This is a genomic window from Saccharothrix sp. BKS2, assembly GCF_047689505.1.
Taxonomy (GTDB): Bacteria; Actinomycetota; Actinomycetes; order Mycobacteriales; family Pseudonocardiaceae; genus Actinosynnema; species Actinosynnema lopnurensis.
The window spans coordinates 1-55,971 of sequence record NZ_JAUQOL010000012.1 but is presented as its reverse complement, the minus strand read 5'-3'; the positions used below and the strand labels follow the sequence as shown (position 1 = coordinate 55,971).

The 55,971-nt window shown below is 74.0% G+C and carries 57 protein-coding genes (1 of these 57 only partly in view); 20 read left to right on the top strand and 37 right to left on the bottom strand.

Annotated features, from left to right (window positions below; genetic code table 11):
- The 3 genes from Q5530_RS24970 to Q5530_RS24960 form a co-directional block, all read left to right on the top strand.
- Nucleotides 1–588, top strand: the 3' portion of a protein-coding gene (locus Q5530_RS24970; RefSeq protein WP_415365183.1) for a glutaminyl-peptide cyclotransferase. Its footprint begins 210 nt before the window's first position; only the last 588 of its 798 coding nucleotides appear in the window; its start codon lies beyond the left edge, outside the window; the stop codon is at nt 586–588.
- Between the two features lie 61 nt (nt 589–649).
- Nucleotides 650–2,425: an MFS transporter gene (locus Q5530_RS24965; protein WP_415365182.1), complete on the top strand. Its 1,776-nt coding sequence runs from the start codon at nt 650–652 to the stop codon at nt 2,423–2,425.
- 40 nt (nt 2,426–2,465) lie between these two features.
- Nucleotides 2,466–2,936 (top strand): DUF2771 family protein, encoded by a 471-nt coding sequence (locus Q5530_RS24960; RefSeq protein ID WP_415365181.1) that lies wholly within the window; start codon nt 2,466–2,468, stop codon nt 2,934–2,936.
- Between the two features lie 12 nt (nt 2,937–2,948).
- Here Q5530_RS24960 and Q5530_RS24955 read toward each other — a convergent pair whose 3' ends face one another.
- Nucleotides 2,949–3,335, bottom strand: coding sequence for a cold-shock protein (locus Q5530_RS24955; RefSeq protein ID WP_380640357.1), 387 nt, complete (start codon nt 3,333–3,335; stop codon nt 2,949–2,951).
- A 126-nt stretch (nt 3,336–3,461) separates the two neighbouring features.
- Between Q5530_RS24955 and Q5530_RS24950 the strand changes: the two genes are divergently transcribed.
- Nucleotides 3,462–3,659 carry a hypothetical protein gene (locus tag Q5530_RS24950; protein ID WP_380640241.1) on the top strand — a complete coding sequence of 66 codons (198 nt, stop codon included), beginning with the start codon at nt 3,462–3,464 and terminating at the stop codon, nt 3,657–3,659.
- Between the two features lie 102 nt (nt 3,660–3,761).
- Here the strand turns inward: Q5530_RS24950 and Q5530_RS24945 are convergent, their stop codons facing one another.
- Nucleotides 3,762–4,388 (bottom strand): HAD family hydrolase, encoded by a 627-nt coding sequence (locus tag Q5530_RS24945; protein ID WP_415365180.1) that lies wholly within the window; start codon nt 4,386–4,388, stop codon nt 3,762–3,764.
- A 43-nt stretch (nt 4,389–4,431) separates the two neighbouring features.
- Here Q5530_RS24945 and Q5530_RS24940 point away from each other — a divergent pair, with 43 nt between their 5' ends.
- Nucleotides 4,432–4,986, top strand: a complete 555-nt coding sequence (locus Q5530_RS24940; RefSeq protein ID WP_415365179.1) for a TetR family transcriptional regulator — start codon at nt 4,432–4,434, stop codon at nt 4,984–4,986.
- Nucleotides 4,987–4,999: 13 nt separating this feature from the next.
- On the opposite strand, the gene Q5530_RS24935 is transcribed toward Q5530_RS24940, so the two are convergent.
- Complete coding sequence (locus Q5530_RS24935) at nt 5,000–5,974, bottom strand: Gfo/Idh/MocA family protein (RefSeq protein ID WP_415365178.1); 975 nt, start codon at nt 5,972–5,974, stop codon at nt 5,000–5,002.
- Nucleotides 5,975–6,007: 33 nt separating this feature from the next.
- Between Q5530_RS24935 and Q5530_RS24930 the strand changes: the two genes are divergently transcribed.
- A complete protein-coding gene (locus Q5530_RS24930; RefSeq protein WP_415365177.1) occupies nt 6,008–6,382 on the top strand; it encodes a YccF domain-containing protein in 375 nt (124 codons plus the stop codon).
- Between the two features lie 22 nt (nt 6,383–6,404).
- Here Q5530_RS24930 and Q5530_RS24925 read toward each other — a convergent pair whose 3' ends face one another.
- From Q5530_RS24925 to Q5530_RS24910, 4 genes are all read right to left on the bottom strand, one after another.
- Entirely contained in the window at nt 6,405–7,292 is an 888-nt protein-coding gene (locus Q5530_RS24925) for a metallophosphoesterase (protein WP_415365176.1), read from the bottom strand.
- Nucleotides 7,293–7,503: 211 nt separating this feature from the next.
- Nucleotides 7,504–8,286 (bottom strand): maleylpyruvate isomerase family mycothiol-dependent enzyme, encoded by a 783-nt coding sequence (locus tag Q5530_RS24920; RefSeq protein WP_415365175.1) that lies wholly within the window; start codon nt 8,284–8,286, stop codon nt 7,504–7,506.
- A gap of 46 nt (nt 8,287–8,332) precedes the next feature.
- Entirely contained in the window at nt 8,333–9,139 is an 807-nt protein-coding gene (locus Q5530_RS24915) for an HAD-IIA family hydrolase (protein ID WP_415365174.1), read from the bottom strand.
- An 18-nt stretch (nt 9,140–9,157) separates the two neighbouring features.
- Nucleotides 9,158–9,622 (bottom strand): MarR family winged helix-turn-helix transcriptional regulator, encoded by a 465-nt coding sequence (locus Q5530_RS24910; protein ID WP_415365173.1) that lies wholly within the window; start codon nt 9,620–9,622, stop codon nt 9,158–9,160.
- Nucleotides 9,623–9,737: 115 nt separating this feature from the next.
- Between Q5530_RS24910 and moaA the strand changes: the two genes are divergently transcribed.
- The 3 genes from moaA to Q5530_RS24895 all read left to right on the top strand — a co-directional run bounded on the left by moaA (nt 9,738) and on the right by Q5530_RS24895 (nt 12,085).
- Nucleotides 9,738–10,796: a GTP 3',8-cyclase MoaA gene (gene moaA, locus Q5530_RS24905; RefSeq protein WP_415365172.1), complete on the top strand. Its 1,059-nt coding sequence runs from the start codon at nt 9,738–9,740 to the stop codon at nt 10,794–10,796.
- 1 nt (nt 10,797) lies between these two features.
- Nucleotides 10,798–11,052: a MoaD/ThiS family protein gene (locus Q5530_RS24900; protein ID WP_415365171.1), complete on the top strand. Its 255-nt coding sequence runs from the start codon at nt 10,798–10,800 to the stop codon at nt 11,050–11,052.
- A gap of 376 nt (nt 11,053–11,428) precedes the next feature.
- Nucleotides 11,429–12,085, top strand: coding sequence for a transglycosylase family protein (locus Q5530_RS24895; RefSeq protein WP_380640213.1), 657 nt, complete (start codon nt 11,429–11,431; stop codon nt 12,083–12,085).
- A 179-nt stretch (nt 12,086–12,264) separates the two neighbouring features.
- On the opposite strand, the gene Q5530_RS24890 is transcribed toward Q5530_RS24895, so the two are convergent.
- From Q5530_RS24890 to Q5530_RS24870, 5 genes are all read right to left on the bottom strand, one after another.
- Nucleotides 12,265–12,690, bottom strand: coding sequence for a molybdenum cofactor biosynthesis protein MoaE (locus Q5530_RS24890; RefSeq protein WP_415365170.1), 426 nt, complete (start codon nt 12,688–12,690; stop codon nt 12,265–12,267).
- Nucleotides 12,687–13,169 (bottom strand): MogA/MoaB family molybdenum cofactor biosynthesis protein, encoded by a 483-nt coding sequence (locus Q5530_RS24885; protein ID WP_415365169.1) that lies wholly within the window; start codon nt 13,167–13,169, stop codon nt 12,687–12,689. Before Q5530_RS24885 ends, Q5530_RS24890 begins: the two co-directional genes overlap by 4 nt.
- Nucleotides 13,166–13,639, bottom strand: coding sequence for a cyclic pyranopterin monophosphate synthase MoaC (moaC, locus tag Q5530_RS24880; protein WP_380640206.1), 474 nt, complete (start codon nt 13,637–13,639; stop codon nt 13,166–13,168). The genes Q5530_RS24885 and moaC overlap by 4 nt, the downstream gene beginning before the upstream one ends.
- Nucleotides 13,640–13,815: 176 nt before the next feature.
- The gene (locus Q5530_RS24875; protein ID WP_415365168.1) at nt 13,816–15,201 is read right to left on the bottom strand and encodes an NAD-dependent malic enzyme; all 1,386 of its coding nucleotides are present in this window, start codon (nt 15,199–15,201) and stop codon (nt 13,816–13,818) included.
- Nucleotides 15,202–15,311: 110 nt separating this feature from the next.
- Nucleotides 15,312–15,497, bottom strand: coding sequence for a hypothetical protein (locus tag Q5530_RS24870; protein WP_415365167.1), 186 nt, complete (start codon nt 15,495–15,497; stop codon nt 15,312–15,314).
- A 368-nt stretch (nt 15,498–15,865) separates the two neighbouring features.
- Here Q5530_RS24870 and Q5530_RS24865 point away from each other — a divergent pair, with 368 nt between their 5' ends.
- Nucleotides 15,866–18,118 carry a helicase-associated domain-containing protein gene (locus Q5530_RS24865; RefSeq protein ID WP_415365166.1) on the top strand — a complete coding sequence of 751 codons (2,253 nt, stop codon included), beginning with the start codon at nt 15,866–15,868 and terminating at the stop codon, nt 18,116–18,118.
- Nucleotides 18,119–18,413: 295 nt separating this feature from the next.
- Here the strand turns inward: Q5530_RS24865 and Q5530_RS24860 are convergent, their stop codons facing one another.
- The 4 genes from Q5530_RS24860 to Q5530_RS24845 are packed head-to-tail and all read right to left on the bottom strand — an operon-like array spanning nt 18,414 to nt 23,554.
- Nucleotides 18,414–19,019 carry a GTP-binding protein gene (locus tag Q5530_RS24860; protein WP_380640197.1) on the bottom strand — a complete coding sequence of 202 codons (606 nt, stop codon included), beginning with the start codon at nt 19,017–19,019 and terminating at the stop codon, nt 18,414–18,416.
- Nucleotides 19,000–19,770, bottom strand: coding sequence for a DUF742 domain-containing protein (locus Q5530_RS24855; protein ID WP_415365165.1), 771 nt, complete (start codon nt 19,768–19,770; stop codon nt 19,000–19,002). Before Q5530_RS24855 ends, Q5530_RS24860 begins: the two co-directional genes overlap by 20 nt.
- Before the next feature lie 29 nt (nt 19,771–19,799).
- Nucleotides 19,800–20,219, bottom strand: a complete 420-nt coding sequence (locus Q5530_RS24850) for a roadblock/LC7 domain-containing protein (protein WP_033432212.1) — start codon at nt 20,217–20,219, stop codon at nt 19,800–19,802.
- Entirely contained in the window at nt 20,216–23,554 is a 3,339-nt protein-coding gene (locus Q5530_RS24845; protein ID WP_415365164.1) for a nitrate- and nitrite sensing domain-containing protein, read from the bottom strand. The genes Q5530_RS24850 and Q5530_RS24845 overlap by 4 nt, the downstream gene beginning before the upstream one ends.
- A 521-nt stretch (nt 23,555–24,075) precedes the next feature.
- Here Q5530_RS24845 and Q5530_RS24840 point away from each other — a divergent pair.
- The gene (locus tag Q5530_RS24840) at nt 24,076–24,975 is read left to right on the top strand and encodes an ABC transporter substrate-binding protein (protein ID WP_415365163.1); all 900 of its coding nucleotides are present in this window, start codon (nt 24,076–24,078) and stop codon (nt 24,973–24,975) included.
- Nucleotides 24,976–25,032: 57 nt separating this feature from the next.
- Here Q5530_RS24840 and Q5530_RS24835 read toward each other — a convergent pair whose 3' ends face one another.
- The 3 genes from Q5530_RS24835 to Q5530_RS24825 form a co-directional block, all read right to left on the bottom strand.
- Nucleotides 25,033–25,941 carry a hypothetical protein gene (locus tag Q5530_RS24835; RefSeq protein WP_415365162.1) on the bottom strand — a complete coding sequence of 303 codons (909 nt, stop codon included), beginning with the start codon at nt 25,939–25,941 and terminating at the stop codon, nt 25,033–25,035.
- 72 nt (nt 25,942–26,013) lie between these two features.
- The gene (locus tag Q5530_RS24830) at nt 26,014–26,484 is read right to left on the bottom strand and encodes a hypothetical protein (protein ID WP_380640187.1); all 471 of its coding nucleotides are present in this window, start codon (nt 26,482–26,484) and stop codon (nt 26,014–26,016) included.
- Between the two features lie 56 nt (nt 26,485–26,540).
- A complete protein-coding gene (locus Q5530_RS24825) occupies nt 26,541–27,950 on the bottom strand; it encodes a hypothetical protein (RefSeq protein WP_415365161.1) in 1,410 nt (469 codons plus the stop codon).
- 138 nt (nt 27,951–28,088) lie between these two features.
- On the opposite strand from Q5530_RS24825, the gene Q5530_RS24820 reads away from it, so the two are divergent.
- From Q5530_RS24820 to Q5530_RS24810, 3 genes are all read left to right on the top strand, one after another.
- Nucleotides 28,089–29,750, top strand: a complete 1,662-nt coding sequence (locus tag Q5530_RS24820) for a DNA repair helicase XPB (RefSeq protein ID WP_380638160.1) — start codon at nt 28,089–28,091, stop codon at nt 29,748–29,750.
- Nucleotides 29,751–29,850: 100 nt separating this feature from the next.
- Nucleotides 29,851–30,576 (top strand): hypothetical protein, encoded by a 726-nt coding sequence (locus tag Q5530_RS24815; RefSeq protein WP_415365160.1) that lies wholly within the window; start codon nt 29,851–29,853, stop codon nt 30,574–30,576.
- A 10-nt stretch (nt 30,577–30,586) separates the two neighbouring features.
- A complete protein-coding gene (locus Q5530_RS24810) occupies nt 30,587–31,543 on the top strand; it encodes an o-succinylbenzoate synthase (RefSeq protein ID WP_415365159.1) in 957 nt (318 codons plus the stop codon).
- A 49-nt stretch (nt 31,544–31,592) separates the two neighbouring features.
- Here Q5530_RS24810 and Q5530_RS24805 read toward each other — a convergent pair whose 3' ends face one another.
- From Q5530_RS24805 to Q5530_RS24770, 8 genes are all read right to left on the bottom strand, one after another.
- Nucleotides 31,593–32,639: a CapA family protein gene (locus Q5530_RS24805; RefSeq protein WP_415365158.1), complete on the bottom strand. Its 1,047-nt coding sequence runs from the start codon at nt 32,637–32,639 to the stop codon at nt 31,593–31,595.
- Nucleotides 32,640–32,686: 47 nt separating this feature from the next.
- Entirely contained in the window at nt 32,687–33,316 is a 630-nt protein-coding gene (locus Q5530_RS24800; protein WP_415365157.1) for an SRPBCC family protein, read from the bottom strand.
- Nucleotides 33,313–34,167, bottom strand: coding sequence for an FAD binding domain-containing protein (locus Q5530_RS24795; protein ID WP_415365156.1), 855 nt, complete (start codon nt 34,165–34,167; stop codon nt 33,313–33,315). Before Q5530_RS24795 ends, Q5530_RS24800 begins: the two co-directional genes overlap by 4 nt.
- Nucleotides 34,164–36,626 (bottom strand): xanthine dehydrogenase family protein molybdopterin-binding subunit, encoded by a 2,463-nt coding sequence (locus Q5530_RS24790; RefSeq protein WP_415365155.1) that lies wholly within the window; start codon nt 36,624–36,626, stop codon nt 34,164–34,166. Before Q5530_RS24790 ends, Q5530_RS24795 begins: the two co-directional genes overlap by 4 nt.
- Nucleotides 36,623–37,144, bottom strand: coding sequence for a (2Fe-2S)-binding protein (locus Q5530_RS24785; protein WP_415365154.1), 522 nt, complete (start codon nt 37,142–37,144; stop codon nt 36,623–36,625). Before Q5530_RS24785 ends, Q5530_RS24790 begins: the two co-directional genes overlap by 4 nt.
- A gap of 78 nt (nt 37,145–37,222) precedes the next feature.
- Complete coding sequence (locus tag Q5530_RS24780) at nt 37,223–38,329, bottom strand: XdhC family protein (protein ID WP_380638170.1); 1,107 nt, start codon at nt 38,327–38,329, stop codon at nt 37,223–37,225.
- Complete coding sequence (locus Q5530_RS24775; protein WP_415365153.1) at nt 38,322–39,401, bottom strand: vWA domain-containing protein; 1,080 nt, start codon at nt 39,399–39,401, stop codon at nt 38,322–38,324. The genes Q5530_RS24780 and Q5530_RS24775 overlap by 8 nt, the downstream gene beginning before the upstream one ends.
- 19 nt (nt 39,402–39,420) lie before the next feature.
- Nucleotides 39,421–40,275, bottom strand: a complete 855-nt coding sequence (locus Q5530_RS24770; protein ID WP_415365152.1) for an AAA family ATPase — start codon at nt 40,273–40,275, stop codon at nt 39,421–39,423.
- A 112-nt stretch (nt 40,276–40,387) separates the two neighbouring features.
- Here Q5530_RS24770 and Q5530_RS24765 point away from each other — a divergent pair, with 112 nt between their 5' ends.
- Nucleotides 40,388–40,609, top strand: a complete 222-nt coding sequence (locus tag Q5530_RS24765; protein ID WP_415365151.1) for a PspC domain-containing protein — start codon at nt 40,388–40,390, stop codon at nt 40,607–40,609.
- A gap of 46 nt (nt 40,610–40,655) precedes the next feature.
- On the opposite strand, the gene Q5530_RS24760 is transcribed toward Q5530_RS24765, so the two are convergent.
- The 5 genes from Q5530_RS24760 to Q5530_RS24740 form a co-directional block, all read right to left on the bottom strand.
- The gene (locus Q5530_RS24760; RefSeq protein ID WP_415365150.1) at nt 40,656–42,014 is read right to left on the bottom strand and encodes a beta-N-acetylhexosaminidase; all 1,359 of its coding nucleotides are present in this window, start codon (nt 42,012–42,014) and stop codon (nt 40,656–40,658) included.
- Nucleotides 42,011–42,844: a carbohydrate ABC transporter permease gene (locus tag Q5530_RS24755; RefSeq protein WP_415365149.1), complete on the bottom strand. Its 834-nt coding sequence runs from the start codon at nt 42,842–42,844 to the stop codon at nt 42,011–42,013. The genes Q5530_RS24760 and Q5530_RS24755 overlap by 4 nt, the downstream gene beginning before the upstream one ends.
- Before the next feature lie 8 nt (nt 42,845–42,852).
- Nucleotides 42,853–43,812 carry a carbohydrate ABC transporter permease gene (locus Q5530_RS24750; protein ID WP_415365148.1) on the bottom strand — a complete coding sequence of 320 codons (960 nt, stop codon included), beginning with the start codon at nt 43,810–43,812 and terminating at the stop codon, nt 42,853–42,855.
- Entirely contained in the window at nt 43,809–45,086 is a 1,278-nt protein-coding gene (locus Q5530_RS24745; protein ID WP_415365147.1) for an extracellular solute-binding protein, read from the bottom strand. The genes Q5530_RS24750 and Q5530_RS24745 overlap by 4 nt, the downstream gene beginning before the upstream one ends.
- 93 nt (nt 45,087–45,179) lie before the next feature.
- A complete protein-coding gene (locus Q5530_RS24740) occupies nt 45,180–45,833 on the bottom strand; it encodes a copper homeostasis protein CutC (RefSeq protein WP_415365146.1) in 654 nt (217 codons plus the stop codon).
- A gap of 316 nt (nt 45,834–46,149) precedes the next feature.
- On the opposite strand from Q5530_RS24740, the gene Q5530_RS24735 reads away from it, so the two are divergent.
- Both Q5530_RS24735 and Q5530_RS24730 read left to right on the top strand, forming a co-directional pair.
- Complete coding sequence (locus Q5530_RS24735; RefSeq protein ID WP_380638179.1) at nt 46,150–46,755, top strand: RNA polymerase sigma factor; 606 nt, start codon at nt 46,150–46,152, stop codon at nt 46,753–46,755.
- Between the two features lie 59 nt (nt 46,756–46,814).
- On the top strand, nt 46,815–47,237 hold the full coding sequence (locus Q5530_RS24730; protein WP_380638210.1) for a carboxypeptidase regulatory-like domain-containing protein: 423 nt from the start codon (nt 46,815–46,817) through the stop codon (nt 47,235–47,237).
- A 244-nt stretch (nt 47,238–47,481) separates the two neighbouring features.
- On the opposite strand, the gene Q5530_RS24725 is transcribed toward Q5530_RS24730, so the two are convergent.
- The 5 genes from Q5530_RS24725 to Q5530_RS24705 all read right to left on the bottom strand — a co-directional run bounded on the left by Q5530_RS24725 (nt 47,482) and on the right by Q5530_RS24705 (nt 52,702).
- Entirely contained in the window at nt 47,482–48,000 is a 519-nt protein-coding gene (locus tag Q5530_RS24725) for an NUDIX domain-containing protein (protein ID WP_415365442.1), read from the bottom strand.
- A gap of 604 nt (nt 48,001–48,604) precedes the next feature.
- A complete protein-coding gene (gene groL, locus Q5530_RS24720; RefSeq protein WP_415365145.1) occupies nt 48,605–50,227 on the bottom strand; it encodes a chaperonin GroEL in 1,623 nt (540 codons plus the stop codon).
- 216 nt (nt 50,228–50,443) lie between these two features.
- A complete protein-coding gene (locus tag Q5530_RS24715) occupies nt 50,444–51,661 on the bottom strand; it encodes a serine/threonine-protein kinase (protein WP_415365144.1) in 1,218 nt (405 codons plus the stop codon).
- A gap of 109 nt (nt 51,662–51,770) precedes the next feature.
- Nucleotides 51,771–51,977: a cold-shock protein gene (locus Q5530_RS24710; RefSeq protein ID WP_033443686.1), complete on the bottom strand. Its 207-nt coding sequence runs from the start codon at nt 51,975–51,977 to the stop codon at nt 51,771–51,773.
- A gap of 80 nt (nt 51,978–52,057) precedes the next feature.
- Nucleotides 52,058–52,702, bottom strand: a complete 645-nt coding sequence (locus Q5530_RS24705) for an AIM24 family protein (RefSeq protein ID WP_380638212.1) — start codon at nt 52,700–52,702, stop codon at nt 52,058–52,060.
- A 54-nt stretch (nt 52,703–52,756) separates the two neighbouring features.
- On the opposite strand from Q5530_RS24705, the gene glp reads away from it, so the two are divergent.
- The 3 genes from glp to pssA all read left to right on the top strand — a co-directional run bounded on the left by glp (nt 52,757) and on the right by pssA (nt 55,860).
- Complete coding sequence (gene glp / locus Q5530_RS24700) at nt 52,757–53,968, top strand: gephyrin-like molybdotransferase Glp (protein ID WP_415365143.1); 1,212 nt, start codon at nt 52,757–52,759, stop codon at nt 53,966–53,968.
- A 184-nt stretch (nt 53,969–54,152) separates the two neighbouring features.
- Nucleotides 54,153–54,857, top strand: coding sequence for a phosphatidylserine decarboxylase (locus Q5530_RS24695; protein ID WP_415365142.1), 705 nt, complete (start codon nt 54,153–54,155; stop codon nt 54,855–54,857).
- Nucleotides 54,858–54,861: 4 nt separating this feature from the next.
- Entirely contained in the window at nt 54,862–55,860 is a 999-nt protein-coding gene (pssA, locus tag Q5530_RS24690; RefSeq protein ID WP_415365141.1) for a CDP-diacylglycerol--serine O-phosphatidyltransferase, read from the top strand.
- Nucleotides 55,861–55,971: the final 111 nt, after the last annotated feature.

The following is a 55,971-nucleotide window of genomic DNA, read 5'->3' as shown; positions in this document are numbered from 1 at the left end:
GGCCTGGAGGGGCGCTCGTCGATCCGCCGGGTGGACCCCGCCACCGGCGCGGTGCAGCGGCGGGTGGACCTGCCCGGGGACCTGTTCGGCGAGGGCATCACGGTCGTGGGCGACCGGCTCTGGCAGCTCACCTGGCGCAACGGCGTGGCCCTCGAACGCGACCGGGAGACCCTCGAAGAGGTGAGGCGCGTCACGTACGAGGGTGAGGGCTGGGGCCTGTGCCGCGACGGGGAGCGGCTGGTCATGAGCGACGGCACCGCCGAGCTCACCTTCCGCGACCCGGTCACCTTCGCCGAGACCGGCTCGACCGGCGTGACCCGCGACGGGCGGCCCGTCACCGAGCTGAACGAGCTGGAGTGCGTCGGCGACCGGGTGTGGGCGAACGTGTGGCAGACCGACGAGGTGGTGCGCGTCGACCCGGCGGACGGGCGGGTCGACGCGACCGTGGACCTGTCCGGGCTGCGGCCGGCCGACGTGCCGGCCGCCGACGTGCTCAACGGCATCGCGGCCGTCCCCGGCACCGACGAGTTCCTGGTCACCGGCAAGAACTGGCCGACGATCTTCCGGATCAGGTTCACCGCGGGCTGAGCCCCGCCCGGCGGGCGGCAATGCCGGGACAGGGCGCCCCCGATCAGGCAGGATCGGGGTTGTGACGCCCCCTCGGCCGGAAGACCAGTCGCGGCGGTACCCGTGGGAGGACGACGAGTACAAGCCGCGCACCCGGCCGTACCCGACGCCCGGCGAACCGCCGCCGCCCGACCCCGGCGAGACCCGGCCGCGCGGGACCCGGCCGGAACCGCGACCCGACGCCGGGTGGCGCGACCACCGGGACGACCGCGCCGACCACCGCGGCGCCGGGCCCCGGGCCGACCACCACGGCAGCGACCACCACGGCAGCGACCACCACGGCAGCGACCCCCGCACCACCGACCACCGGACCGACCACCGGACCACCGATCACCGCGGCGGAACCCCGCGCGGCGCGGAGTCCTGGTACGAGGCCGACCGGTCCACCGAGGCGTCCGCCCGCTTCGCGCCACCGCCCGACGACCGGCCCACCACCCCCACCGCGCCGGCCCCGCCGAAGAAGCTCACCGTCACCCGGGTCGCCTGGTTCCGCGCCCGCCAGCTCGTCGGCCGGGCCCTGGCCACGTTCCGCCGCGCCGCGCACGCCGACGGCGCCAAGCAGTCCGGCCTGTCCTCCCTGACCTACGCGGTGATGCTGAACTACGCGGCCGACGCCGCGATGGCCGTCGCGCTGGCCAACACCCTGTTCTTCTCCGCCGCCACCGGCGAGAGCCGCGGCAAGGTCGCCCTCTACCTGCTGATCACCGTGGCCCCGTTCGCGCTGGTCGCCCCGGTCATCGGCCCGGCGCTGGACCGCATCCAGCACGGCAGGCGGCTGGCGCTGGCCGCGTCGTGCGCGCTGCGCGTGCTGCTGTCGGTGGTCATGGCGCTGAACTTCGACAACTGGGCCCTGTACCCGGCGGCGCTGGGCAGCATGGTGCTGTCGAAGTCGTTCACCGTGCTCAAGGCCGCGATCACGCCGCGCGTGCTGCCGCGCGAGATCACCCTGGCCAAGACCAACGCCCGGATGACGGTGTTCGGCCTGGCCGCGGGCGGCGTGTTCGGCGCGTTCGCGGCCGGGTTCGCGAACCTGTTCGGCTCGCCGGGCGCGCTGTGGTTCACCGCCGTGCTGTCCGCCGCCAACGCCTACTACTGCCTGCGCATCCCGGCGCGGGTGGAGGTCACCGAGGGCGAGGTGCCCGCGTCCCTGCGCGCCAGGCCGAGGAAGGCGCGGCGCCTGGTGCTGGGCCGCACGGTCGTGGTGGCGCTGTGGGGCAACGGCGCGATCCGGATGCTCACCGGGTTCCTGATGCTGTTCGCCGCGTTCGTGGTGCGCGCCCAGACCGAGGGCGACGCGTTCCTCCAGGTGCTGCTGCTGGGCGTGATCGCGGGAGCGGCGGGCGTCGGCAGCTTCCTGGGCAACGTGGTGGGCGCGCGGCTGCACTTCGGCGCGCCCGACCTGGTGGTGATCGGCTGCCTGGCCGCGGCGCTGGCGTCCGCGGTCGTGGCGGCCGTGCTGCCCGGCCTGACCACGGCGGCGGTCGTCGGCCTGGTCGGCGCGACGGCCAGCTCGCTGGCCAAGGTGTCGCTGGACGCGGTCGTCCAGGACGACGTGCCCGACGAGTCCCGCGCCTCCGCGTTCGGCCGGTCCGAGACGATCCTCCAGCTGGGCTGGGTGTTCGGCGGGGCGCTCGGCGTGCTGCTGCCCACCGAGTACTGGATCGGGTTCACCGTGCTGTCGGTGCTGCTCGCGGTCGGCCTGGCGCAGACGGTCCAGACGCGGCGGGGCGCCACGCTGATCCCCGGCCTCGGCGGCGACCGGCCGCTCCGGCCCGCGGCCGGACCCGCGACCCCCTGAGCGCACCGGCGGCGCCGGCCACCCCGTAGGCTCGACGGCCGTGCGCCGAGTCCTGCTGTCCCTGCTCCTGCTGCTCCCGATGACGGCCTGCGCCGCGCCGCACCCGCCCGAGGTGACGTTCTACGCCGACGGCGAGGCGATCGACGTCCCGCCGCTCGACGACTGCGACATCGACGCGGAGAACTGCCGGCGGGACCCGGCGGCCGAGGGCTCGCTGCGGATCAGGCCCGGCAAGCCGGTGCAGATCTCCGTGCCGGGCGAGGTCGCGGACACCGCGTGGGGCGTGAACTTCCGCTACCGCGACGCCGCGGGCGTGGAGCAGGAACCCGGCCGCAGCGCGATGTTCACCGTCAGCGACCCCAGGCACGCCTACACGCTCACCCTGCCGAACCCCGACGACCAACTGGTGGGCGTCGAGGTCCAGCAGCTGAGCAGGCGCATCCAGACGAGCACCACCGGCGCGTTCGACTTCGTCGCGCGCCGGGTGTGGGTGCTCACCGTCGAGAGCTGAGGTCCCCCGGGTCTACGGGTCGAGCTCCCGCGCGACGGCCCGGACCACCTCGGCGATCAGCTTGGTGTTCTTCCGGTCCGGGTACCGGCCGCGGCGCAGGTCGGGCTGCACCTTGACCTCCAGCAGCTTGATCATGTCCTCGACCAGGCCGTGCAGCTCCTCGGCCGGTCGGCGCCGCGCCTCCGCCACCGAGGGCGCCGGGTCGACCAGCCGCACCGACAGCGCCTGCGGGCCGCGCCTGCCCTCGGCCATGCCGAACTCGATGCGCTGCCCGGCCTTCAGGCCCTCGACACCGGGGGGTAGCGCGGATTTCCGCACGTAGACGTCTTCGCCACCGTCCTGGGTGACGAAGCCGAAACCCTTCTCCGAGTCGTACCACTTGACCTTGCCGGTCGGCACCGCGCTCACCAATCCCTGGGTCATCCACACGACGAACGCGCCCCGGGCGTGCCCGAGGCGCGTCCCACCAGACTAGCCAGAACACCAGCCCGGGGGCACCTCCGATAGCGGGACTACCCTCGGGGTGTGTCGACCTCGAAGCTCATGCCGGCGGCAGTCGCCCTGTTCACGCTGGGTGTCGTCGCGATCATCGCGATGTTCGTCGTGGGCGAACGGGGCCTGCCCGCGTGGGTGTTCGCCGCGGGCTGGCTGCTCGCGCCCGCCGGTCTCGCGCTGGGTGTGGTCAGCGCGGTGCGGGACGCCCGGCGTCCCCGGCGGCGCTGAACCGGGCCGGGCCGCGCCGGGCCGGGTTACACCGGTCCAGGTCGCGCCGAGCCGGGTCACACCGGGCCGGGTCGCGCTCAGCCGGGTCGCGCCGAGCCTCACCTACCCGGCCTGGCCGAGCCGGGCCGCGTTCGCACGCAGCCAGTCCGGGAACCCGGTCAGGTCCGGCAGCACCGGGTCCGCGCCCTCGGCGGCCAGCTCGTCCGCGTCGCACGGCCCGCTGACCACGCCGACCGCCACCGCCCCGGCGGCCTTCGCGCCGCGCACGTCGCCCACGTGGTCGCCCACGTAGACGGCCGCGCCGTGCGCCTTGAGCGCCTCCGCCTTGCCGGTGGACCACAACTCGCCGAACAGGTGGTCCACCTCCCAGCCGAACGCGGCCAGGTGCAGCGCCGCGTTGGGCCGGAACTTGCCGGTGACCACCATCGTGGTGCCGCCCAGCTCACGCACTGCCGCAAGCGCTTGCGCCGCGCCGGGCAGCGCGACCGTGGCCGGGATGACGACCTCCGGGTAGAGCGCCCGGAACCGGTCGACCAGGGCCGGGATCTCCTCCTCGGGCACGCCGAACCCCCGGTAGACCATGTCCAGGGGCGGGCCGAGGTTGGCGGCGAAGTGGGCGCCGTCGAGCGGGTGCCCGGACTCGGCGGCCACGGCGTCCATCACGGCCGCCATGCCGGGTCGCGGGTCGATCAGCGTCATGTCCAGGTCGAAGCCCACGGTCAACGGCACGACCCGACTCTAAGCCCGTCGCCGCTGTGCCAAGCTTTGTGCCGTGACGGAACTCACCCGGTCCCTGCTGGAGGCGGCCGCGGACCTCGTCGCCGAGCACGGTTCCCGCGGTCTGCGGATGGTGGACGTCGCCACGAGGGCGGGCGTGAGCCGGCAGACCGTCTACAACGAGTTCGGCAACAAGGAGCGGCTCGTCCAGGCGGTCGCCCTGCACAAGACGGCGGAGTTCCTGGACGGCGTGCGCGAACGGCTCGGGTCGGCCGCCGACCCGGTCGACGGCCTGCGGCGGGCGATCACGTTCGCGTTCGACCTGGCCGGGCGGGACGCGCTGGCGAGGTCGGTGCTCACCGGGGCGAACGCCGAGGACATGCTGCCGTTCCTGACCACCAGGGGCCGGCCGGTGCTGGCCCTGGCGACGGCGGTGTTCGCGCAGCACGTCAGCGCCGGCTGGCCCGGGTTGGCGGTGGACCGGGCGCAGCTGATCGCGGAGACCGCCGTGCGGGTGGCGCTGAGCCACCTGCTGACGCCGGGCGGCCGGAGCGTGGAGGCGGTGGTGCTGGTGACGCTGGCCCTGCTGCCGCCGTGTCCGGGGCGGTGAGCCCGGGGCCGGCTCAGCCGGCCTCCACGCCCGCGTAGTCCACGCCGACCTGCTCGGCCGCCCTGGTGAGGGTCCGCATGATCGCCAGCGACTCGTCCAGCGTCATCGACGGGCTCTCCGTCTCCCCCGCCCGCACCCGCCGCACGACCTCGCGCAGCTGCGGCACGTAGCCCGCGCCCTCCTGCTCGTGCCGGCGCTCCACCCCGTTAACGATCATGCGGCTCGGGTTGTAGAGCGCCTCCGGCAGCTCCACGAGGCCCTCCGTGCCGTACACGACCGCGCCGTCCTTGAGGGGGCTGCGCAGCGACGACCCGACGAGCGCGTGCGCGCCGCCCTCGTAGCCGAGCAGCACGCCGATCTCCGCGTCCACGCCGCCGACCAGCGAGCCGTGCGCGTGGACGACGTCCGGTTCGCCCAGCAGCAGGTGCGCGAACGACACCGGGTAGATGCCCAGGTCGAACAGCGACCCGCCGCCCAGCTCCCGGTTCCACAGGCGGTGCGCCGAGTCGTGCGGCAGCGGGAAGCCGAAGTCGGCCCGGACGGACCTGACCTCGCCGATCCCACCGGCCCGGACCAGTTCGCCCAGCTCGACGATCAGCGGGTTGAACCGGGTCCAGATGGCCTCCATCAGGAACAGGCCGCGCTCGCGGGCCAGGTCCACCACGTCCCGCAGCGCCGCCGGGGTCAGCGTGGCGGGCTTCTCGCACAGCACGTGCTTGCCGGCCTCCAGCGCGGCCCGCGTCACCTCGTGGTGCTGGACGTGCGGCGTGGCGACGTAGACCACGTCCACGTCGGGGTCCGCGAGCAGGTCGCGGTAGTCGCCGTAGGGGCGGGCGATGCCGTGCTTGGCCGCGAACTCCTCGGCCTTGGGCAGCGCGCGGGACGACACGGCGAGCACGTCGACGTCGGGCAGCAGGCGGAGGTCGCCGGTGACGACGTCGGCGATGCCGCCCGTAGCCACGACGCCCCAGCGGAGTTTGTTCACCACGAGCACGCAGCTTAATCGGGCAGGATGGACGGGGTGAGGCTCATCCTGAACGTGATCTGGCTGGTGCTCAGCGGCTTCTGGCTGGCCGTCGGGTACGTGCTCGCGGGCATCGTGTGCTGCGTGCTCGTCATCACCATCCCGTGGGGGCTGGCGTCGTTCCGCATCGCCAACTACGCGCTGTGGCCGTTCGGGCGCACCGTCGTGGACCGGCCCGGATCGGGGACGCCGTCGCTCATCGGCAACGTCATCTGGATCCTCGTGGCGGGCATCTGGCTGGCCATCGGGCACGTGGTGACGGGGATCGCGCTGTGCGTGACGATCATCGGCATCCCGCTGGGCATCGCGAACTTCAAGCTCGTGCCGGTGTCGCTGGTGCCGCTCGGCAAGGAGATCGTCCCGGCGCCCTAGTCGGCGCGAGCTGGTCGGCGCGCTAGTCGGGCCGGTCGGCGGCCTGATCCTCCTCGGTCTGATCCCCCTCGGCCTGATCCCCGGCGGCCGGGTCGTCGGTCCGGTCGTCGGCCTGCCCGTCGGCCGGTCCCGCGTCGTCCAGCCGGACCACCAGGCACGGCCCGCCGCTGTACAGGCCCGCGTCGACGGCCAGCACCTTGTCGTCGGCGTAGCGCAGCGGCCCGTCGATCTGCTGCGGCGGCACGCCCAGCTGGTCCGCGATCACGCTGTGGCCGTGCACCACCTCGCGCCCGCCCAGCACCTCCAGCAGCTCGGTGACCACGGCGGGTCCCTCCGGGCCGCGGAAGGCGTAGCGGGTGGTCATCTTGCGCCAGCACTCCCACCACTGTTCGAGGTCGTCGCCCCGCAGCACGTCCCGGACGGCCCGGTTGACCTCGTCGATGGTCCCGCCCCACTCCAGGTAGGCGAGGGTGTCGGAGTGCATCAGCAGGTGCCCGTCGACCTCGGCCAGCACCCGGCGGGTGGTGAGCCAGTCGATGTGCTCGTCGGTGAGGCGGTCCTGGTCGCTGCGCAGGCCGCCGTTGAGCAGCCAGCTTCGGGCGAAGCTGCGCGGGGTCGGGGCGCCCGGCACGTTCTCGTCGCCGAAGCGGTGCATGCCCAGCAGCAGCACCTCGTGGTTGCCGACCAGCGCGTCGACCCGGCCGCCGCTCTGCTCGGCCAGGCGCATCACGAACTCGATCACCCCGATGCCGTCGGGGCCGCGGTCGACGAAGTCGCCGAGGAACCACAGCTCCGCCTCACCGCCGGACCAGTTGCCGTCGGCGTCGACCAGGCCCGAGGTGTGCAGGGCGCGGGTCAGCTCGGCGAGGTGCCCGTGCACGTCGCCGACCACGAAGAGCGGTCGTTCCACACCGTGACGATAAGCGACGCGCGGGAACGCTGCCCACAAGTCGATCAGCGGCCGGCCGGGGAACTTCGGGCCGCCCGTCCGCCCTCCCCCACGGGGGTGAGCGCGCGGTGGCGCGCCGTGACGCCACGACTCCGCCACGCGTTCACCGCCCCCGCCACGACCGCGATCCGGTCCACCCGGACGCCCGGACCGCTCGGTCCACCCGGACCGCTCAGTCCAGCCGCGGCCAGGCCAGCAGCGCCTCCACCCCGGCCTCATCACCCGTCACGGTCACCTCCTCCCGCGCCGCGCGCCGCCACAGCACCAGGTAGAGCTGCTCGGCCGTGCCGGACACCCGCGCACCCGGCTCCCCCGCGACCACCCGCCGAGGCTTGCCCGCACCGGCCACACCGGCGGCACCGCTCACCCCACCGGCACCGCCGTCCACCCCACCCGCGCCCCCCGCGCCGACGAGCCACCGGTCACCCGTGTCGGTCGCCACCAGCTCCACCACCAGCGGCCCGCGCACCCACTCCGGCCCGTGCAGGAACCGGTCCAGGAACTCGCCCACCCCGTCCGCCGCCAGCTCCGCCGGGATCGGCTCGGGACGCCCCACCGCGTTCCCCGCGTCCCAGCAGTGCACCACCGCCTCGTGCGCCTGCCGCGAGGCCACGTCCGCCGCAGTGGCGCGCTCCTCGTCGTTCCACCACACCCACACCGGCGCGTCCGGCGGGCACTCCCGCTGCGCCGCCAGGTACCGGGCGCTGATCTCCCGCCACCCCCCGACGCGGTCGGGCCCCGGGTCGGCGGCCCGCCGCGCCACCTCGTCGTCCGGCACCCCGCCCCGGGCCAGCAGCACGAGCGTCCACCACGACTGCACCTCGGCCAGGTGCGCCACCAGGTCGTCCACCGTCCACCCGGGACAGCTCGGCACGGGCACGCCCGCGTTGCCGGTCACGATCCCGGTGAACGCCCCGCTGTAGAACTCGGCGACGGCGATGTGGTCGACAGCCATGCCGGCACGCTAGCGCGGGGGTACGACAAATCCGGGGGGCCGCGGCTCACACCGGGTTCGGCTCGTCCCCCGGGAACGGGTCGGACGAGTGGCCGACCAGGTCCGCGATCGACTTGACCACCCGCGTCGGCCGGAACGGGTACAGCTCGGCCGTCGACTCCGCGGAGATGCCGGAGAGCACCAGGATCGTGCGCAGCCCCGCCTCCAGGCCCGAGCGCACGTCGGTGTCCATCCGGTCGCCGATCATCAGGGTGTTCTCCGAGTGCGCGCCCAGCGCCCGCAGCGCCGACCTCATCATCAGCGGGTTGGGCTTGCCCACGTAGTACGGCTCGCGCCCGGTCGCCCGCTCGATCAGCGCGGCCACGGCGCCGGTCGCGGGCAGCGAGCCCTCGCGCGACGGGCCGGTGGCGTCCGGGTTGGTGGCGATGAACCGCGCGCCCTCCTCCACCAGCCGGATCGCCTTGGTGATCGCGGTGAAGCTGTAGGTGCGGGTCTCGCCGAGCACCACGTAGTCCGGGTCGCGGTCGGTCAGCACGTAGCCGATCTCGTGCAGCGCGGTGGTCAGGCCGGCCTCGCCGATCACGAACGCCGAACCGCCGGGCCGCTGCGAGTCCAGGAACCGCGCGGTGGCCAGCGCGGAGGTCCAGATGGCCGCCTCCGGCACCTCCAGGCCGGTCCGGGACAGCCGGGCGCGCAGGTCCCGGGGCGTGTAGATGGAGTTGTTCGTGAGCACCAGGAACGGGACGGCGTTCGCGGTCAGCTCGGCCACGAACTCCCCCGCGCCGGGGATCGGGTGCTCCTCGTGCACGAGCACGCCGTCCATGTCCATCAGGTAGTTCCACTGAGCGGCCATGGGCGACATGCTGCCGGCTCAGGCGTCGACCACGCGCTGCCGGAACGCCTCGATGGAGGCCCGGTGGTACCGCTCCAGCACGGCGCGCTCCTCCGGGCTGAACCGCGACAGCACCTCGCGCAGCGCCTGCCGCGCGCCCTCGACCAGGGGGGAGAACCGGTCGTCGTCCCCGGTGGCGACCTCGACGAGCACCTTGCGGCGGTCGTGCGGGTCGCGCACGCGGCGGACGTAGCCGGCGCGCTCCAGCCGGTCGATCACGCCGGTGACCGCGCCGGTGGACAGCCCGGACAGCTCGGCGATCCGGCCCGCGGTGACGGGTCCCTCGGCGCGCGCGGCGAGGGCGAGGCACCTGCCGTCGGTCGGCGACAGGCCCATCCGCTCGGCGACCCGGCTGTGCAGCGCGACGGTGAGCGCGCTGGTCTCCCGCGCGTAGGCGCCGAACCGCTCCAGCTCGTCGGCGGGGACGTCGTGCTCCCTGGTCATGACGAGCAATTTAGCGGCCGGGAGGCCGTTCCAGGCACGGTCGTCCGGGCCCCGGAGCGCCGCCGGCCGCGCTTTTTCCGGTGACCGCCGGTGCGGGCCGATTACCCTGGGGCGGGTGACAGCCGTGGAGTTGGGCATCCCCGTCGTGCGCGCCACCCCCGACGCCCCGGCACGTCCGGGCTCACCGCTGCTGGTCGACCGGTTCGGCCGGGTCGCGACCGACCTGCGCGTCTCGCTGACCGACCGCTGCAACCTCCGCTGCACCTACTGCATGCCCGCCGAGGGCCTGGACTGGCTGCCGAAGCCGGACCTGCTCACCGACGAGGAGCTGGTCCGGCTGATCGGCATCGCGGTGACCCGGCTGGGCGTGACCGACGTCCGGTTCACCGGCGGCGAGCCGCTGCTGCGGCCGAACCTGGACGACGTGGTGGCCGCCACGGCGGCGCTGGCGCCCCGGCCGCGGATCTCAATGACCACGAACGGGTTGACCTTGGCGAAGCGGGCCGCCGGTCTGGTCGCGGCGGGCCTCGACCGGGTGAACGTCTCGCTCGACACCCTCGACCCGGCGCGGTTCCGGGAGCTGACCAGGCGCGACCGGCTGGGCGACGTGTTCGCCGGCCTGGCGGCGGCCCGGGAGGCCGGGTTGTCCCCGGTCAAGGTGAACTCGGTGCTGATGCGCGGGGTGAACGAGGACGAGGCCGTGCCGCTGCTGCGGTTCTGCCTGGAGCACGGCTACCAGCTGCGGTTCATCGAGCAGATGCCGCTGGACCCGCAGCACGGCTGGGACCGGGACGGCATGGTGACCGCGGAGGAGGTCCTGGCGGCGCTGCGCTCGGAGTTCTCGCTGGCGCCGGAGCCGGGCGAGCGGGGTGGCGCGCCCGCCGAGCGGTGGCTGGTGGACGGCGGGCCGGCCGTGGTCGGCGTGATCGCCTCGGTGACGCGGCCGTTCTGCGCGGCGTGCGACCGGACCCGGCTGACCGCCGACGGCCAGGTGCGCAACTGCCTGTTCAGCCGGTCCGAGACGGACCTGCGGGCCCTGCTGCGCGGCGGCGCGACCGACGAGGAGGTCGCGGACCGGTGGCGCGGGAACTCGTGGGAGAAGGCGGCCGGGCACGGCATCAACTCGCCCGGGTTCAGCCAGCCCGACCGGCCCATGAGCGCGATCGGGGGATGACGTGCGGCTGACGGTGCGGTACTTCGCGGGCGCGCGGGCGGCCGTGGGTGTGACGGACGAGAGCTTCGAGCTGCCCGACGAGGCCCCGACGGTGGCCGCAGTGCTCGCGGCGGTGCGGGAGCGGCACGGCGACCGGGCGACCCGGGTGCTGCCCGCGTGCAGCTTCCTGCTGGACGGGATCGCGGTCCGCGACCACGACACGACGGTGTGGTCCGGGTCACGACTGGACGTGTTGCCGCCCTTCGCCGGGGGCTGACAGCACCGCCTCGGACGGGTTAACACGTGAGCCAGACCTCACTTAACGTGATTTATTTCGACCGATCTCGGAACGGAAACGGACCGGTAACGGTGCTCTGACCTGGCTAAACACCATGGTCGAGGAGTCACCCCATGGCGTTACCGTGATGTCGATCACATAGCAGTTCGTTTGGCGCGAGCTCTCCCGGTTACGTACCGTCGCTCCTCGGTTGGCCCCGACCGACCGCAGCACGACCCGGACGCCACGCACCGAACCTGTCCAACGGCCCCGGGCACACCCCCCGAGCGAGAGAAATCCGCCGGACAGGAAAGCTGGGCGATCCCCGGGCCCGAACCCGGACCGCCCGAGCAGGTGCGGACGGGCTGAGAGGGAAATGTTCTCTTACCGAGGCAAGCACCGCCCGACCACCACCAGCTCCGCGGCCCGCGGCATCGCCAAGGTCGCCGTCGCCGGCGTCATCGTCGGCGCCCCGCTGGGCCTGGCCGCCGGCACCGCGAACGCCCAGAGCGTCAACTGGGACGCGGTCGCGGCGTGCGAGAGCGGTGGCAACTGGAGCATCAACACCGGCAACGGCTACTACGGCGGCCTGCAGTTCCTGCCGTCCACGTGGACCGCCAACGGTGGCAGCGGTATGCCCCACCAGGCTTCCCGCGCGGAGCAGATCCGCGTGGCGGAGAACGTCCTGCGCACGCAGGGCATCGGCGCCTGGCCCGTCTGCGGCCCCAAGGGCCTCGGCGGCGGCGCCGCCCCGGCCCCGGCCCGCCAGGCCCCGGTCCAGCAGGCGCCGGTGCAGCAGCAGCCCCGGCAGGCCCCGGCGCCGGTCCAGCAGGCCGCCCCCGCCCCCGTCGTGGTGGCGCTGCCGAGCAGCAACCCCGAGGGCGACTACGAGATCAAGGCGGGCGACACCCTGTCCAAGATCGCGGACGAGCTGAAGGTCGACGGCGGCTGGACCGCGCTGCACCAGCTGAACAAGGACTTCATCCCGAACCCGGACCTCATCATGCCGGGCATGAAGATCGCCACCAAGTGATCCTCGACCGGGTGGTCCGGTCGGCGTGAGCCGGCACGGGACCCGACCGCCTTCCCCTCGGCGGTCGGGTCCCGGACCCGTTCCGGGCCCCCACGGCTCCCCAGCCGCCCGCACGACCGCCCGGAGTCCCGTTCGGCCTCCCCGGCCCTCCGGCGTCCTCCGGCTCGCCGGCGGACCGCTCAGGGCATGTTGACCCACTCGTCGCTGCCGTCGGCGAACACCTGCCGCTTCCACACCGGCAGCCGGCGCTTCACCTCGTCGACCAGCTCCGAGCACACGTCGAACGCCGCGCGGCGGTGATCGGCCGACACCGCGCACGCCAGCGCCACGTCCCCGATCGCCAGCGCCCCGACCCGGTGCGACACGGCCACCGCGCGCACCCCGTCGAACCGCGCCACCACGTCCGCCACCACCTCGGCCACCACCCCGGCGGCCGTCGGGTGGCCCACGTACTCCAGCTCCCGCACCGACCGGCCGCCGTCGTGGTCGCGGACCACCCCGGCGAAGGTCACCACCGCCCCGGCGGCGGCGTGCTCCACCAGCGCGACGTGCTCGGCCACCGACAGCGGCTCGTCGCTGACGGTCGCGCGCAGCACCGCGGTCACGCGTGATCACCCCCGGCCAGCTGGTCGACCGCGTGCTCCAGCACCGCCGCGAGCACCTCCAGGCCGTCGCGCACCCCACCGGTCGACCCCGGCAGGTTGACGACGAACGTGCGGCCCGCGACCCCCGCCAGCCCGCGCGACAGCACGGCCGTGGGCACGCGCGGCCACGCCGACAGGCGGATCGCGTCGGCCACCCCCGGCACCTCGCGGTCCAGCACCGCGCGCGTGGCCTCCGGCGTGCGGTCGGTCGGGCTGACGCCCGTGCCGCCGGTGGTGACCACCACCGCCACGCCGTCCGCGACGGCCCGCCGCAGCGCCTCGGCCACCGGCTCGCCGTCGGGCACCACCACCGCGTCCGGCACCTCGTAGGAGCGCTCCCGCAGCCACGCCACGATCACCGGACCCGAGCGGTCCTCGTAGACCCCGGCCGACGCCCGGTTGGACGCCGTGATCACCCGCGCCGTCCTCGGGGCGCTCACGGGCGCTCCCACAGACCGGTCTTGCCGCCCTCCTTGCGCTCCACCCGCACGGCGTCCAGCTGCGCCGCCGGGTCGACCGCCTTGACCATGTCGTGCAGGGTCAGGCCCGCCACCGACACCGCGGTCAGGGCCTCCATCTCCACGCCGGTGCGGTCGGTGGTGCGGACGGTCGCCGTGATGCGCACCTCCGCCCCGCCCAGCTCCAGGCCCACCTCCACCCCCGACAGCGCGATCGGGTGGCACAGCGGCACCAGCTCCCAGGTGCGCTTCGCGGCCATGATCCCGGCGATGCGGGCGGTGGCCAGCGCGTCGCCCTTGGGCAGGCCGGCGCTGCCCAGCAGCGCCACCACCTGCTCCGTCGTGCGCAGCACGCCGGAGGCGACCGCGGTGCGCGTGGTCGGCTCCTTGCCGGAGACGTCGACCATGCGCGCCGCGCCCGCGCGGTCCACGTGGGTGAGGTGCTCGCTCATACCGGCGATGCTAGGCCGCGCCCGCCCCACCGGACCCGCCCGACCCACCCGGCTCACGCCCCCGCCCGGCCAGCCCGACCCGCCCGGCCCTCACGCCCCCGCTCGCCCTTCACGTCCCGCTCGCCCTTCACGTCCCGCCCGGCCTCCCTGCCCTCTCGGCTCCAGGCTTCGGGGCTTCAGGCTCCGGTCGCGGCCTTGCGCACCGCCTCGGCCACCGCCGGGGCCACCGTGGTGTCGAACACGCTGGGCACGATGAACGAGGCGTTGAGCCGGTCGCCGTCCACCACGTCCGCGATGGCGGTCGCCGCGGCCAGCAGCATCGAGTCGGTGATGGTGTGCGCGTTGGCGTCCAGCAGGCCCCGGAACACGCCGGGGAACGCCAGCACGTTGTTGATCTGGTTCGGGAAGTCGCTGCGCCCGGTGGCCACGATGGCGGCGTGCTTCTGCGCCTCCATCGGGTCGATCTCCGGGTCCGGGTTGGCCAGCGCGAACACGATCGCGTCGTCGTTCATCGTGGCGACCTGCTCGGCGCCGAACAGGTTCGGGGCCGACACGCCGATGAACACGTCCGCGCCGACCAGCGCGTCGTGCAGCCGGCCGCTGAGGCCGGACCTGTTCGTGGCGGCGGCGATGGAGGCCAGGTTGTCGTCCAGGCCGGGGCGGTCGCGGTGCACGATGCCGTCCACGTCGACCGCGACCACGTCGCCGGGGCCCTGCTTGAGCAGCAGCCGGATGATCGCGCTGCCCGCCGCGCCCACGCCGCAGACCACGATCTTGCAGTCGGCGAGCTGCTTGCCGACCACGCGCAGGGCGTTGCGCAGGGCGCCGACCACGACGATCGCGGTGCCGTGCTGGTCGTCGTGGAAGACCGGGATGTCCAGCTTCTCGCGCAGCCGCGCCTCGATCTCGAAGCAGCGGGGCGCGGCGATGTCCTCCAGGTTGATGCCGCCGTAGACGGGGGCGATCAGCTCGACCGCGCGGATGATCTCCTCGGTGTCCTGGGTGTCCAGGCACACCGGCCAGGCGTCCACGCCCGCGAACTTCTTGAACAGCGCGGCCTTGCCCTCCATCACCGGCAGCGCGGCGGCCGGGCCGATGTTGCCCAGGCCGAGCACGGCCGAGCCGTCGGTGACCACGGCGACGGTGTTGCGCTTGATGGTGAGCCGGCGGGCGTCGTCGGGGTTCTCCGCGATGGCCTGGCAGATGCGGGCCACGCCGGGGGTGTAGGCGCGGGAGAGGTCGTCGCGGTTGCGCAGCGGCACCTTGGACGCGATCTCGATCTTGCCACCGAGGTGGACCAGGAAGGTCCGGTCGGACACCTTGCGGACCGCGACGCCCGGCAGCAGGCCGAGGGTGTCGGTGATGTCCTTGGCGTGGTTGGCCGACAGGGCGTTGCAGGTGAGGTCGACGATCACCCGGTCGGCGTGCGACTCGACGACGTCGAACGCGGTGATGACGCCACCGGCCCGCCCGACCGCCGAGGCGAGGTCGCCCGCGGCGGACGCCGACGGCGGGGCCTCCAGGCGGACGGTGATCGAGTAACCAGGGCCGGGGACCGGCACGGCGAACCTCCCAGGACTGCGCTGCGCAAGAGGCCATCGAGCGTAGTCCGGGCGGAATTGCGGAACGCGCGCGGCTCGTCCGCCGCGCGCGATCGTGTGCTAGCGGTCGATCACCGGTTGATCTCGGTGACCGGGTGCCGGTAACCGAGCTCCTCGACCGGCACCGGGAAGGTGACCTTGCCGAACGGGGACAGGGCGCCCTGGACTTCGGCGGCGAGCTCGCTGACCGCGTGCTTGCCGTCCACCGGCGGCTCCGGCCAGTGCGGGTCGATGCGCTCGGGGCGGGCCTTGGCCACGATTCCTCCTCGGTGTTGCCTGCGTCGGGTTCAAGTGTGCCTCACCCGACCGTTCCGGTCGGTCCGCGGTGCCCCGCCCGACCCCGGAGAGACGCATCACTTGTGCGATACCTAACCCGCGCGAGTCGTACGCCCAGACCTCGCGAGTCGTACGTCCAGGACCCCCGAATTCAGTGTTCGTGGCCCCGCCCGACCGGTGATGTGGGGGCCTGAGGACTGAACTCGGGGGTCCTGGGGGTACGACACGGGGGTCCGGAACGTACGACTCGCGCGGTCTGGACGTACGACACGCGAGGTCTGGGGGTACGACTCGCGCGGGTGGTGGTGGGGGTGCGAGGGGTGGTGGGGAGGCATATACCGTGGTGGGGATGTCCGGCGTCACCCTTGCCGAGTGGCTGCGGGCGCGGGAGGACGCCGCGCTCGTGGCCCTGCTGCGCGCCCGGCCCGACCTGGCCACGCCACCACCGGCCGACACGACCGTGCTCGCCACCCGCATCGGGTCGCGGGCCTCGGTGGCGCGCGCCTGCGAGGACCTCGACACGTTCACGCTGACGGTGCTGGAGGCGCTGCTGGTGCTGGACGCGGACCTGAGGCCGGTCGCGGTGGCCGAGCTGGAGGCGTTGTTCGCGGGCGTCGACGTGCGGGACGCCCTCGAAGCGCTGCGGGAGCGGGCGCTGCTGTGGGGCGACGACGGGGCGATCTCCACGCCCCCGGCCACCCGGGACGCGGTCAACGCCTTCCCGTGCGGGCTGGGGCGCTCGGTGCCGGGCCTGGCCGACGCCGAGGTGGACGGGCTGCCCGAGGACGAGCGCCGCGTGCTGCGGGCCCTCGCCGCCGGGCCGCCGGTCGGGCAGACCCGGGACGCCGCCCACGCCGTCTCCCTCGCCACCGCCACGACGCCGATCCAGAAGCTGCTGGCCAGGGGCCTGCTGATCCGGCGGGACGCGCTGACCGTCGAGCTGCCCCGCGAGATCGGCCTGAAGGTGCGCGGCGACCGACCGCTGGGCGACGTGCGGGTGGTCGAGCCGCCGCTGGGCACCGCCGCCCGCGAGCCCTCCACCGTGGACCGGACCGGCGGCGGCGTGGCGCTGGAGCTGTCGCGCCACGTCGAGATCCTGATCAAGAGCTGGTCGGGCGAACCGCCGCCGGTGCTGCGGTCCGGCGGCCTCGGCGTGCGCGACCTGCGCCGGCTGGCCAAGGACGTGAACGCCGACGAGCGCCGCGCCGCGCTGCTGGTCGAGCTGGTCGTCAACGCGGGCCTGGTCGCCGACAGCGAGGGCACCGAGCCGGAGTGGGCGCCGACCACGCAGGCCGACGCCTGGCTGGTGGCCGCCCCCGAGCACCGGTGGGCCGCGCTCGCCCAGGCGTGGCTCGACCTGCCCCGCCTGCCGGGCCTGATCGGGCAGCGCGACGACCGCGACCGCCTGCTCAACCCCCTGGCCCCCGAGCTCAACCGCCCGGCCGCGCCCAGGGACCGCAGGCGCGTGCTGGAGGCCCTGGCCGCCCTCGATCCGGGCACCGCCGTCACCGACCCGGACGAGCTGGCCGCCGTGCTGGCCTGGCGCGCGCCCCGCCGCGGCGGCCGCCTGCGCGACGAGCTGGTCCGCTGGACCGTGGACGAGGGCACGCAGACGGGCGTGCTCGCCCTCAACGCGATCACCGCCCAGGGCCGCACCCTGCTCACCGAGGGCCCCGGCCCGGCCGCCAAGCGCCTCGGCGACGCGCTGCCCGCCCCCGTCGACCACGTGCTGGTGCAGGCCGACCTGACCGTGGTCGCCCCCGGCCGGCTCGACCCGGAGCTGGCCGACGAGATCGACCTGGTCGCGGACGTCGAGTCGGCGGGCGGCGCCACCGTCTACCGCGTGCACGAGGGCTCGGTGCGCCGGGCGTTCGACGCCGGCCGCAGCGCCGCCGACCTGCACGAGCTGTTCCGGTCGCGGTCGCGCACCCCGGTGCCGCAGTCGCTGACCTACCTGATCGACGACACCGCCCGCAAGCACGGCAGGCTGCGCGGCGGCGCGGCCGGGTCGTTCCTGCGCTGCGACGACCCGGTGCTGGTCGCCGAGGTGCTGGCGCACCCGACCGCCGAGCGGCTGGAGCTGCGCCGGATCGCGCCGACCGTGCTGGTCAGCCCGCTGCCGCTGGCCGAGGTGCTGGACGCCCTGCGGACCGCCGGGTTCGCGCCCGCCGCCGAGAGCGCGGACGGCCGCGTGCTCGACCTGCGCGAGCGGGGACGCCGGATCGCGGGCAAGGGCCGCCGCAGGTCCGTGCCGCCCGCCGTGCCCTCCGACGAGCAGCTGGACGAGCTGGTCCGCCTGGTCCGGGCGGGCGACCGCGCGGCGACCACCGCGGGCGGGACGAGGGTGTCGGTGCCGGGCCACCTGGGCGCGGGCCCGTCCGCGACGCTCGCCCTGCTCCAGCGCGCCGCCCGGCAGGGCCGCAGCGTGCTGGTGGACTTCGTCGACAGCCACGGCACGGCCGCCCGCCGCGTCATCACGCCGCAGGTGGTGGGCGGCGGTGTGCTGGAGGGCGTGGACGTCAGCTACGGCGAGGTGCGCCGCTTCCCGCTGCACCGCATCACGTCCGCCGCGCTGGTCGAGGACCAGGACGACAACGGCTGACGGCCTGGGGCAGCGGAAGAAGACGAGCGGAAGAGGCCGAGCGGAAGAAGACGACCGCCGGGGAGGACGACCGTCGGCGGCGGGCGAGGCCGGGTGGGCACGGGCCCGGGTGGACACGGGCCGGCCGGGTTGAGGCGGCAGCCGGGCGAGGACAGCAGCCGGTGAGGGCGGCAGCCAGGTCAAGGCGGCGGGCCGGTGAGGGCGGCAGCCAGGGCGAGACGGCAGCCGGGTGAGGGCGGCGGGCGGCCGCGTCGGTGGGCGGAAGCCGCCCACCGACGCGGAGACCGCGGGGCGGTCAGCCCGCGCGCACCGACATCCACTGGCGCATCGCGTGCTCCACCAGCGTGATGAGCGTCTGCTTCGTCGACTGCCGGTTGCGGGCGTCGCACGTCACCATCGGCACGGACTGGTCGATGGTCAGCGCTTCCCGCACGTCCTCGATGCGGTGGTGCAGCAACCCGTCGAAGCAGTTCACGCCGACCACGTACGGCAGTTGCCGGTCGTCGAAGAAGTCGATCGAGGCGAACGCGTCGGCCAGTCGGCGGGTGTCGACCAGCACGATCGCGCCGATGGCGCCGCGCACCAGGTCGTCCCACATGAACCAGAACCGGTGCTGGCCGGGCGTGCCGAACAGGTACAGGATCAGGTCCTGGTCCAGCGACACCCGGCCGAAGTCCATGGCCACCGTGGTCGTGACCTTGTTCGGCGTGGCCGAGAGGTCGTCGACCCCGGCGCTGGCCTCGGTCATCACCGCTTCGGTGGTCAGCGGAACGATCTCCGACACGGAACCGACGAACGTCGTCTTGCCCACGCCGAAGCCGCCGGCCACCACGATCTTCGCGGAGGTCGTCGGCTTCCGTGCGCCTTCGGCCGCGTTGGGGCTAGAGCCTGCGAAGCCCACTGAGCACCCTCTCAAGGAATTCAATGGAAGGCCGGTCCCCAACGACCAAGCCGCCCTGGTGAATCAAAACCAAACCCATGCTCGCCATGTCGCCGATCAGCACCCGCACGACGCCCAGGGGCAGGCGCAGGTGTGCGGCGACCTCGGCCACCGACCTGGTGTCGGTGCACAGCCCGCAGATGGACCGGTGTTCCGGCAGCACCGCCGCCTCCCGGTCCAGGCCCTTCTCGCTGGTGGACACCAGCGCCTCGATGGCGAGGTCGTAGTCGGGACGGGTGCGCCCGCCGGTGCGGGTGTACGGGCGCACCAGCGAACCGGACTCCTCGGAGGGTTCCGGGGTGGGTTCGTGCCGTCGCACGACCGGCTGCGGCCCGGTCGTGTAGGGCACCTGTTCCGGCACGCTGTCGGGCAGGCCGTGGGCACCGAACAGGTCGGCGCCCGGACCCCCGAACAGCCCGCTGCCGTACCCGTCGATGTCGAACCGGTTGGGGACGTCGTCGTAGTCGTACGACGAGTCGTCAACCTCACGCTGTGACATGTCGCCTTGCCCCTGCCCTGTGCCTTCGACCCGTGGTGGTCCCGGGGCCCGCTCCGCCCGGCGGCCCTTCCACGAGTTCGGTGCGTCCTCGGCTTCCTCGTCCTGTGCGGGGTCGGCATCCGGCTCAGCGAATCGGAAGCCACCGACCGCCCACTCCTGGTAGTTGAAGTTCCTACCGAAGCGGCGGCCGCCGGCGCCAGATCGTTCAGCCATCCACCCTCACCCCCACGATCTCATGAGGACTACCGCCGAACCACACCCTGGAGCTGCGCGCGCAGCTCCGGGGTCAGCTGCTGGCCCACGCGCTCGACCAGCAGCGTCATCTCGTAGGCGACGAGACCGATGTCGCAGTTGGGCGCGGCCAGCACGGCCAGGCACGACCCGTCGCTGATCGACATCAGGAACAGGTAGCCCCGTTCCATCTCGACCACCGTCTGGTTGACCGCACCCGCTTCGAAGCAGCGGGCGGCGCCCTGGGTGAGGCTGACCAGGCCGGAGGCCACGGCGGACAGTTGTTCGGCGCGGTCTCGGGGCAGCCCCTGTGAGCCGGCGAGCAGAAGCCCGTCCGCCGACACCACCACGGAATGCGCTACACCGGGCACCCGGCGCACGAAGTCGGTGATAAGCCAACCAAAGCTTCCTGGCTGAGCTGCGGTCGTCACTCCTGCTCCTCGTCTTGCCGGCTCGACATGTCACCAGCGTAAGCGTCGATCATCGCGTGTCGCCCTCGACGGACGCCCTGCTGAAGACTCGACATGCGTCCACGGATCGCGTCAGCCGACCGTGGTGGCAGCGGGGGCCGCTGCGGTTGCCGCTCCGACGCCTGGGGCTTCGGCGCGGCCGATCCCGGCACAAGCTGAGCCTTGGGCACCCGCTTGGGCAACCCCGCTTGTGTCGTGCTCTCTGGAACCTTGTTCAACAGGGACTGCGCCGCCTGCCAACCCTCGTCGGCGGGCGACTGCCACACCGCCTCGGCGTCCCCCGGCTCGGGATCGGCGACCGGCTCGGGCTCGGTCACGCGGGACACCTCCGCAGCACGCTTGGGCAGGTTGTGGGGCGAGCCGGGCTGCCGCTTGGGCAACCCTCCCCCGATCAGGGTAGGCGTGCCGTTCTCGGGCTCGCGCCCGGGCAGGCCGTTCGCGCTCCCGTTCGAGGTCACGTCCAGGGTGCCGCGCTGCACCAGCGCGTCACCGGGGTCCACGAACGAGGTGTCGCCGATCGCCGGGTCGGCGAAGCCGGACTCCCCGAACACGTCGATCCGGCCGAACTCGCCACGACCGACCTCGACGCCGAAGTCGACCGGCGCCGGGTCCGCGGACCCGTCCTGGGCGGCCCTGGACCGGCGGGTCGGCAGCGGCGTGGACGGCGTCCCCGGCGCGGGTTCGACGGCGGCGGGCGGCACGGCCTGCGCGGCGGCCGCGGAGGTCTCGCTGCCCACGGCCTGGAACCACTGCGACAGGACCGCCTCGTAGATCGGCAGCCGCTCGGTGGGCGCGTCCAGGTCGGCGTCGGCCGGCCGGGACGGGGCGGGCGCGGTGCCGTTGCGGTGCGCGGGCTCCGGCTCGTCGGCGGTGAAGTTCGCGTCCACGGCCGCGGCGAACTGGGTGGTCTCGAACCCGTGCTGGTGGTCCGAGTCCCGCTCGTCGCGGTCCTCGTAGGCGGTGAACAGGGTCGGCTCGCCGAACGACCCGGACGGCTCGCGCTCGACGTCGCGCTCGCCGGCCGCGGGCAGCCACGGCTGGGAGAGCTCCGACGCGGTCTCGGCCGGGACCTCCTCCGGGGCGACGGCCGGGGCCTCGCCGAACGCGGGCAGGCGGGCCGCGTCGTGCTCGCCCTCGCCGCGCACGAAGCTCACCGGGAACGCGGGCTGCTCGTCCTCGACCCGGGGCAGGCTGGGGAAGCTGGGGAAGCTCGGCTCGTCGTCGGGGCGGGTCGAGCCGCCCAGGCCGAACGCGCCGGCGATGCCGGACGCGCGCTGCGCCGGGTTGCCGCCGCTGAACGCGGGGGGCGGCTCCATCGGCGCGCCGGGCTGCTGGACCAGCGTCTCGGGCACCAGCACGAGCGCGGTGGTGCCGCCCTCGATGTCCTCGTTGGGGCGCAGCCGCACCCGGATGTCGTGGCGCTTGGCCAGCCGCGCGACCACGTACAGGCCCATGCGGCGGGACACCGACACGTCCACGTCCGGCGGGTCGGCCAGCCGCTCGTTGGCGTCGTTGATCTCCTGCTCGCCCATGCCGACGCCGCGGTCCTGGATCTCGATGGCCAGCTCGCCCTTGCGGGTGCGGGCCGTGCGCACGGTGACCTTGGTCACCGGGTCCGAGAACACGGTGGCGTTGTCCAGCAGCTCCGCGATCAGGTGCACGAGGTCGTTGACCGCGCGGCCCTGGACGGTCAGCTCCGGGGCCTGGCCGACCTGCACGCGGGCGTACTGCTCGACCTCGGACACGGCGGCGCCGAGCACCTCGGCCACCGGGACCGGGCGGGTGAGCCGGCGCGACAGGTCGGTGCCGGAGAGGACCAGCAGGTTCTCGCTGTTGCGCCGCATCCGGGTGGCCAGGTGGTCCAGCTCGAACAGGCTGGCCAGCTGGTCGGGGTCCTGCTCGTCCTGCTCCAGCCGGTCGATCAGGTTCAGCTGGCGCTCGACCAGGGCCTGGGAGCGGCGGGACAGGTTGACGAACATCGAGTTGACGTTGTCGCGCAGCAGCGCCTGCTCGGCGGCCAGCCGGACCGCCTCGCCGTGCACCGCGTCGAACGCCCGCGCGACCTGGCCGACCTCCTCGCGGGTGGTGATCGGCACCGGCGCGATGGCCGTCTTGGCGGCCTCCTCGGGGTTCGGGGCCCTCAGGATCGCCCCGACCGCCTCGGGCAGGCCGCGGTCGGCGACCTGGAGGGCGGTGCGGCGCAGCACGCGCAGCGGGTTGAGGATCGACCGGGCCACGAACAGCGCCATGACCAGGGCCAGCAGCAGCGCGCCGAGCACGATGCCGGAGTCGCGGAACGCCGCGGCCCGCGCCTCGCCGGTCAGCTCGTTGGTGCGGCCCTGGAGCTGCTCCAGCAGCAGGACCTCGACGTCCCGGGTGAGGTTCACCGTCAGGGTGGAGGCGATGTCCCACTTCTCCGGGCGCAGCGTCTCCAGGTTGCGGCCCGCGCCGGCCAGGTTGAGCGCCGTCTCCTGCATGTCGTTCGCGGTGTCGACGATCAGACCGGTGACCGTGTCGTCGTAGATCTTGGCCTGGTCGGGGGTCGCGGACTTGCGGAAGTCGTTGCGGGCGGCGTCCAGCTCGGCGTTGGCGGCGAGCAGCTGGCGCTGCTGGCCGGCGCTGAACGTGCCGCGCTGGAAGACGTCGAGCATGATGCCGCGCTTGCGCGACTCCTGCTCCTTGATGCGGGCGATGGCGTTGGTGGCCAGGTGCAGCCGCACCAGCTCGGGGTCGTTGATGCCCGCGATGGCCTGCTCGCCGAGGTCGAGGAGGCTCTCCACCGACTCGGAGTAGGTGCGCAGCACCGCGTCGGACGGGTACTGGGTGTCGCGGACCGCGTTGCGGAGGCTGTTGAGCCGGTTGAGCTGGTCCGACGCCCGGCTGAACCGGGTGACGACGTCGTCCTGGAGGTCCCCGCTGAGCTCCATGATGCGCCCGTTGAGGGCGTCGATCTCGTCGTTGACGCGGCGCAGCTGCCGGTCGAGCACGACGCGGTCGAGCTCCTTGCCGGAGGCCACGTGGCTGGTGCTCAGGTCCCGCTCGCGCTGGAGCTGCTGCACCAGGTCCGCGACCGCGGCCTCCAGCTGGATCTGGTTGGCCAACTGGTTGAACTCGGTCGCGTCGGCGAGGTCGGACTGCACCCGCAGCCCGCCCAGGGCGAGCGCGGCCACGGTGGGGATGAGCAGGACGGCCGCCAGCTTGGTGGGCAGCCGCCAGTTGCGCAGCCGCCACCCGGCGGTGCGGGCCTGCTGCTCGCGCACGTCGGTGCTGGGGCCGGCACCCGTGGACTCGGTCACAGTTCCATCACTCAACGCAGCCAGTCCATCACCCGTTCCGGGGCTTTCCGAGCGTGGTGGAATCCCCACGCCTGACTGGCTGGGACCTCTCTCTCGACGGGCCACCCTGGGCTTCCTCTTCCGGCAGCAGTGTTCCCCGACCTCTCCCCAGGGCCGAAGCATGGACTTCGAAATCGGGCCGAATTGCAGCACAGGAGCGGTGGTGCCGGCTAGGCACCCCTCCCCCGCCCGGGGGCACGACGGTCCGCAACGACCTGTGCCACCCGGCCGGGAGCGTAGTGCGCGACCCCCGCCCCGGGGAAGACTCCGGAAGCACTCAACGTATCCGAGCAGGACTGTCGTTTCATACCTCTGGGTGGTTACGATCCCCCGCATCGACAAGTGCGTCGAAATATTCGTTGATCAATTGGACCCGGCTGCACGAGGTCATCCAGGCGAGAGGTGCCATGCCTACCCCAGCGCGTGTTCTGCGACGTGCGGCAGCGTTGTTCGCGTGTGCCGCGACCCTGACGGCGTGCGGATTGCTGCCCGGCACCGACAGCGGTGACCAGCCCGAGGTGGAGCGCAACACGCTGCGCATCGGCGTGCTGCCCGTGGTCGACGTGGCACCGCTGCGGCTCGCGCTGAACGAGAAGCTGTTCGAGCGGTCGGGCCTCCAGGTGCAGCTGGTCACGGTCAGCGATGAGGCCGAGGGCATCAAGCAGCTCGACACCACCCTGGACATCACCTGGGCCAGCCACGTCAACCTGTTCCGCGCCTACGCCGAGGGCGCCCAGCTCCAGCTCCAGGGCGAGGCGTACCAGGCGGGGTCGAACACGATGGCCCTGGTCACCCTGGACACCGCCTACGACAGCCCGGACAAGCTGCCCTCGCCGCGCATCGCGGTGAACACCGTCGGCGACATCGGCGCCCTGACCACCACGACCATGCTGCGCACGGCGGGCGTGGAGAAGCAGAGCATCCGGCTCCAGGAGCTGCCGTTCGAGCAGATGGTGGACGCGATGCGGGCCGGGACCGTGGACGCGGCCTGGATGACCGAGCCGTTCATCACCCAGGCGCAGCGCAACGCGGGCGCCCGCATCCTCGCCGACACCGCGATCGGCCCGACCAAGGACTTCCCGGTGTCCGGCTACGCGTCGAGCAAGAAGTTCGCCGACGCCAACCCGCGCACGCTGGCCCTGTTCCGGCAGGTGCTGCGGGACGCCCAGGAGTCGGCGTCGAACGACAAGCTGTCCGTGCAGGACGCCCTGACCGGCTACATGGACGTCGACCAGCAGACCGCCGCGCTGGTGTCGGTCGGCACGTTCCCGCTGTCGCTCAACCCGGCCCGGCTCCAGCGGGTCGCGGACATGATGGACACCGAAGAGGTGCTGCCCGAGCGGCTGGACATCGGCGACATGTTGCCGCCGGGAACCACTTAACGACGGAGAGTCATTAAGGGGGCCTTCATTGCGAGAAGGCCCCCTCTTTTTTCGCATTCAGGCGTTCGTCAGGCAGATCGTGCTCGGCGGGAGGGAGTAAACGACCGCCGTGTCACCGCTCGCGCACGCGTTCTCGTCGCTGCTGCCGATCACCCGCTCGACCTTGAAAGCGTCGGGTGTACCGCACGTCACCTTCGTGGTTTTGGCCGCGACAATCGTGCCCTCCTGCTTGAAGCAGTCCCCCTCCGAGGCGTTGAGGACCAGGCACAGCTTGTAACCGTCGCTGCGGCGGCCGCCGCTGGTGTAGAACTCGGTGTAGTCGCCGGTCGGGCAGGCGCCGGTGCCGCTGTCCAGGCGGACCGCGACCTTGAAGGCGGCCTCGGGGGACGCGCAGTCGATCTGCTCGACGTCGGAGTCGGTCACGCTCGCCGAGTTGATCTTCAGGCAGTCGCCCTCGTCGGCACCGCCGGGACCGGTGAGGCTGGTGACGAGCCCCAGGACCATGATGCCGACGACGCCGAGGCCGATCGCGCCGACCAGCGCTTTCGCGGCCTTGGAGATGCCCTTGCGGGGCGGTGGGAACGGCTGGCCGCTCTGCGGGTACGGGGGGTGGACGGGCCGGCCCTGGTAGCCGGGTTGCGGGTAGCCGGGCTGCGGGTGCTGGGCGTAGCCGGGTTGCGGGTACTGGGGGTAGCCGGGCTGGGCGTAACCGGGCTGCGGGTGCTCCGGCTGGCCGTAGCCGGGTTGCGGGTAACCGCCCTGGTCCGGGGCCGCGTAGCCGGTCTGGCCGGGCTGCGGGTACGCGGGTGGCGGGTAGCCCTGGGGGTGGCCGGACTGGTCGGGTGGCGGGTGACCGGGCTGCTGCCCGGGGAAGCCCTGCGGCGACGGCGGGCCCCACCCCGGCTGCTCGGGCGGCGGGAAGCCCTGGGGCTGGCCGGGGGGCGGCTGGTTCGGGGGCGTGGTCACCGGCGTTCCTCTCGGTAGGCGAGCGGAACGTACCGCCGGGTGAAGCCCCGGCGCAGCCGAATCAGCGGCCCGTCACAGGGGGCGGCTGAGGCAGAAGGTGACCCGGGGTTCCGGGTAGCGCACGGTGGGGTCGTCGCCGCAGCTCACGACGCCCTCGGCGGCCTTGAGCACGCGGGTCGCGCCGGCCGTGGCGCAGTCGACCTTGCGCAGGCCGGTGCGGGGGTCCCGCACGTAGCAGGAGCCCTCGACGAAGTTGGGGATCAGGCAGAGCGTGTTCACGCTGGTGAACGTCGTGTACGGCGCGCCGGCCGGGCACCGGGACGCCTCGGGGACGATCTTGGCGACCTTGACGCCGGCGGTGTCGGCCGAGCAGTCCGCGATCTCGTACCGGTCGGCGTCACCGTTGCCCTCGACCCGGCCGCAGGACCCCGGCACGGGGCCCGAGGACGCGGCGTCGCCGTCACCGCCGCCGAGCAGCGGCATCACGAACGCGAACGCCACGACCACCGCGACCGCGCCGATGCCCCACCGGATCTTCCGCATGATCCGGGGCATCGGCGCGGTCGCGGCGCGGCTTGAGCGGGTTCACCCGTGCGTGTTCACTCCTCGGCCGGCGCCAGGCAGTAGGTGACCGCCGGCTCCGGGTAGGCCATGCCGGCGGAGTCCGGGCACGCCTCCAGGTCGGTGGAGCCCTGGATCACCCTGGTGACCTTGATGGTCTCCGGGCCGACGCACTCGGACTTGTCGAACCCGGTGCCCGACTCCTCCGCCCGGTAGCAGGCGCCCTCGACCATGTTCGGCAGCAGGCACAGCTTGCGGCCGCCGTCGCCCTCGGCGACCTCGGAGTAGATGCCGTCCTCGGGGCAGGTGGCGTCCACGCCCTCGACCACCGCGCCGATCTTGAACGAAGCCTGGTCGTCGTCGCAGTCGAGGCCCTTGACCTCGGGGTTCTCCTCGAACTCGGAGGTGACGTCGACGCAGGAGCCGGCCTCCGTCGAGCCGCCGCCGGTCAGCCGGACCACGCCGAAGACGACCACGGCGGCCAGCACGACGATCGCGGCGACGATCAGGAGCTTCCGGCCCTTGCCGGAGGGCTCGTCGCCGTCGCCCGCCCGGGGGGTGGCGGCGGAACCGGGGTCGGCGGGGGTGGGCGCGGCCTGGGCGGGGGTCGGCGGGACGGGGGTGGCCGCGCCGGCGGTTCCGGCGGCAGCGGCACCGGCGGCGGTGGCGGCGGTGACCCCGGCGGCGGTCGAGCCGGTGGTGGCGGGGCCGGTGCCGACGGGGCCGGAGGTGACGGGGCCGGCCGGGGCAGCGGCGGGAGCCGAGCCGGCCGGGGCCGAACCAGGGGTGGCGGTGCCGGACGCGGTCGGGTCGGAGGCGGCAGGGCCGGACGTAGCCGAACCGGACGTGGCCGGGCCGGGCACGGAGTCGTCGATCGAGTCGGCGGGCGCGACCCCCGGGACCGAGGCGCCGGGGCCGGGCTCCACCTCCCCGACCGGCCGGGCCGGCGGCACACCGCCGCCGGACGCGCCGGGGTCGGCGGCACCGGCGGGCCCGGCGGCGGCCGAACCGCTGACCGCGGACGCGGGGGTCACCCGTCCCCCCGTCGAGGGCTCGTCGGCGGCCGGGGACGCGGGGGCCGGCTCGTCCACCCCGGTGGCCACCGGGTCGGCGGAGGGCGCGGGACGGGCGCCGGTGACGGCCGTGGGGCCGGCGGGCGTGGCGGGCTCGTTGCCGGCGACCGGCTGCTCGCGCGCGCCCGCGCCCGTCTCCGGGGTGGTCCCGAGCTCACCGGTCCCCGAGCCGAGGCCGGTGGACGCCGGGGTCGTCAGCTCGGGCCCCCGGGCGGTCGCGGCGGCGGCCTCGGAGGCGGCGATGCGCTCGGCGTCGGCCGGCGGCACGTGCGGCACGTGCGGCGCGGTCGGTCCGCCGGGCGCCTTCGGCGAGGACGACCCGGCCGGGGTGGGCTTCGGCGCGTCCTCGGCGGGCTGGTTCGGCTCGTTGCTCATGATCATCCTCGCTGGACGGGTGCGCGTGACGACCCAGAAGGTATCCCCAGGGCCGTGACCAGGCGCACACGCGGTCGGGCACCGGACTTGCACGTGGTGGGCACACTGGAGGTACCCAATCGACGGGAGTGCGCACCAGTGACCGACGGCCCCTTGATCGTCCAGTCGGACAAGACCCTCCTGCTGGAGGTCGACCACCCGCTGTCGGACGAGGCCCGCACCTCCATCGCGCCCTTCGCCGAGCTGGAGCGGGCACCCGAGCACGTCCACACCTACCGGGTCACCCCGCTGGCGCTGTGGAACGCCCGCGCCGCCGGCCACGACGCCGAGCAGGTCGTGGACGCCCTGGTCCGCTTCTCCCGCTACCCGGTGCCGCAGCCGCTGCTGGTGGACGTGGTCGACACCATGGGCCGCTTCGGCCGCCTCCAGCTGGCCAACCACCCGGCGCACGGGCTGACGCTCGCCTCGGTGGACCGCGCGGTGCTGGAGGAGGTGATGCGCCACAAGAAGGTCAAGCCCATGCTGGGCGCGCGCATCGACGACGACACCGTGGTGGTGCACCCGAGCGAGCGCGGCCGGCTCAAGCAGCTGCTGCTCAAGATCGGCTGGCCGGCCGAGGACCTGGCCGGGTACGTCGACGGCGAGGCGCACCCCATCGCGCTGGAGGAGGACGGCTGGCAGCTGCGCGACTACCAGCGCCGGGCCGCGCAGGCGTTCCGGGCGGGCGGCTCGGGCGTGGTCGTGCTGCCGTGCGGCGCGGGCAAGACCCTGGTCGGCGCGGCGGCCATGGCCGAGGCGGGGGCGACGACGCTCATCCTGGTCACCAACACGGTGGCCGGGCGCCAGTGGAAGCGCGAGCTGATCGCGCGCACCTCCCTGACCGAGGAGGAGATCGGCGAGTACTCGGGCGAGCGCAAGGAGATCCGCCCGGTCACCATCGCCACCTACCAGGTGATCACCCGCAGGTCGAAGGGCGAGTACAAGCACCTGGAGCTGTTCGACTCGCGCGACTGGGGCCTGATCGTCTACGACGAGGTCCACCTGCTGCCCGCCCCGGTGTTCCGGATGACGGCCGACCTCCAGTCCCGCCGCCGCCTCGGCCTCACCGCCACGCTGGTGCGCGAGGACGGCCAGGAGGGCGACGTGTTCTCGCTCATCGGGCCCAAGCGCTACGACGTGCCGTGGCGCGACATCGAGGCCCAGGGCTGGATCGCGCCCGCCGAGTGCACCGAGGTCCGGGTGACCCTGACCGACAACGAGCGCATGGAGTACGCCACGGCCGAGCCGGAGGAGCGCTACAAGCTCTGCGCCACGGCCCGCACCAAGCTGCCCGTGGTCAGGTCGATCCTGGACCGGCACCCCGGCGAGCCGACCCTGGTGATCGGCGCGTACCTGGACCAGCTGGAGTCCCTGGGCGAGGCCCTGGACGCGCCGGTGATCCAGGGTTCGACGAAGACCAAGGAGCGCGAGGCCCTGTTCGACGCCTTCCGGCGCGGCGAGCTGGGCACGCTGGTGGTGTCGAAGGTGGCGAACTTCTCCATCGACCTGCCCGAGGCGTCGGTGGCCGTGCAGGTGTCGGGCACGTTCGGGTCGCGGCAGGAGGAGGCCCAGCGCCTGGGCCGGCTGCTGCGCCCCAAGGGCGACGGCAGGCAGGCCCACTTCTACTCGGTCGTGTCCCGCGACACCCTGGACACGGACTACGCCGCCCACCGCCAGCGCTTCCTGGCCGAGCAGGGCTACGCCTACCGGATCGTGGACGCCGACGACCTGCTGGGCCCGAAGCTCCCCGAGGTCGGCTAGCCGACCCGGTCGCGGGGCCGGGGGGACGAGCCGGGACACTTCCCCCTCCCCGGCTGGTCGACGAGGACGGTGAGGGACCTGTGATCGACGTGGAGCACCGGTGGCGCGGATCGGCCCACCGCCCGGTCGCCGACGGTCGCGCGCGGGCCCGGGGGTCCGGCCCGGCCCGCCCGACGGCCCGCTGAGCGCGCCGGTGACGTCGTCGACGCCGGTGCCCGGCTGGTGGATGTGGCGTCCGGGGGCGGACCGCGCGCCGACCGCGCGGGTCGTCCGGGGGCGGGTCCGGCGGGCGCGGGCGCGGGCCCTGCTGGTCCCCGCCGCGCTGTCGGCCGTGGCGTTGGCGGTGCTCGGCCCGTCGCCGTGGTGGTCGGTGGGCCTGGCGTGCGCGCCGGTGCTCGTCGTGGGACTGGCCGCGGCCCTCCCCGTGCGCGTCGACGACCGGCGGCTGGCGTGGGCGGCCCCGGCGACCGACGTCGTGCACGTCCTCCAGTTCACCGACCCGGAGCAGCGGCGGCGCGCGACCCGGATGTGCGGGCACTTCGACACCGTGCGCGACCTGGACGCCAGGTGGGTGGCGCGCGTCGAGCACCAGCTGTGGCGGGCCTTGGTGGCCCTGCGCGACTCGCAGGCCGCCCGGGAGTCCCTGCGCCGGGTCGCGAACCGCCCCGGGCTGGCCGGCGAGCTGGCCGAGGAGACCCGGGAGCTGGGCGGGCTGGACCGGCGCGTGGACCGGTTCGCCGACGCCCTGCGCGTCCTCTCCGAGGAGCTCGACCCGGACCTGTCGGACAGCGCGCTGCGCCGCGTGGCGTCCCTCGACCCGCTCTAGGATCTTCCGGGTGCTGGTCTACTCGATCCCGATGCGCAACCGGTTCCGGGGCATCGCGGTGCGCCACGGCGTGCTGCTGGAGGGCTCCGCCGGGTGGGGCGAGTTCTGCGCCTTCGAGGACTACTCCGACGCCGAGTCCGCGCCGTGGCTGGCGTGCGCGCTGGAGTCGGCCGAACGGGGCTGGCCCGCGCCGGTCCGCACCCGGATACCGGTGAACTGCACGGTCCCGGTCGTCCCCCCCGACCGCGCGCACGCGATCGTGGCCGGCTCCGGCTGCTCGACCGCCAAGGTCAAGGTCGCCGACCCGGGCACGCCGCTGCGCGACGACCTGGAGCGGGTCGCGGCGGTGCGCGACGCCCTGGGCCCGTCCGGCGCGATCAGGGTCGACGCCAACGCGGCGTGGGACGTGGACACCGCCGTGGCCGCCGTCCGCGAGCTGGACCGCGCGGCGGGCGGCCTGGAGTACGTGGAGCAGCCGTGCCCGTCGGTCGAGGAGCTGGCGGCCGTGCGCAGGCGGGTGGACGTGCGGGTGGCCGCCGACGAGTCGATCCGGCGGGCCGAGGACCCGCTGCGGGTGGCCGTGGCGGGCGCGGCGGACGTGGCGGTGATCAAGGTCGCGCCGCTGGGCGGGGTGCGGCGGGCGCTGGCGGTGGCCGAGGCGTGCGGCCTGCCGTGCGTGGTGTCGTCGGCGGTGGAGTCGTCGGTGGGCCTGGCGGCCGGGCTGGCGCTGGCCGGGGCGCTGCCCGAGCTGGACTTCGCGTGCGGCCTGGGCACCCTGTCCCTGCTGGACGGGGACGTGTCGACCGACCCGCTGCGCCCGGTGGACGGCTGGCTGCCGGTGCCGGCGAAGGCCCCGGAGCCCGACCGGTTCGCCGGGTTCGCCGCGGACGAGGGGACGACCGCCCGCTGGCTCGACCGGCTCGACCGGGTCCGGGGGTTGCTCGACCGTGGAACTCGGGGGTCCTGAGCGTTCGACACGGTGGTCCTGGGTGTTCGACTCGCGGGGCCCGGGGCGGTCAGGACGGGTGGGTGATGTCCGCGCCCAGGCTCCGCACCACCCCGTCGGTCCGGGCCAGGGCCTCGGTGCGGCGCGCGGTGGCGGGCACGCGGGTCAGGTCGACCACGCGGATCGGCGGGCCGAACTCGACCAGGGTCGGCACGTAGGACGCCTCCCGGACGGCCCAGCCGTCGGGGCCCTTGACGAACCGGAACCGGGTGACGATGCCCTCCTCGGTGGTGCCGCGCGGCTCGGAGTGGCGCGCCACCTCGTTGCCCATGCCGTAGACGACCCACTTGCCGCCGATCCGCTCGATCGGCTGCACGGCGTGCACGTGGGTGCCGATGATCAGGTCCACGGCCGGGTCGGCCAGCACCGCCCGCGCCATCTCGCGCTGCTGCGGGGTGGCCTCGTGCTGGTACTCGGTGCCCCAGTGCAGGCTGGCCACCACGACCTCGGCGCCCGCCGAGCGGGCCGCCCGCGCCGCCTCCAGCACGCCCTCGGTGGTCAGCTGGTTGGCCATCCACGGCTGGGGCAGCGGGATGCCGTTGAAGCCGTAGGTGAACGCGATGTGCCCGACCTTGACGCCGCCGACGTCCAGCAGCAGCGGCGTCGCGGCCTCCTCCGGCGAGCGGAACGACCCGGTGTGCCGCAGCCCCGCCGCGTCCATCACGTCCAGCGTGGTCCTGATCGCGGGCGCGCCCCGGTCGAGGGTGTGGTTGGACGCGGTGGAGCAGCTGTCGTAGCCGATGTCCTTCAGCGCCGCCGCGACCTCGGGCGGCGCGCTGAACGCCGGGTAGCCGTAGGTGGGCGCGCCGGGCGCGGACAGCGGCGTCTCCAGGTGGCAGAACGACACGTCGGCGTCGACGGCCCGCCGCAGGCCGTCCAGCAGGGGCACGAAGTCGCGCGCGCCGTCCCGGTCGGCCTGCTCGGTCAGCGCCGGGTGGATCAGGATGTCCCCGCCCGCCGCCAGGGTGAACGACGGCGGCTCGGGCGCGGCCGAGGACGTCGTGGTCGGGGTCGGCCGGGGGGTGGTGAGCACCACGGGGGACCCGGTGCAGGCCACGGCGGTGCAGGCGACCAGCCCGAGGGCCAGCCGCCTGCCGCGCGCGTTCAGCGGTGCCGCCCGCGCAGGCCGCGGACCAGCAGCACCAGCGCCACCGCGCCGACCACGACCGGCAGCACCCGCTTGAGCACGGGCACGCCGGCGGTGTCGATCAGGTCGAGGGGCTCGTCCGGCACCGCCCGCAGGTGGGGCCGGCTCTCCTGGGTAGTCACCTCCTCAGCTTCCGCCGGCGCGAGCCGCGTCGCCAGGTGTTCGGCGAACTCGGCCACCACCTTGCCGCTGACCTCCCCGATCAGGTTGCGCCCGAGCTGGGCGGGACGGCCGGTGACGGCCAGATCGGTGACCACGGTGACCTCGGTGACCCCGGTGCCCGCCTCGCCGGGGGTCAGCGCGACCGACACGGTGGCGGAGGCGGTGCCGTTGCCCCTGGTGTCCTTGCCGGTGGCCTTGAGCACGGCGGCGTGCACGCGCTCGTCGACCGAGGTGAACTCGCCGGCGCCCCTGTAGAGCAGGGTGACGGGCCCGAGCCTGACCTTGACCGTGCCGGTGAACCGCCGCCCGTCCACGCCGGTGAGGGTGGCCCCGGGCAGGCACGGCGCGACCTTCCCGGGGTCGAGCAGCGCCGCCCACACCTCGGGCACGGGCGCGGGCACGGTGAACCGGTGCTCCAGCTTCACGCACCCACCGCCGCGGTCACCGCGCGCCGGGTCAGCACGCGGGCCAGGTGGGACCGGTACCCGGCGTCGGCGTCGCCGTCCACCGGCGGGTCCGCGCCCTCGGCGGCGCGCTCGGCCGCGGCGGCGATCGTCCCGGCCCCGGCGGACCGCCCGACCAGCTCCTCCTCCACGCCGCGGGCCCGCACCGGGGTCGGCCCCATGTTGGTCAGCGCCACCCGGGCCCGCCGGACCACCCCGTCGACGACCTCGACCGCGGCGGCGACGCCCACGATCGACCACGCCTGGGCGACCCGGTTGAACTTCTCGTAGCGCGCGCCCCAGCCGGTCGTCTTCGGCACGCGCACGTGCGTCAGCAGCTCGTCCGGTGCCAGGGCGGTGGTGAAGTGGCCGACGAAGAACTCCGCCGCGGGCACCTCGCGCGTGCCGCCGGGGCCCGTGCACACCAGGACCGCGTCCAGCGCCAGGACGGGCGCGGGCAGGTCGCCGGCCGGGTCGGCGTGGGCGAGCGAGCCGCCGAGCGTGCCCCGGTGCCGGACCTGCGGGTCGGCGACGGTGCCGGCGGCCAGGCGCAGCAGCCGGGCGTGCCCGTCGACGAGCGGGTCGCGCTGGAGCTCGTGGTGCGTGGTCAGGGCGCCGATCAGCAGCGAGTCGCCCTCGTCGCGCACGCCGCCCAGCCCGGCCACCCGGGACAGGTCGACCACCAGGGTGGGCGCGGCCAGCCGCATCCGCAGCACCGGGATGAGGCTCTGCCCGCCGGCCATGGCCTTGGCGTCCTCGCCGCCCTCGGCCAGCGCCCGCACGGCCTGCTCGACCGTGGTGGGCGCGACGTAGTCGAACGCCGCCGGGATCACCGCGCACCTCCGCTCGCGTCGAGGGAGCCGAGTCCGCCGCCCGCGCCGGGGGTGGCGGGCACGTCGGTCTCCCGGTGGTGGATGGCCCGCCACACCCGCATCGGCGTGCAGGGCATCTCCACGTCGGTCACGCCCAGGTGCCGCACCGCGTCCACGACCGCGTTGACCACGGCCGGGGTGGACGCGATGGTGCCCGCCTCGCCGACGCCCTTCACGCCCAGCGGGTTGGACGCCGCCGGGGTCTCGGTGCGGTCGGTGGTGAAGTGCGGCAGGTCCACCGCGGAGGGCAGCAGGTAGTCGGCGAGGGTGGCGGTGGTCAGGGTGCCGTGCTCGTCGTGCACGGCCTCCTCGAACAGGGCCTGGGCGATGCCCTGCGCCAGGCCGCCGTGCACCTGGCCCTCGACGATCAGCGGGTTGACCACCTTGCCGACGTCGTCCACGCACACGTACGAGCGGATCCGCACCGCGCCGGTCTCGGTGTCGACCTCGGCCGCGCACAGGTGGGTGCCGTGCGGGTAGGAGAAGTTGTCCGGGTCGAAGGTGGCCTCGGCGTCGAGGCCCGGCTCCACGCCCTCGGGCAGGTCGTGGGCGACGTGCGCGGCCACCACCACGTCGCCGAAGCCCACCGCGGCCGAGGCGCCGGAGGTGCCGCGCACGGTGAACGCGCCGTTCGCGAACTCGACGTCGTCCTCCGCGGCCTCCAGCAGGTGCGCGGCCACGGTCCGGGCCTTGGCCAGCACCCGGTCCGCGGCCAGCACGACCGCGGTGCCGCCGACGGCCAGCGACCGGGAGCCGTAGCTGTCCATGCCGCGGTGGGCCACGCGGGTGTCGCCGTGCAGCACCTCGACGTCCTCGAACGCCACGCCGAGCCGGTCGGCGACGATCTGGCTCCACGCCGTCACGTGGCCCTGGCCGTGCGGGGAGGTGCCGGTGATCAGCTCGACCTTGCCGGTGGGCAGCACCCGGATCGCCGCGTGCTCCCAGCCGCCCGCCGCGTACCGCAGCGCGCCGAGCACGCGGGACGGCGCGAGCCCGCACATCTCGGTGTAGGTGGAGACGCCGAGGCCCAGCTGCACCGGGTCGCCCGCCGCGCGCCGCCGCGCCTGCTCGGCGCGCAGCGCGTCGTAGTCGAACAGCTCCTTCGCGCGGGCGGTGGCGGCCTCGTAGTTCCCGGTGTCGTAGGTCAGTCCGGCGACCGTGGTGAACGGGAACTCGTCGTGCCGGATCCAGTTCTGCTCGCGCAGCTCCAGCGGGTCCCGGCCCAGCTCGGCGGCCAGCTCGTCCAGCAGCCGCTCGATGGCGAAGGTGGCCTCGGGGCGGCCCGCGCCGCGGTAGGCGTCGGTCGGCACCTTGTTGGTGAACACGTTGGTGCAGGTGAAGCGGTAGGCGGCGAACTTGTAGATGGCGTTGAACATGAACGCGCCCAGGATCGGCACGCCCGGCGTGACCAGGCGCAGGTAGGCGCCCATGTCGGCGAGCAGGTCCACCTTGAGACCGGTGACGGTGCCGTCGCGGCGGGCGGCCAGGGTCAGGCGCTGCACCTGGTCGCGGCCGTGGTGGGCGGAGAGCATCGACTCGGTGCGCGTCTCGGTCCACTTCACCGGCTTGCCCAGGCGGCGGGCGACCAGCAGGGTCAGCACCTCCTCCGGCGTGACCTGGAGCTTGCCGCCGAAACCGCCGCCGACGTCCGGCGCGATCACCCGGAGCCGCTGCTCGGGGATGCCGGTCACGGCGGCCAGCATCCAGCGCAGGATGTGCGGCACCTGGGTGGACGACCACACGGTGAACGAGTCCGGCGCCGGGTCCACCACCACCGAGCGGGGCTCCATGAACGCGGGGATCAGGCGCTGCTGGCGGAACGTGCGCCGGAGGACGACCTCGGCCTCCTCGATCACCCGGTCGACGTCCTCGCCGGTGCCGGCCGCGGCGGAGTCGAACACCCAGGTGGCGCAGGTGTTCGTGCCCAGGTCGGCGTGGACGACGTCGGCGCCCTCGGCGACCGCGGTCACCAGGTCGAGCACGACCGGCAGGTCCTCGTAGTCCACGTCGACCTCGGCCAGCGCGTCCTGGGCCTCGGCCGCGCCGCGGGCCACGACCAGCGCGACGGCCTCGCCCGCGAAGTTGACCTCGTCCACGGCCAGCGGGGGCGCGGGCGGGATGAGGATGTCCTCGGTGATCGGCCACGCGCACGGCAGGCTGCCCTGCTCGTCGGCCAGGTCGCGGCCGGTGAACACGGCCAGCACGCCGGGCATCCGGCTTGCGGCGGCGACGTCGACCGAGGTGATCCGGGCGTGCGCCACGGGGCTGCGCAGGACCGCGAGGTGCAGCATCCCGGGTAACTGGATGTTGTCGGTCCACCGGGTCGCGCCGGTGATCAGGCGGGCGTCCTCCTTGCGGCGGCGCGCCCGGCCGATCTCACCGGACCCGGCCCCGGCCCCGGGTTCGGCGGTGGCGGTCATGCCCCACCACCCGCGTCGGTCCGGGCGGTGTTGATCCGCTGGGTGTTCATCCGCTCGGTGTTCATCCGGGAGGCCGCGTCGCGCACCGCGCTCACGATGTTCTGGTAGCCGGTGCAGCGGCAGAGGTTGCCCTCCAGTCCGTGCCGCACGGCGTCCTCGTCGGGGTCGGGGTCCTCGGCCAGCAGGTCGACCGCCTGCATGATCATGCCGGGGGTGCAGAACCCGCACTGGAGCGCGTGGTTCTCGTGGAACGCCTGCTGGACCGGGTGCGGTCGCCCCTCGCGGGCCAGGCCCTCGACGGTGGTCACCTCGCGGCCGTCCGCCTGCACCGCGAGCACGGCGCACGACTTCACGCTCCGGCCGTCGAGGTGGACGGTGCAGGCCCCGCAGTTGCCGGTGTCGCAGCCGACGACCGTGCCGGTCTTGCCGAGTCGTTCCCGCAGGTGGTGGACCAGCAGCGTGCGGGGTTCGACCTCGTCGCTGTAGGCCACCCCGTCCACGGTGACGGTGATCCGCATGAACGCTCCCAACGCTGGTGGTGATGGGGGTCACACCGAGCCTGCTACCGGTGGCCGCGCCGGACAACCCCCCGGTCGTCAGCCGTGGATCGCGCCTTCGGTCCGGCTGAGCCGGTCGCCGCCGCCGCCCCAGCGCAGGGCGACGATCTCGGCGGCGATCGAGACGGCCGTCTCCTCGGGCGTGCGGGCCCCGAGGTCCAGGCCGATCGGCGAGGACAGCCGGGCGAGGTCGTCCTCGGCCACGCCGGCCTCGCGCAGGCGGCGCAGCCGGTCGTCGTGGGTGCGGCGGGAGCCCATGGCGCCGACGTAGCCGAGCTTGAGCCGCAGCGCGACCTCCAGCAGCGGCACGTCGAACTTCGGGTCGTGGGTGAGCACCGCGACCACCGTGCGCCCGTCGACCGCCCCGGCCTCGGCCTGCGCGGCGAGGTAGCGGTGCGGCCAGTCCACGACCACCTCGTCCGCCCCCGGGAACCGGGTTCGCGTGGCGAACACCGGCCGCGCGTCGCACACCGTGACGCGGTAGCCGAGGAACGCGCCGAGCCGCGCGACCGCGGCGGCGAAGTCGATCGCCCCGAACACCAGCATCCGGGGCGGCGGCTCGAAGGAGTTGACGAACACGGTCAGGCCCTCGCCGCGCCGCTGGCCGTCGGGCCCGTAGCGCAGGGTGCCGCTGCGGCCGCCGGCGAGCAGGCCGCGGGCGTCGTCGGCGATGGCGTCGCGGGCGCGGGCGGAGGGCACGTCGCCGCTCACCCGGTCCGGCCACACCACCAGGCGGCGACCGACCCACTCCGGGTGCTCGACGACCGAGACCACGGCCACGGGCTCCCGCGCCCGCACCGCGCCGACCACCTCGGCCAGCTCGGGGAAGGTGTCCGCGCCGACCGGCTCCACGTAGACGTCGAGGATGCCGCCGCAGGTCAGGCCGACCGAGAAGGCGTCGTCGTCGCTCACCCCGTAGCGCTGGAGCACCGGCCGGCCGTCGGCGACCACCTGGCGCGCCAGCTCGTAGACCGCGCCCTCCACGCAGCCGCCGGACACGCTGCCGACCACCTCGCCGTCGGCGCCCACGAGCATGGCCGCGCCGGGCGGGCGGGGCGCGGAGCTGAACGTGGCCACGACGGTGCCGACGCCGACGGTCTCCCCCCGTTCGACGCGACGGGCCAGTTCGGCGAGGACGTCACGCAAGTCGAACCTCCTCCAGCAGTTCCCGCAGGGTGTCGAGGCTGTGGCCGGCGAGCAGCCGGTCCAGGTGCGGGAGGGCGGCGGCGATGCCGGACTGCACCGGCCGGTACCCGTCGTGGCCCGCGTGCGGGTTGACCCACAGCACCCGGTGGGCCAGCCGGGACAGCCGGGCCACCTGCTCGGCCAGCAGCGCGGGGTCGCCGCGCTCCCACCCGTCGGAGCAGATCACCACGACGGCCCGCCGCGCGGCGCCGCGCTGCCCCCACCGGTCCAGGAACACCTTGAGCGTCTCGCCGAGCCGGGTGCCGCCCTCGGCGTCGGGCACGGCCCGCGCGGCGGCGGCCAGGGCCGTCCCGGGGTCGCGGTGGCGCAGCTGGCGGGTGACGCGGGTGAGCCGGGTGCCGAGCGTGCAGACCTCGACGGGCATCGCGCGGGCCACGACGTGGGCGAACCGCAGCAGCGCGTCCGCGTAGGGCTTCATGGAGCCGGAGACGTCGATGAGCAGCACGACCCGGCGCGGCCGTTCGGCGCGGCGGCGGCGCGCGAGCCGGACCGGTTCGCCGGTGGCGAGCATGGCGCGCAGGGTGCGGCGCGGGTCCGGGTCGCCCCGGCGGGCGGGTTCGGCGCGGCGGGTCCGCCGCCGCGGCGGGACGGGCCTCAGGGCGGCCAGCAGCTCGTCCAGGTGCCGCTTCTCGGCCGGGCCGAGCGTGGCGATGTCCCGGTGCCGCAGCACCTCCGCGTCGCTCGCGGCGACCTTCAGGGTGGGCGGGCGCCCGGACCGGCCGGTGCCGGTGGTGAGGGCGGCGAGCCGGCCGGCGCGCCGGGCGCGGGCGGAGGGCGGGCGCGGCGGCCCGCCGCCGAACCAGGCGGTGAACGCGGCGTCGTAGCGGGGCAGGTCGTCGGGTTCGGAGCACAGCGTGAGCCGGCCCGCCCAGTAGACGTGCGCGGCGGTCAGGTCGAGGTGGCCGAGGGCCTCGACGAAGGCCCGCGTCCGGTCGGGCCCGCACGGCACGCCGGCGTGCCGCAGCGCGCGGGCGAACCCCACGAGCCCGGTCGGCACGCCGGTGTCGGTCATCCCCCGATTGTGCGCGGGATCACCCGGCGAGCACACCGGCCGAAAGGGCGCGCCGGGTGTCCTCGCGGTACTTCAGGACCGCGCCGAGGGTGAGGGCGGCGCTCTCCGCGTCCAGCTCCGTGCGGCCCAGGGCGAGCAGCGCCGCCGCCCAGTCCAGGGACTCCGCCACCCCCGGCGGCTTGACCAGGTCGAGTTCCCGCAGCCGCCGCACGGCCTCGGCGACCTGCGTGGCCAGGCGCTCGTCGACCCCGGGCAGCCTGCGGCGCAGCACGGCCACCTCCCGCGCCAGGTCCGGGTGCTCCAGCCAGTGGTAGAGGCAGCGGCGCTTGAGCGCGTCGTGCACCTCGCGCGTGCGGTTCGAGGTCAGCACCACCAGCGGCGGGGTGGCGGCGGCGACGCGGCCCAGCTCGGGGATGGTCACCGCGTTCTCGTCCAGCACCTCCAGCAGGAACGCCTCGAACTCGTCGTCGGCCCGGTCCACCTCGTCGACCAGCAGCACGCACGGCGCCTCCTCCAGCGCCCGGAGCAGCGGGCGGGCGAGCAGGAAGCGCCGCGCGTAGAGGGACGCCTCGGCGGCTTCGGCGTCCACCGGGCCCGCCGCTTCGAGGGCGCGCAGGTGCAGCAGCTGGCGCGGGAAGTCCCAGTCGTAGAGGGCTTGGGCGGCGTCGATGCCCTCGTGGCACTGGAGGCGGATCAGCGGCAGGTCCAGGGCGCGGGCCAGGGCGACGGCCAGCGAGGTCTTGCCGGTGCCCGGTTCGCCCTCGCAGAACAGCGGGCGGTGCGTCCGCAGGGCGAGGAAGGCGGCGGTCGCCAGACCCGGGTCGGGCAGGTAGTCGACGCGGTCCAGGGCTTCGGCCAGCTCGTCGGGCGTCACGACACCGAGGGTAGGGGCGGGTGCGACCCCGTGTCCTCGGGGACGCGGCCCCGAGGCGGGACCAGGGTCGGTCCCCGATGTGCGGGCGGCCCCGGTCCCGCACCCTTGAGCCATGACGAACGACGTGATCGACCAGGCCACGGACAAGGTGAAGAAGCTCCGCCGCAGCCGGGGCGACCGGATGCTGGCGGGCGTCTGCGGCGGTGTCGCGAAGCTCCTCGGCGTGGACGCGGCGCTGCTGCGGATACTGCTGGTCGCCGCGACCCTGTTCGGGTTCGGCGCGGGCGCGGTGCTGTACCTGGCGTGCTGGTTCCTGGTGCCCGAGGAGGACTAGCCCCCGGCCCCCGGACCGGGGGGCGCCGGGGATCACCGGCGGGGGATCACCGGGGGAAGCCCGGCACGCCGGGGAGCGCCTGCCACGGTCGGGGGCCGTCGAGGGGTCGGTACTCGACGCCGAGCGCGTCGAGCCGCGGCAGGTGGTGCTCGGTCAGCCGGGCGAGGAACTCGGCCTCGTCGCGGTCCGGGGGGCTCCACACGACCTCGGCGAAGGCGCTCAACCGGGGGAACGCCGCGTAGTCCAGCCGCCGGGGCGAGTCCAGGTGCTCGGTCCACAGGTTCGCCTGCGCGCCGAGCACCCGGTCCGCCGCCGCCGGCTCGTACCGGTACACGTCGGCCAGGGTGGTGACGGTGCCGACCGGGATGGGCTCGTCGGGGTGGTCGGACTGCCGGTAGTCCAGGTAGAGGTGCTCCTCCGGGCACATCACCACGTCGTGGCCGCGCTCCAGGGCCCGCAGGCCGGGCTCCTCGCCGCGCCACGAGGCGACGACCGTCGAGGCCGGCAGCGGACCGGCGTCCAGCACCTCGTCCCAGCCGAAGGGCCGCCTGCCGCGCGCGACCAGGTGCTGGGCGATGCGCCGCACGAACCGCCCGTCGCCGCCCTCGGCCTCGTCGCCGCCCAGGCCGACGACCTCGCCCGGGAACACCTCCAGCAGCTCGTCGAACACGTGCCGGTAGAAGTCGACGGCGGTTTCGTCGGCCCGCAGCACGTTCGGGTTGATCCCCCAGTCCGTCCACACCGGACCGCCGGACTCGCCCAGCTCCGGGTGGGCGGCGATGGCGGCCTGGCTGTGGCCGGGCACGTCGATCTCCGGCACCACGGTGACGTGCCGCGCCGCCGCGTAGGCCACGACCTCGCGCAGGTCGTCCTGCGTGTAGTGGCCGCCGTGGGGCCGCCCGGTCGTGCCGCCCGACCGGCGGTCGCCGAACCGCGAGTCGGCGCGCCAGCCGCCGACCTCGTGCAGGCGCGGGTAGCGCCGGCACTCGAACCGCCAGCCCTGGTCGTCGGTCAGGTGCAGGTGCAGCACGTTCAGCCGGTGCACCGCGAGCAGGTCGACGTAGCGGAGCAGGTCGTGCTTGGGCAGGAAGTGCCGCGCCACGTCGAGCATCGCGCCGCGCCACGCGAACCGCGGGTGGTCGACCACCTCGCACACCGGCAGCCGCACCGGTCCCGGCGGCACCGCCCGGAACGCGGCCGGGCCGCTGAGCTGCCGCAACGCCTGCCGGGCGTAGAACTCGCCGGCCGCGTCGGACGCCTGGACCCGCACGCCGTCCGCGCGCGTCACGGACAGCCGGTAGCCCTCTGCCGGCCCGGCGACGCGCTCGACCCGGAAGTCGCCGCGGAAGTCGACCTCCGTCCCGTCGGCGGTCCAGGAGACGGGGCGCGGCAGCAGCGGCGTCACGACTTCACCGCCCCGGCCAGGCCCGCGACGAGCCGCCGCTGCACCAGGATGAAGAACAGCAGCACCGGGATCGTCATCAGCGTCGATCCGGCCATGATGGCACCCCAGTCGTTCTGGTCGGGTTTCACGAACACCTGGAGCGCCAGCGGCAGCGTCTGGTTCTCCGCGGCGGAGATGATGAAGGTCTTGGCGAACAGGAAGTCGTTCCACGCGTGGATGAACGACAGCACGCTGGTCGCCACCAGACCGGGCGCCACCAGCGGGAACAGCACCTGCCACAGGAACCGGAAGCGGGACGCGCCGTCCAGGGTCGCGGCCTCCTCCAGCTCGACGGGCACGGCCGCGACGAACCCGCGCAGCATCCAGATCGCGAACGGCAGGCTGAACGCCAGGTGCACCAGCACCAGCGAGCCGAGGTGGTTGAGCCCGAACACGGGCGCCACGTCGCGCACCGACCGCATCACGAAGAACAGCGGGATGGTCAGCGCCTCCACCGGCACCATCTGCACCACCAGCAGCATCACCAGCATGGTGGTGCGGCCGCGGAACCGGAACCGGGTCAGCGCGGTGGCCGCCAGGAACGAGATGAGCAGGCTCAGCAGCACCACCGCGACGGCGACCACGAGGCTGTTGAGGAAGTAGCGGCCGAAGCTCTGCACGGTCAGCGCCCGCGCGAAGCTGTCGAGCGTGGGCGCGAGCGTCCACGGCCGCGGGTCGGCCGAGATGACCTCCGCCTCGGGTTTGAGCGCGGTCAGCACCATCCAGTACAGCGGGAACGCGACCACCGCGGCCACCACGACCGTGACGGTCTCGGCGATCCCCCTGGACACACCCCGGTTCACAGCACCTCCCCGCTCCGCCGCAGCGCCCGCAGGTAGCCGACGGTGACCAGCAGCAGGATGACCGTGGTCACCACGCCGATCGCCGCGCCCAGCCCGTACTCGGAGGCGGCGAACGCCTGCTGGTAGGCGTAGACGTTGAGCACGAGGTTGCGCCCGGCGATGCCGCCGCCGCTGGTCATCACGTAGATCTGGGTGAACACCTTGAAGTCCCAGATGATCGACTGGATGGTCACCACGATCAGCAGCGGCCGCAGCAGGGGCAGGATGACGTTGGTCGCGGTCCGCAGCGTGGACGCGCCGTCCAGCGCCGCCGCCTCCAGCACCTCGCCGGGGATGGCCTTGATGCCCGCGTACAGGGTGACCAGGACGAACGGGAACGAGCACCAGACCACCTGCGCGGCGACCAGGCCGAACGCGACCCACCGGTCGTAGGTCCAGGAGAACCCGGTGGTGCCGAGCAGCTCGTTGACGAAGCCCAGGTTCGCGTCGAACAGGAACAGCCAGATCGTGGACCCGGCGACCGCGGGCGTGGCCCAGGCGCCGAGCGCGGCCAGGAACAGCACCGTCCGGGCCCAGGTGCGGACCCTGGTGGCCAGCACCGCGAGGGCGGCGCCGACCAGCAGGGTCCCCACCACGCACACCGCCGCGAACCCGACGGTCTGCCCGAGCACGGCCCAGAACCGGTCGTCGGCGACCAGGGCCCCGTAGTTGCCCAGGCCCAGGAACTCCAGCGCCGCGCCCCCGCTGACCTGCTCCTGGCCGTAGTCGTAGAGCGAGATCAGCACGAGCTGGTAGATCGGGTAGCCCATGAGCCCGACCAGCACCAGCAGCGCCGGGGCGAGGTAGGCGACCGCGGCGCGACCGTCGCCCCGCCTCCCCCTCCCGCGCGCCGGGGGCTTCCCGGCGGGGGCCGGCCGGGCGGCCGCCTCCCGCGCGGCGGTGGTCCCGGCCGTCATGAACCGAACGCGGCGTTCATCTCGTCGGCCGCCGCCCTGGCCGCGGTGTCGAGGTCCTCCCCGGCCGCGGCGACCTTCTGCAGCAGGTTGGGCAGCACGGCCTGGGCGTCGACCTTGGCCCAGTCCGGGGTGACCGGCACGAACCTGGTGCCCGCCTCCAGGGTGCGGATGAACGGCTCCAGCACCGGGTTGGCCTCGGCGACCTCCCGCTGGACGTCGCCGAAGGTGGGCAGGTTGCCCATGGCGTCGAACATCTTGCGCTGGTAGGTCTTGCCGCCGAGGAGCTGGACGAACTCGGTGGCCAGGGTCTTGCGCTGGGAGCCGTTGAGCACGCCGAGCAGGTTGCCGCCGGCGAACGCGGGCGCGATCGAGCCGGGGGTCTTGCCGGGCAGCGGCACCACGGCGTACTTGCCGGCGGCGCTGGAGGCGTCGACGGACCTGCGGTTGAAGTCGCCGCCGACGACCATCGCGGCCTTGCCCGCGCGGAACGCCTCCACGCTGGCGTCGCCGCCGTTGCCGGCGCACTGGGCGGGCGGGCAGATGTCGTCGGCGATCAGCTCGGTGTACTGGCGCAGGCCGGCCTTGGACTCGGCGCTGTCGATGGCGGAGACGTACCCGCCGCCCTCCCGGCGGGCGATGTCGCCGCCGTTGGCCCACACGAACGGCATGGCGCCGTAGGTGTACTTGCCGCCCGCGGAGATGCCGAGCAGGTCGGGCCTGGCCTCGCGGACGCGGCGGGCCAGCGGCGCGATGTCGTCGAGCGTGGCGGGCGGCTGGAGGCCCAGCTCCTGGAAGACGTCGGTGCGGTAGTAGAGGGCGCGCACGCCGACGTACCAGGGGACGCCGTAGACCTTGCCGTCCACCTCGCCGGTGTCCAGCACGGCGGGCAGCAGGTCCTTGCCCTCGTCCCACCCGTTCACGTCGATCTCGGCGAACCCGCCGCCCGCGACGTACCCGGCGAGGTCGGTGTTGCCGAACTCGGCCACGTCGGGCGCGCTCGGCGGATCGCTGAAGGCGGCCTTGAAGCGCTCGGCGCGGGTCTGCACCTGGATGTACTGGACGTCGACGGTGACGCCCTGGTGCGCGTCCTGGAACTCGGTGACGGCCTCCTTCACCACCGCTTCCTTGGGGCCCCGGTTGACCTCGTCGAACAACCAGACCCGGAGTTGGCCGGTCTGCTCGTCGGCGCCGGTGGGGGCCGGACCCGACTGGACCGGGGCGCACCCGGCCAGCACGACCGCGCCCACGGCTGCTGCTGCTACTGCGAACCGCATCCTCGCCACCTCTTCTTCAGGATGCATTGCGTCCTGTGCAACGACTATTTCAAGGGAAGCAACGGGGATGCTATGGCCGAATCGGCAGGCGGTCTAGACCAGATCCGCCCAGAGGCGGACGGCGGCGGCCGACAGCGGCGCGTCCCAGCCCGCCGGGCGCACCGCGCTCCCGACGTGGAACGCGGTCACCCCGGCGGCCTTCAGCGGCGCCACGTGCCCGGTCTTCAGCCCGCCGCCGACCAGCAGGCGGACGCCGTCCCGCCTGGTGGCCAGCCGCTCCAGGACCCCGAGCCCGTCGGCCACCCCGCGCGGGCTGCCCGCGGCCAGCACGGTGTCGCAGCCCAGGTTCCCGACCACGCCCCACGCGGCCTCGGGGTCGGCGGAGTTGTCCAGCGCCCGGTGGAACGTCCAGGCGCACCCGTCGAGCTCCGCGAGCACCTCCGCGCACGCCGCGACGTCGACCCGCGCCCGGTGGTCGAGGAACCCGAGCACGAACTCCGAGGCGCCCGCCTCCCGCAGCGCCGCGGCGTCGCGCCGCAGGCGGCCGAGGTCACCGGGGGCGAACCCGGGCGCGTCCCGCAGCATCACCCGGACCGGCAGGTCGGTGGCCCCGAGGACGTCGCGGAGCACGGGCACCGGCGGCGTCAGCCCGTCCGCGGCCATGTCGACGGTCAGTTCCAGGCGGTCGGCCCCGCCGGCCTGGGCGGCCTCGGCGTCGGCGGCGTGCAGCGCGATGACTTCCAACATGGTCTGGACCATAGCGAGCCACCGGGCGGAGGGCGGGGGAAGTCAACTGTCAACGGCCGGTCGTGTATCCAGCGTAGAACTACTCACTCCTTATCTGATGACGGTTCCTCACCGCAACCGCGAGCCGGGCGGGGTGAGCCGGAGCTCTGGGGGAGGGGAGGCGGTCGATCGGCTTCGAGGGGTGCCGATCGGACGCCGCTCCAGGGGGGAACGGCGGTCCGCGGTGCGAGGGGGGCATCGCGGGCCGCCGCCGCGACGGTGGTGAAGGTGTGTGACGATCGACTTCGGACGGGGGACGCGAGGAGGAGGTGAGGACGTGGGAGAACTCCGCACGGCCGGTGAGCGCCCACCCTGGGAGGGCCTGGACGGGACGGACCGGCACGCCGCCTGCGTCATCGCCGCGCGCGACGGCGACCGGAGGGCGCTGGACGTGCTGATCGCCGATCTCACCCCCCTCGTGTGGCACATCGCCCGCGGGCACGGGCTGGACCGCAGCACCGCCGAGGACGTGGTGCAGACGGTGTGGCTCGCGCTGCTGCGGCACCTGGACCGCCTGGTCGAACCCCGCGCGCTGGCGGGGTGGCTCGTCGTGACGACGCGCCGCGAGGCCCAGCGCACCTGGACGCCCAGCCGGCGGGAAGCCTCGCTGAACGACGAGCTGGCGGAACAACTGGAGAGCGAGTACGGGTTGCCCGAGGACGCCGCCCTGGTCGACGACCGGGACCACCGGTTGTGGCGGGCGTTCGGGCGTCTGCCGCAGAGGTGCCAGGAGCTCCTGCGGCTCACCGTGCTGGCCGGGCGGGCGGAGTACCGCGCGGTAGCCGAAGCACTGTCCATGCCGCGCGGCAGCATCGGCCCGACCAGGGGTCGGTGCCTGACCGCGTTGCGCGCACATCTCGACGCGGAAGGAGGATCGCGGTGAACGACATCGACCCGCGCGATGACCGCAGAGGCCAAGAGGACACCGCTGTCCTCACTGAACTGAACCGTTTGGTGTACGAGCTGGACCCGCCCCCGGCGGGGCTCGTGGAACGCATCCGGTTCGCGGTCGCCCTGGAGAACCTGGACGTCGAGGTGGCCCGCTGGGAGCGGGCCGGCTCGTTCGCCGGCGTGCGCGGCGGGAGTCCCGGCACCATCACCTTCACGGTGGACAACCTGACCCTGATGGTGAACTTCACCTCGACCGGCGCCCGGCACCGCATAGACGGCTGGCTGGTGCCCGCGGGTGAGCACACGGTCGAGGTGCGGGTGGCCGAGCACGAGTCGAGCACCACCACGGCGGACGACGGGGGGCGGTTCGTGCTGTCCGACGTGCCCGCCGGGACCACGCAGATCGTGGTGCACCTGGTGAACTCGCGGGGCGAGCCGGGCCGGACGGTCGTGACGCCCACGATCATGTTGTAGTGGTCGGCGGGGCCCTGCCCCCCTGCCGCCCGTTCCTGCCTTGGTTCCTGTGCCCCTGCGCCCCTGTGCCCGGCGCTGCCTGCTGTGCTCGCGCCCCGTGCCCGCCTGCCGGCCTTGCGCCCGCCCGCCGGACCCGCGCTCTGCGCCCGGCCCTCGCCCGGCCCTCGCGCCCTACGCCCGCCTCGTGCTCTCACCTGGGATTTCCCCACCCGGGCCGACTCGCCACCGCCAGCCCCGGGCCTGATCACGCCCAGCCGTGGACGGTGAACAACCCCGCCACCCCGGCCCCCGCAGCCCCTGCCCCTGCGTCCCCCGCCATCCCCGCAGCCCCCGCCGCCTCTGCCATCCCCGCCGCCGCCCCCAACGCCCGCAACCCGACAGCGGCGTACTCCAGCAGCTCCCCGGGCAGCGCACCAACCGCGAACCACCCCACCGCCGAACACCGGTCGGGCTCGCGCACCACGGGCTCCCCCACCCATTCACGCACCTCGAAGAACACCCCCACCCGCGCCTCGACCCCCGGCGCGACCGCGTGGACGAGGTGAACAAACTTCAGGTCCACCTCCCGCACCACGACCCCGATCTCCTCCGCGACCTCCCGCACGGCCGCGGCCGACAGCGACTCACCCGCCTCGACCTTCCCGGCCGGCAGGTGCCACTTCCCGTCGAACCGCGGATCCCGATCACGCCGCAGGCTCAGCAGCACGCGGCCGTCGTCGCGCACGAGCGCCACGTGGACGTCCACCAGGTGCCGGTGAGCCATCAGCACGCGCCGATCAGCGCACCGGCTGCACCAGCCACACCGCCGACCCGGCCCACGTGCCCGACCGGCACACGCACCACCTTCGAGTGATCCCTCACGACCACTCCCAACGCGACCCCCTCCGACCGACCGCACGCACGCCGCCGGGAACAGCGTTCCCCGGAGGTGTCCAGCGAGACCGGGCAGGTCGGCGGTCCGGTGCGGTCCGCGTTCTCCGTCCGCACTCCGCACTCTCCCCGCGCTCTCCGTCGTCCGTTCTGCCCCGCACCCCGGAACGACAAGCTCGCGGTCGTGCCGGGGTGGTTCGGGCGTCGATTTCTCTAACCGAGATCGATAACGCCGTTTCCGTACATTCTCGGGCAGGAATCACCCGATAGTGTCCGGCCCTCCCGCACAACCCGACAATTCCACCCCACCGAACATAACGAGAAGGGCCCGGTTCGCGCGAAGCGAACCGAGCCCTTCTCAACCTTCTCACCGGTCGAACCCACCGATCCGGTCGCCATTCCCACGACCCGACCGAGCCGGTCCGAACCAATCCGACTCCGGCCCGACCCCGCCCCGGTCGACAGGACCGGAACGGGATCGGATCAGGTGGAGTCGATCAGAAGTCCATGCCGCCGGCGTCCGGGACGGACGGGGCGCTGCCCGCCTTCTCCGGCTTGTCGGCGACGACGGCCTCGGTGGTCAGGAACAGCGCGGCGATCGACGCGGCGTTCTGCAGCGCCGAGCGGGTGACCTTGGTCGGGTCCGGGACGCCGGCCGCGAGCAGGTCCTCGTAGACACCGGTGGCGGCGTTGAGGCCGTGGCCGACGGGCAGGCCCTTGACCTTCTCCACCACGACGCCGCCCTCGAGGCCCGCGTTCACGGCGATCTGCTTCAGCGGCGCCTCGACGGCGACCTTGACGATGTTGGCACCGGTGGCCTCGTCGCCCTCCAGGTTCAGGCCCTGGAACGCGACCTCGGCGGCCTGCAGCAGGGCCACGCCACCACCGGCGACGATGCCCTCCTCCACGGCGGCCTTGGCGTTGCGCACCGCGTCCTCGATGCGGTGCTTGCGCTCCTTGAGCTCGACCTCGGTGGCGGCGCCGGCCTTGATGACCGCGACACCACCCGCGAGCTTGGCCAGGCGCTCCTGGAGCTTCTCGCGGTCGTAGTCGGAGTCCGACTTCTCGATCTCGGCGCGGATCTGGTTGACGCGGCCCTGGATCTGCTCGGCGTCACCCGCGCCCTCGACCACGGTGGTCTCGTCCTTGGTGACGACGACCTTGCGGGCCTTGCCCAGCAGCGACAGGTCGGCGTTCTCCAGCTTGAGGCCGACGTCCTCGGTGATGACCTGGCCACCGGTGAGGGTGGCGATGTCCTGGAGGATGGCCTTGCGGCGGTCGCCGAAGCCCGGGGCCTTGACGGCGACGGACTTGAAGGTGCCGCGGATCTTGTTGACGACCAGGGTGGCCAGGGCCTCGCCCTCGACGTCCTCGGAGATGATCAGCAGCGGCTTGCCGGACTGCATGACCTTCTCCAGCAGCGGGAGCAGGTCCTTCACCGTGGCGATCTTGGAGCCGTAGAGCAGGACGTACGGGTCCTCGAGGACCGCCTCCTGCCGCTCCGGGTCGGTCACGAAGTAACCGGAGATGTAGCCCTTGTCGAAGCGCATGCCCTCGGTGAGCTCAAGCTCGAGCCCGAGCGCGTTGCTCTCCTCGACGGTGATGACGCCTTCCTTGCCGACCTTGTCCATGGCCTCGGCGATGAGCTCGCCGATGGTCGAGTCGCCCGCGGAGATGGACGCCGTGGCGGCGATCTGCTCCTTGGTCTCGACCTCCTTGGCGGTCTTGTGCAGCTGCTCGATGACGGCCTCGACGGCCTTCTCGATGCCGCGCTTGAGGCCCAGCGGGTTGGCGCCCGCGGCCACGTTGCGCAGGCCCTCGCGGACCAGGGCCTGGGCGAGCACGGTGGCGGTCGTGGTGCCGTCACCGGCGACGTCGTCCGTCTTCTTCGCCACTTCCTTGACGAGCTCGGCCCCGATCTTCTCCCAGGGGTCCTCGAGCTCGATCTCCTTGGCGATGGAGACGCCGTCGTTGGTGATGGTCGGCGCGCCCCACTTCTTCTCGAGCACGACGTTGCGACCCTTGGGGCCGAGCGTCACCTTGACGGCGTCGGCGAGAATGTTCATGCCACGCTCGAGACCGCGGCGGGCATCCTCGTCGAACGCGATCATCTTGGCCATTGCGGTGTGTTCCTCCGCCTGATTACGAATGGGGCCACTGCGGGCGCGAGCCCACAGCGGAACACGGTGCTTCGGCCAGGCTCGGTGCCCGCGACGGACGACCTGCTCCCGGCGGGGAGCCTGTCTCACCGTCCCAGCCTGCGTGTTGGCACTCGGCTGGCCCGAGTGCCAGTACCGTGTTTAGCACTCGACGGAGGAGAGTGCAAGAAGACCAGGTCAGCGGGACGTGCGGACGGGAACGCTGGTGGGCAGTGTGCGGCCGGCGGTGGTCTCGCCGACGTCGATGGACTGGTTCGTGCTCTGCGCCGGCCCGCTGGGCGGCTCGTCCTTGGGGGTGAGGAACAGGATGAGCACGACGATGGCGGCGATCGCGATCGCGCCGACGAGCACGGGCGCGAACCACGCGGGCCGGCCCTTGTGGGTGTCGGTGAACGCGCTGGTGCCGACCTGGGCGGGCGGGCGCAACCGCACGGGCTCCTGGAGGAAGCCGGGCTGCTGCTGGTGCTGCGGGTAGGGGGGCCGGTAGGGCTGCGCGGGGACGCCGCCGGTCTGGGGGCCGGGGGGCCCCTGGTCGGGGCGCCGGGCGGGCGGGGCGGTCTGGGGCGCGGCGGACAGCGCCACGCGGGCCGCGTTGATCAGTTCCACGCAGGACGCGTACCGCTGCGCCGGGTCCTTGCCGGTGCCCCGGCGCAGCACGTCGTCGATGGCGGGCGGCAGCGACACCAGGGCGCTCAGCGAGGGGGTCTCCGAGCCGAGGTGGCCCTGGATGACGTCCTGCACGCCGCCCTGGAACGGCGGGCGCCCGGACAGGCAGGCGAACAGCATGCAGGCCAGCGCGTACTGGTCGGTGCGGCCGTCGAGGGGCTCGCCGCGCAGGTGCTCGGGCGCGGCGTAGGTGGGCGAGCCGAGGAAGTCGCCGGTGCGGGTGCGGTGGCCGGTGGCGCCGCGCCTGGTCAGGCCGAAGTCGGCCAGGTAGACGTGCTCGCGGGAGGCTTCCTTGGCGGTGACCAGCACGTTGGCGGGTTTGACGTCGAGGTGGACCAGGCCCTTGCCGTGCAGCATGTCGAGGGCTTCGGCGACCTGGCCGAGCAGGGTGAGGGTGCGCGCGGGCGGCAGCGGGCCGTCCTTGATCAGCGCGGCGAGGTCCTGGCCGTCGACCAGGCGCATCGCGATGTAGAGCAGCCCGTCGACCTCGTCGAAGTCGTAGAGCGGGACGATGTTGGCGTGGTCGATGGCCGAGGTGTTGCGGGCCTCGTCGACGAACCGCTCGCGGAACTCGGCGTCGGCGGTGAGGTGCTCGCCGATGACCTTGAGGGCGACCTTGCGCCCGAGCCTGACGTCCGTGGCCCGGTAGGTCACGCTCATGCCACCGCGGCCGAGCACCCCGTCGATGCGGTAGTGCCCCAGCCGTCGTCCTGTCAGGTCCTCCGACACCCGGGCAGCCTAACGTCCGCGTGCCGCGACGTGCGCGGGGTTCCCGGCAAAGCCCCCGCCGGGGGTGTCGTGAGCCGCCCGGCCCGCCGCGGGGCGGGCCGGGCATGGGTCACGGGGCCTTCCGGACGTCCGACGCCTGGCTGCGGCCGTCGCGGCCCGCCTGGATCTCGAACTCCACGCGGTCGCCCTCGGCCAGCGTGCGGAAACCCTCCATCTGGATCGCCGAGTAGTGCACGAAAACATCGGGCCCGCCGTCGGCGGCGATGAAGCCGTACCCCTTCTCCGAGTTGAACCACTTGACCGTGCCGACAGCCAAGACGTCCTCCTTTGAGAAATACCCTGAGCAAACCGCCACGCTAGAGGCACGAGGGGGTCCGCCGATACCTCCTTATGGAGTCATGCGCGCGTACTGAATCCGTTGTCCCGCAACCAAGTGGCCAATGAGCGCGGGCTGTGGGTCCGGGTGAGCACCAGTCCGGGTCCGGCGAAGTCCAGGACCAGTCCCTCGCCATTCCGCACGGATTGGGGCGCGTCGGGGGAAACCGCGCGCAACCGGCACTGGAGGGTGCCGGCGAAGGCCACGACGTGCCCGGCGTCGACGGTGACCAGCTCACCGGCCTCCAGGGTGACCACGTCGAGGGCGCCGTAGCAGGACAGCACCACCGGGCCGCTGCCGTAGGCGTAGGTGAACACGCCGTGGTCGCCGCCGTGGAGGGCGCGGACGGGCGGCGCGGCGGGGTCGAGGCGGGCGGTGGCGGCGGAGGCGAGCCAGGCGGTCCTGGACACGCACCAGCCGGACGTGCCCTCCAGCTCCAGCACGTGCAGGTCGCCGGGCAGCGGCGGGGCGACGTCCACCCAGCCGCCCTCGGCGCCGGCCGTGCACAGCGCGGCGGTGACGCCGGGCGCCTTGGCGCGGACGTCGACGGCGGTCCCGTAGCTGGTGGCGAGCACCGAGGAACGCTCGACGAGCACCGGTTCGCCCGGTGCGAGCACTAGTCGGGCCACCCCCGCAGCCGGGGTGTGGCGCGTGCGGACCTGCAACGTTCCCCCTGCCTCGACCAACCGCCCGGGGCAGTCTGCCACGGGAGGGGCAGGATGGTGGACGTGTCCGAGCTGATCAGAGTCGCCGACCACCGGGCCCGCGTCGCCGCGCTGGTGGGCGTGATGCCGGTGGTGGAGCCGCCCCTCGCCGACTGCCTGGGGCTGGTGCTGGCCCGGGACCTGGTGGCGCCGATCGCGCTGCCGCCGTTCGACAACTCCGCGATGGACGGCTACGCGGTGCGGGCGGCGGACGTGGCGGCGGTGCCGGTGACGCTGCCCGTGGCGCAGGACATCCCCGCGGGTCGCGCGCACGTGTCGCCGCTGGAGCCGGGCACCGCGCACCGGATCATGACGGGCGCGCCGGTGCCCGCGGGCGCGGACGCGGTGGTGCAGGTGGAGTGGACCGACGCGGGCACGTCGGCGGTGCGGGTGGACCGCGCGGTGGCGGCGGGCCAGAACGTGCGGCGGGCGGCGGACGACGTGGCGCCCGGGTCGGTGGTGCTGGCCGCGGGGGCGGGGTTGGGGCCGGCGCAGCTGGGGTTGGCGGCGGCGCTGGGGTTCGGCGCGCTGCCGGTGCGCCGGCGGCCGCGGGTGCTGGTGCTGTCGACGGGGTCGGAGCTGGTCGGGCCGGGGGCGCCGCTGGAGCCGGGGCAGATCTACGAGTCGAACGGCGTGATGCTGGCGGCGGCGGTGCGCGAGGCCGGCGGCGAGGCGGAGCTGCTGCGGTTCGTACCGGACGACGTCGGGCGGTTCCACGAGGCGGTCGGGCCGCGGCTCGGGTCGTTCGACCTGCTGCTCACCTCCGGCGGGGTGAGCGCGGGCGCGTACGAGGTGGTGAAGGACGCGCTCTCCGGGCGCGGTGTGGAGTTCACCAGGGTCGCGATGCAGCCGGGCGGGCCGCAGGGCGCGGGCCGGTACCGGGGGGTGGCGGTGGCGACGCTGCCGGGCAACCCGGTGAGCGCGCAGGTGTCGTTCGAGGTGTTCGTCCGGCCGGCGCTGCGGGCGGCGATGGGGTTCGCGCGGGTGGCGCGGCCGACGGCGGTGGCGAGGCTGAGCGCGCCGATCGGCTCGCCGGCCGGGCGGACGCAGTTCCGGCGCGGCGCCTACGACCCGGTGTCGGGGCGGGTGGTGACGCCGGTGGGTGGTCCCGGCTCGCACCTGCTGTCGGCGCTGGCGGTCAGCGACTGCCTGATCGAGGTGCCCGAGGACGTGACGGAACTGGCCGGGGGCGCCGAGGTCACCGTGCACATGCTTCACGGAGAGTGATCGGCGTTCACCCATCGGCGTTGATCATCGGCTGTGATCGAGATTACACTGGTGACGATCCCCGCTCGACCGGTCCGTGCGTTTCGTCGGGGGACGCACGGGCGGGCGGGCCGGGGGTCGGCACGCCGGACCGCTCGGCCGCGTAGCGTGTGACGGGCCGGAACCGCCCCGACACGGAAGAGCCATGACCGACCAGAACCGTGGTGCCGTCTCCCACCTCCTCCAGCTCGCCAAGGGGATCGTCCCCCCGATGAACCCCGCGGGCCGCCCGTTCGTGGCCGGCGCGGCCGTCGTGACGCTGCTGCTGCGCCGGCGCTCCAAGCGCCTCGGCGTGGTCGGGGCGGTCCTGACCGCGTGGGTGGCGTGGTTCTTCCGCGAACCCGCGCGCACCACCCCCACCCGCCCCGGCCTCGCCGTGGCGGCCGCCGACGGCACCGTGTCCCACGTCGTCGAGGCCGCGCCGCCCGCCGAACTGGGGCTCGGCGACGTGCCGATGACGCGGATCAGCGTGTTCCTGTCCGTGTTCGACGTGCACGTGCAGCGCGTCCCGGTGGCCGGGCTGGTGCGCCGCGTGGCGTACCGGGCGGGCAAGTTCCTGTCCGCGGACCTGGACAAGGCCAGCGACGACAACGAGCGCAACGCCGTGTGGCTGACCACCCCCGACGGGCACGACGTGGTCGTCGTGCAGATCGCCGGCCTGGTCGCGCGGCGGATCGTGTGCCAGGTCGCCGAGGGCGACAAGGTGGCCGCCGGGCAGACCTACGGGCTGATCCGGTTCGGCTCCCGCGTCGACCTGTACGTGCCGGCGGGCAGCCGGGTGCTGGTCGAGGCCGGTCAGCGCACGATCGGTGGCGAGACCGTGCTCGCCGAACTCCCCTCGGAGGGCTGAGCGGATGGCTCCCAGCGGGCCCGGCATCAGGTTGCTGCCCAACGCCATCACGGTGCTCGCGATGTGCTCGGGGTTGTCCTCGGTGCACTTCGCCATCGTCGAGATGTGGGGCGCGGCGATCGCGGCGATCGCGGCGGCGGCGCTGTTCGACGGGCTGGACGGGCGGCTGGCCCGGATGCTCGACGCGACCAGCAAGATGGGCGCGGAACTGGACTCGCTGGCCGACGCGATCTCGTTCGGGGTCGCGCCCGCTCTCGTGGTCTACGTGTGGAAGTTCGACGGCGCGCGCGAGGGCTGGGTCATCGCGCTGGTGTTCGCGGTGTGCATGGTGCTGCGGCTGGCGCGGTTCAACACCCTGCTGGAGGTCGAGCGGCCGCCGTTCACCAAGGAGTTCTTCGTCGGCGTGCCCGCGCCGGCCGGCGGGTTGCTGCTGCTGCTGCCGCTGATCGTGGACGAGCAGGTGGGCCGGCCGGGCTGGTGGTCCGACCCGGTGGTCGTCGGGGTGTGGACGGTCGCGGTGGCGATGCTGCTGGTGAGCCGGATCCCGACGCTGTCGGTGAAGACGATCAGGGTGTCGCCGCGGTTCGTGGCGCCGCTGCTGGTGCTCGTGGGGTTGCTGGCGGCGGCGATCATCACGTTCCCGCTGGCGGCGCTGATCGCGGCGATGCTGGTGTACCTGGCGCACCTGCCGTACTCGGTGCGCCGGTACCGGTGGCTGGCCAAGCACCCGGAGGCGTGGGAGGTGCCCGCGGCCGACCGGCGGGCGATCAAGCGGGCGCACGGCGTGGCGGCCAGGCGGTTGGGGTTGCGGCAGCCGCTGCGGGGGCGGGTGGCGGGCGCGGCCCTGCGCGCGGTCCGCCGGCCGCGGCGGATCGACTCGACCGAGGTGGTGGCGGACATCAACGGCCAGCCGCGGCCGGGTTCGGGCCCGGCCTCCGGCTCGGGTCCGGGCAAGCGGCGCGGGTGGCGGCACATGGGTTTGCGCAGGCACGACCGCCCGTGATGGACTGGTGTTGATCTTCCCCGACCCGATCGGGTGATCATCGGCGGGACCATGTACGGAAACGCCGTTACGGTCATCGGTTGAACATGAAGGAACCGCCGACCACCCCCC

Excerpts from the sequence above, each read along its gene's own strand:
- Q5530_RS24830 (WP_380640187.1), bottom strand. The coding sequence starts at position 26,484 with ATGCGGAAGATCCGGTGGGGCATCGGCGCGGTCGCGGTGGTCGTGGCG.
- Q5530_RS24745 (WP_415365147.1), bottom strand. The coding sequence starts at position 45,086 with ATGCGGTTCGCAGTAGCAGCAGCAGCCGTGGGCGCGGTCGTGCTGGCC.
- Q5530_RS24910 (WP_415365173.1), bottom strand. The coding sequence starts at position 9,622 with ATGACCAGGGAGCACGACGTCCCCGCCGACGAGCTGGAGCGGTTCGGC.
- Q5530_RS24915 (WP_415365174.1), bottom strand. The coding sequence starts at position 9,139 with ATGGCCGCTCAGTGGAACTACCTGATGGACATGGACGGCGTGCTCGTG.
- Q5530_RS24750 (WP_415365148.1), bottom strand. The coding sequence starts at position 43,812 with ATGACGGCCGGGACCACCGCCGCGCGGGAGGCGGCCGCCCGGCCGGCC.
- groL (WP_415365145.1), bottom strand. The coding sequence starts at position 50,227 with ATGGCCAAGATGATCGCGTTCGACGAGGATGCCCGCCGCGGTCTCGAG.
- Q5530_RS24920 (WP_415365175.1), bottom strand. The coding sequence starts at position 8,286 with ATGGCTGTCGACCACATCGCCGTCGCCGAGTTCTACAGCGGGGCGTTC.
- Q5530_RS24825 (WP_415365161.1), bottom strand. The coding sequence starts at position 27,950 with ATGAGCAACGAGCCGAACCAGCCCGCCGAGGACGCGCCGAAGCCCACC.
- Q5530_RS24785 (WP_415365154.1), bottom strand. The coding sequence starts at position 37,144 with ATGCGGATCACCGTCACCGTGGACGGGGTGGCCTACAGCGACGAGGTC.
- moaC (WP_380640206.1), bottom strand. The coding sequence starts at position 13,639 with ATGAGCGAGCACCTCACCCACGTGGACCGCGCGGGCGCGGCGCGCATG.
- Q5530_RS24725 (WP_415365442.1), bottom strand. The coding sequence starts at position 48,000 with ATGGCTCACCGGCACCTGGTGGACGTCCACGTGGCGCTCGTGCGCGAC.
- glp (WP_415365143.1), top strand. The coding sequence starts at position 52,757 with ATGGTGGACGTGTCCGAGCTGATCAGAGTCGCCGACCACCGGGCCCGC.
- Q5530_RS24765 (WP_415365151.1), top strand. The coding sequence starts at position 40,388 with ATGACGAACGACGTGATCGACCAGGCCACGGACAAGGTGAAGAAGCTC.
- pssA (WP_415365141.1), top strand. The coding sequence starts at position 54,862 with ATGGCTCCCAGCGGGCCCGGCATCAGGTTGCTGCCCAACGCCATCACG.
- Q5530_RS24695 (WP_415365142.1), top strand. The coding sequence starts at position 54,153 with ATGACCGACCAGAACCGTGGTGCCGTCTCCCACCTCCTCCAGCTCGCC.
- Q5530_RS24855 (WP_415365165.1), bottom strand. The coding sequence starts at position 19,770 with ATGGCTGAACGATCTGGCGCCGGCGGCCGCCGCTTCGGTAGGAACTTC.
- Q5530_RS24790 (WP_415365155.1), bottom strand. The coding sequence starts at position 36,626 with ATGACCGCCACCGCCGAACCCGGGGCCGGGGCCGGGTCCGGTGAGATC.
- Q5530_RS24895 (WP_380640213.1), top strand. The coding sequence starts at position 11,429 with ATGTTCTCTTACCGAGGCAAGCACCGCCCGACCACCACCAGCTCCGCG.
- Q5530_RS24865 (WP_415365166.1), top strand. The coding sequence starts at position 15,866 with ATGTCCGGCGTCACCCTTGCCGAGTGGCTGCGGGCGCGGGAGGACGCC.
- Q5530_RS24775 (WP_415365153.1), bottom strand. The coding sequence starts at position 39,401 with ATGACCGACACCGGCGTGCCGACCGGGCTCGTGGGGTTCGCCCGCGCG.
- Q5530_RS24740 (WP_415365146.1), bottom strand. The coding sequence starts at position 45,833 with ATGTTGGAAGTCATCGCGCTGCACGCCGCCGACGCCGAGGCCGCCCAG.